This is a genomic window from Lactobacillus kefiranofaciens (assembly GCF_900103655.1).
GTDB classification, from domain to species: Bacteria; Bacillota; Bacilli; order Lactobacillales; family Lactobacillaceae; genus Lactobacillus; species Lactobacillus kefiranofaciens.
Genome location: NZ_FMXC01000017.1, coordinates 1 through 46,785 on the forward strand (window position 1 = coordinate 1; position 46,785 = coordinate 46,785).

General features: G+C 34.1%; 43 protein-coding genes and 1 pseudogene. 6 read left to right on the top strand and 38 right to left on the bottom strand.

Annotation, left to right across the window (positions count from 1 at the left end; translation table 11 throughout):
* Positions 1–139: 139 nt before the first annotated feature.
* From BLP58_RS07110 to BLP58_RS07175, 14 genes are all read right to left on the bottom strand, one after another.
* Positions 140–988 (bottom strand): hypothetical protein, encoded by an 849-nt coding sequence (locus BLP58_RS07110; RefSeq protein WP_013851303.1) that lies wholly within the window; start codon positions 986–988, stop codon positions 140–142.
* A gap of 15 nt (positions 989–1,003) precedes the next feature.
* Positions 1,004–2,380: a hypothetical protein gene (locus tag BLP58_RS07115; RefSeq protein ID WP_013851304.1), complete on the bottom strand. Its 1,377-nt coding sequence runs from the start codon at positions 2,378–2,380 to the stop codon at positions 1,004–1,006.
* A 74-nt stretch (positions 2,381–2,454) separates the two neighbouring features.
* Complete coding sequence (locus BLP58_RS07120) at positions 2,455–2,769, bottom strand: hypothetical protein (RefSeq protein ID WP_013851305.1); 315 nt, start codon at positions 2,767–2,769, stop codon at positions 2,455–2,457.
* Positions 2,770–2,799: 30 nt separating this feature from the next.
* Positions 2,800–3,540 (bottom strand): DUF3854 domain-containing protein, encoded by a 741-nt coding sequence (locus BLP58_RS07125; RefSeq protein WP_025084177.1) that lies wholly within the window; start codon positions 3,538–3,540, stop codon positions 2,800–2,802.
* A complete protein-coding gene (locus BLP58_RS07130; RefSeq protein ID WP_025084176.1) occupies positions 3,521–4,318 on the bottom strand; it encodes a hypothetical protein in 798 nt (265 codons plus the stop codon). The genes BLP58_RS07125 and BLP58_RS07130 overlap by 20 nt, the downstream gene beginning before the upstream one ends.
* A 26-nt stretch (positions 4,319–4,344) precedes the next feature.
* Positions 4,345–4,605, bottom strand: a complete 261-nt coding sequence (locus BLP58_RS07135) for a hypothetical protein (RefSeq protein WP_013851306.1) — start codon at positions 4,603–4,605, stop codon at positions 4,345–4,347.
* A 253-nt stretch (positions 4,606–4,858) separates the two neighbouring features.
* Positions 4,859–5,770, bottom strand: a complete 912-nt coding sequence (locus tag BLP58_RS07140; protein ID WP_025084175.1) for a class A sortase — start codon at positions 5,768–5,770, stop codon at positions 4,859–4,861.
* Positions 5,739–6,143, bottom strand: a complete 405-nt coding sequence (locus tag BLP58_RS07145) for a hypothetical protein (protein WP_013851308.1) — start codon at positions 6,141–6,143, stop codon at positions 5,739–5,741. The genes BLP58_RS07140 and BLP58_RS07145 overlap by 32 nt, the downstream gene beginning before the upstream one ends.
* Before the next feature lie 151 nt (positions 6,144–6,294).
* Positions 6,295–6,849, bottom strand: coding sequence for a hypothetical protein (locus tag BLP58_RS07150; RefSeq protein ID WP_013851309.1), 555 nt, complete (start codon positions 6,847–6,849; stop codon positions 6,295–6,297).
* A gap of 1 nt (position 6,850) precedes the next feature.
* The gene (locus tag BLP58_RS07155; protein ID WP_013851310.1) at positions 6,851–8,218 is read right to left on the bottom strand and encodes a hypothetical protein; all 1,368 of its coding nucleotides are present in this window, start codon (positions 8,216–8,218) and stop codon (positions 6,851–6,853) included.
* 79 nt (positions 8,219–8,297) lie between these two features.
* On the bottom strand, positions 8,298–8,798 hold the full coding sequence (locus BLP58_RS07160) for a hypothetical protein (protein WP_013851311.1): 501 nt from the start codon (positions 8,796–8,798) through the stop codon (positions 8,298–8,300).
* 149 nt (positions 8,799–8,947) lie between these two features.
* A complete protein-coding gene (locus tag BLP58_RS07165; RefSeq protein WP_013851312.1) occupies positions 8,948–10,249 on the bottom strand; it encodes a hypothetical protein in 1,302 nt (433 codons plus the stop codon).
* Between the two features lies 1 nt (position 10,250).
* A complete protein-coding gene (locus BLP58_RS07170; protein ID WP_013851313.1) occupies positions 10,251–11,294 on the bottom strand; it encodes a hypothetical protein in 1,044 nt (347 codons plus the stop codon).
* 21 nt (positions 11,295–11,315) lie between these two features.
* Positions 11,316–12,404: a hypothetical protein gene (locus tag BLP58_RS07175; RefSeq protein WP_013851314.1), complete on the bottom strand. Its 1,089-nt coding sequence runs from the start codon at positions 12,402–12,404 to the stop codon at positions 11,316–11,318.
* Positions 12,405–12,745: 341 nt separating this feature from the next.
* Here BLP58_RS07175 and BLP58_RS12755 point away from each other — a divergent pair.
* Positions 12,746–12,908, top strand: a pseudogene (locus tag BLP58_RS12755) (SLAP domain-containing protein); the annotation flags it as partial.
* A gap of 9 nt (positions 12,909–12,917) precedes the next feature.
* Positions 12,918–13,499, top strand: a complete 582-nt coding sequence (locus BLP58_RS07180; RefSeq protein ID WP_404804765.1) for a hypothetical protein — start codon at positions 12,918–12,920, stop codon at positions 13,497–13,499.
* Positions 13,500–13,572: 73 nt separating this feature from the next.
* On the opposite strand, the gene BLP58_RS11785 is transcribed toward BLP58_RS07180, so the two are convergent.
* Positions 13,573–16,917 carry a VaFE repeat-containing surface-anchored protein gene (locus BLP58_RS11785; protein WP_013851316.1) on the bottom strand — a complete coding sequence of 1,115 codons (3,345 nt, stop codon included), beginning with the start codon at positions 16,915–16,917 and terminating at the stop codon, positions 13,573–13,575.
* Positions 16,918–17,273: 356 nt separating this feature from the next.
* Between BLP58_RS11785 and BLP58_RS07190 the strand changes: the two genes are divergently transcribed.
* Entirely contained in the window at positions 17,274–18,575 is a 1,302-nt protein-coding gene (locus BLP58_RS07190; RefSeq protein WP_013851317.1) for an acetate and sugar kinases/Hsc70/actin family protein, read from the top strand.
* A 17-nt stretch (positions 18,576–18,592) separates the two neighbouring features.
* Positions 18,593–19,027, top strand: coding sequence for a hypothetical protein (locus BLP58_RS07195; RefSeq protein ID WP_013851318.1), 435 nt, complete (start codon positions 18,593–18,595; stop codon positions 19,025–19,027).
* A gap of 53 nt (positions 19,028–19,080) precedes the next feature.
* On the opposite strand, the gene BLP58_RS07200 is transcribed toward BLP58_RS07195, so the two are convergent.
* Genes BLP58_RS07200 through BLP58_RS07210 form a run of 3 tightly spaced genes read right to left on the bottom strand, consistent with a single transcriptional unit; the run spans position 19,081 to position 20,793 of the window.
* Complete coding sequence (locus tag BLP58_RS07200) at positions 19,081–19,356, bottom strand: hypothetical protein (RefSeq protein WP_013851319.1); 276 nt, start codon at positions 19,354–19,356, stop codon at positions 19,081–19,083.
* A complete protein-coding gene (locus tag BLP58_RS07205) occupies positions 19,334–19,558 on the bottom strand; it encodes a hypothetical protein (protein ID WP_013851320.1) in 225 nt (74 codons plus the stop codon). Before BLP58_RS07205 ends, BLP58_RS07200 begins: the two co-directional genes overlap by 23 nt.
* A gap of 5 nt (positions 19,559–19,563) precedes the next feature.
* Entirely contained in the window at positions 19,564–20,793 is a 1,230-nt protein-coding gene (locus BLP58_RS07210) for a ParM/StbA family protein (RefSeq protein WP_074484258.1), read from the bottom strand.
* A gap of 153 nt (positions 20,794–20,946) precedes the next feature.
* Here BLP58_RS07210 and BLP58_RS07215 point away from each other — a divergent pair, with 153 nt between their 5' ends.
* Positions 20,947–22,140 (top strand): hypothetical protein, encoded by a 1,194-nt coding sequence (locus tag BLP58_RS07215; protein ID WP_013851322.1) that lies wholly within the window; start codon positions 20,947–20,949, stop codon positions 22,138–22,140.
* Between the two features lie 55 nt (positions 22,141–22,195).
* Here BLP58_RS07215 and BLP58_RS07220 read toward each other — a convergent pair whose 3' ends face one another.
* The 18 genes from BLP58_RS07220 to BLP58_RS07305 form a co-directional block, all read right to left on the bottom strand.
* Positions 22,196–23,746 (bottom strand): hypothetical protein, encoded by a 1,551-nt coding sequence (locus BLP58_RS07220; protein WP_013851323.1) that lies wholly within the window; start codon positions 23,744–23,746, stop codon positions 22,196–22,198.
* Between the two features lie 18 nt (positions 23,747–23,764).
* On the bottom strand, positions 23,765–27,535 hold the full coding sequence (locus BLP58_RS07225; RefSeq protein WP_025084170.1) for a type IV secretory system conjugative DNA transfer family protein: 3,771 nt from the start codon (positions 27,533–27,535) through the stop codon (positions 23,765–23,767).
* 147 nt (positions 27,536–27,682) lie between these two features.
* The gene (locus BLP58_RS12390; RefSeq protein WP_013851326.1) at positions 27,683–27,805 is read right to left on the bottom strand and encodes a hypothetical protein; all 123 of its coding nucleotides are present in this window, start codon (positions 27,803–27,805) and stop codon (positions 27,683–27,685) included.
* Positions 27,806–28,079: 274 nt separating this feature from the next.
* Entirely contained in the window at positions 28,080–28,328 is a 249-nt protein-coding gene (locus BLP58_RS07230; protein ID WP_013851328.1) for a hypothetical protein, read from the bottom strand.
* Positions 28,309–28,539, bottom strand: coding sequence for a hypothetical protein (locus tag BLP58_RS07235; protein WP_013851329.1), 231 nt, complete (start codon positions 28,537–28,539; stop codon positions 28,309–28,311). Before BLP58_RS07235 ends, BLP58_RS07230 begins: the two co-directional genes overlap by 20 nt.
* A gap of 17 nt (positions 28,540–28,556) precedes the next feature.
* Complete coding sequence (locus tag BLP58_RS07240) at positions 28,557–28,994, bottom strand: hypothetical protein (protein WP_013851330.1); 438 nt, start codon at positions 28,992–28,994, stop codon at positions 28,557–28,559.
* A 156-nt stretch (positions 28,995–29,150) separates the two neighbouring features.
* Positions 29,151–30,737, bottom strand: coding sequence for a hypothetical protein (locus BLP58_RS07245; protein WP_013851331.1), 1,587 nt, complete (start codon positions 30,735–30,737; stop codon positions 29,151–29,153).
* 120 nt (positions 30,738–30,857) lie between these two features.
* Positions 30,858–31,649, bottom strand: a complete 792-nt coding sequence (locus BLP58_RS07250) for a hypothetical protein (protein ID WP_013851332.1) — start codon at positions 31,647–31,649, stop codon at positions 30,858–30,860.
* A gap of 119 nt (positions 31,650–31,768) precedes the next feature.
* Positions 31,769–33,007, bottom strand: a complete 1,239-nt coding sequence (locus BLP58_RS07255) for a DnaB-like helicase C-terminal domain-containing protein (RefSeq protein WP_013851333.1) — start codon at positions 33,005–33,007, stop codon at positions 31,769–31,771.
* A 32-nt stretch (positions 33,008–33,039) separates the two neighbouring features.
* Positions 33,040–34,005, bottom strand: a complete 966-nt coding sequence (locus tag BLP58_RS07260) for a replication initiation protein (RefSeq protein WP_013851334.1) — start codon at positions 34,003–34,005, stop codon at positions 33,040–33,042.
* 774 nt (positions 34,006–34,779) lie between these two features.
* A complete protein-coding gene (locus tag BLP58_RS07265; protein WP_034536344.1) occupies positions 34,780–35,775 on the bottom strand; it encodes a DUF1002 domain-containing protein in 996 nt (331 codons plus the stop codon).
* A gap of 98 nt (positions 35,776–35,873) precedes the next feature.
* Complete coding sequence (locus BLP58_RS07270) at positions 35,874–36,506, bottom strand: hypothetical protein (protein ID WP_013851336.1); 633 nt, start codon at positions 36,504–36,506, stop codon at positions 35,874–35,876.
* A 244-nt stretch (positions 36,507–36,750) separates the two neighbouring features.
* Positions 36,751–37,140: a hypothetical protein gene (locus BLP58_RS07275; RefSeq protein WP_013851337.1), complete on the bottom strand. Its 390-nt coding sequence runs from the start codon at positions 37,138–37,140 to the stop codon at positions 36,751–36,753.
* Positions 37,130–37,807 carry a hypothetical protein gene (locus BLP58_RS07280; RefSeq protein WP_013851338.1) on the bottom strand — a complete coding sequence of 226 codons (678 nt, stop codon included), beginning with the start codon at positions 37,805–37,807 and terminating at the stop codon, positions 37,130–37,132. The genes BLP58_RS07275 and BLP58_RS07280 overlap by 11 nt, the downstream gene beginning before the upstream one ends.
* 13 nt (positions 37,808–37,820) lie before the next feature.
* The gene (locus BLP58_RS07285) at positions 37,821–38,453 is read right to left on the bottom strand and encodes a hypothetical protein (protein ID WP_013851339.1); all 633 of its coding nucleotides are present in this window, start codon (positions 38,451–38,453) and stop codon (positions 37,821–37,823) included.
* A gap of 18 nt (positions 38,454–38,471) precedes the next feature.
* Positions 38,472–39,125 (bottom strand): hypothetical protein, encoded by a 654-nt coding sequence (locus BLP58_RS07290; RefSeq protein WP_013851340.1) that lies wholly within the window; start codon positions 39,123–39,125, stop codon positions 38,472–38,474.
* Between the two features lie 23 nt (positions 39,126–39,148).
* A complete protein-coding gene (locus BLP58_RS12135; RefSeq protein ID WP_049776051.1) occupies positions 39,149–40,375 on the bottom strand; it encodes a phage tail tip lysozyme in 1,227 nt (408 codons plus the stop codon).
* Positions 40,376–41,433: 1,058 nt separating this feature from the next.
* On the bottom strand, positions 41,434–44,940 hold the full coding sequence (locus BLP58_RS07305; protein ID WP_013851343.1) for a MucBP domain-containing protein: 3,507 nt from the start codon (positions 44,938–44,940) through the stop codon (positions 41,434–41,436).
* A 415-nt stretch (positions 44,941–45,355) separates the two neighbouring features.
* On the opposite strand from BLP58_RS07305, the gene BLP58_RS07310 reads away from it, so the two are divergent.
* The gene (locus BLP58_RS07310) at positions 45,356–45,844 is read left to right on the top strand and encodes a hypothetical protein (RefSeq protein ID WP_013851344.1); all 489 of its coding nucleotides are present in this window, start codon (positions 45,356–45,358) and stop codon (positions 45,842–45,844) included.
* 22 nt (positions 45,845–45,866) lie between these two features.
* Here the strand turns inward: BLP58_RS07310 and BLP58_RS07315 are convergent, their stop codons facing one another.
* Positions 45,867–46,445, bottom strand: coding sequence for a hypothetical protein (locus BLP58_RS07315; RefSeq protein WP_143000329.1), 579 nt, complete (start codon positions 46,443–46,445; stop codon positions 45,867–45,869).
* A 153-nt stretch (positions 46,446–46,598) separates the two neighbouring features.
* Positions 46,599–46,785, bottom strand: a 187-nt coding sequence (locus BLP58_RS12210; RefSeq protein ID WP_218117901.1) for a hypothetical protein, incomplete at its 5' end; no start/stop codon positions are given.

Here is a 46,785-nt window from a genome sequence, read left to right on the forward strand (position 1 = left end):
ATGAAATTATTGAGCATAACTCGCTCCATTAGTGATAAAAGCAAAAAATAAATTGCTCAGAATCATTGATAATACTTGATTTTTGGTAGAAAAAAAGATCAGAACTTCCAAAATTAGGAGATTCTGATCTTCAGTTTTTTTAGTATTGTTCTTCGACTAATGCAGAATCAATTACTTGATTAAGATTAGTTTCTTTATTTATCTCATCCTTTTCATTAGCTACTTCAAAATCCTTCTTACATGGATTTAAATAGTAACCAACTTTAGCGAGATAAGTCTTAAACAAAAATTCAGATGCATTAGCATCCCTACCTTTAAGCAATTGTTCTTGGATTTGCTTGTTCTGGTCTAAATCAGTGTTCAACGTTTCAGCAAAGCTCTCAATGTCTTTACCTACTAGTTGAGGCAATTTGCCCAATTTAGGATCATAAGCATAAATATCCTGCTTTTGATTCCATTCAAGTCCAGGAATAATTTCTCTTTTTCTGAGGATTAACTTATCAGAGTTATTCTTTATCACTGCTACAGCATGTAATAATGTATCTGGATAAGTATCACACATAGCTTCTTCTGATGAAGGCAACTTGGTCAAATTCAGCAATCTATCTGATAATTCCTTACCTGCAGCAAGCAATTTCTCAGGTAAATTAGAATGCTTTAAATCAGCTATTGCTTCCATATTGTAGCGATCAAGAGGGAAAATCGTCAGCTCTAAATTCATCGTAAATTCATTATTGATGGTCAAAGCATACCGTCCTCCTCTTTTTTGACTATTTCTAATCATTTCCTTGATGTTTTTATCGTCAGCAAAACTTTCATCACTTAAGTCTACCTTATCAAAGTCAATGTAATCAGCACTAAAATATTTCATTTTAGGCAATGCTACTTCACTGATAGCATTAGCTTGTTCAGCCTGTACATACATTTTGTCCTGCGGACAAATATCCTTAGTCTTAATTTGCCCCTTCATAATTGAATCTTCTAACATACTCGCACCTTTCCTTTACTTATCACTTGCAAGAACTACAGCTTGTTCAAGCTTGTGTTCCGTATCTTTCATAACTACTTGCTCGTAGAATTTATTAATGATGCAATACAATTTACTGTTTAAATATGGATCAGCAAATTGAGCTGGATCTGCTGGATTTTGACCTCTTACTAAACGAGACATATAATCTGAAAATTTAGTATGCGTATCATAATATCCAGCTTTACCGCAGCCGACTTCATCATTTAACTTACTAATATCATCAATGGTTAAATTGATGTTTTTTAATTTTTGATTTTTAAGATCAGAGTATAGCTTATCGACCTTTTGCTTAATGTATGGCTTAACTAATTGGGATGCATTTTTCGCATCTAATTCCCAATCTTGTAGAACTAAACCATTTTTATCTGCATTTTCTCGTGCTTTTTGGTCTTGGCAAAGAGCAACTAAATAGTTGAATCCAACATTTCGAGGATCTTCCTTCAATTTAGTACGATAAAAGCTACTAATTTCGTCCTTTATTTCATTCATCTGCTCCAACTTAGACAAGTCATCGTGCTTATACAGTGGTAACTTATGACTAAGTTGCTCAGAGACGCTGTGACGTATCTGCAATAAAACGGAATGGATAAAATTTAAAGTAACATCGTCACTCGACATCTGTATACTTATTGGAAACTCTTCAAAACTTACTGGATCATAGAAGTTAACTTTTACTTCTCCGTAAGTATTATCGTAAAATGGTTCAACTTTATCAGGCTGGCCTTCATCGCCAAGATGATATTCCTGACCTAATGTCTTTAAGAACTCAATAATTAAACTCTTCCTTTGTTCGAATTGCTTGTCCCAAAATTCATCATCATCGAGTTCAGCTAAATTTAATGCTTGACCGTTAAATTTTCCTATTAAGTTAATATCATCAATCAATGGATGAAAGCCATCGTTTAAAACTAGATTCCATTGTGGCTTATTATTTGAATTGTAGCCTTGGAAATAATTAAACTCTGAGCCATTATCTTTAAGAAAATTCAGATATTGTGGGATATTTTTAAAAGTATTAATTCTTAGTTCTTCACCACGATCACGATGATAAGCAGATACATGTAATCTGTTATCATCATACAGGCGCTTCTGCTCATCCTTCGATAGTTTCTTAAAACTATCGTTTAATGTGGCATTCCAACCGTATCTTAAGATAAGTTCGCTTGGATCTAGATTTTGCCCTATAACTTCAAGCTCACCTAAATTAATCAACTTACGAGCCTTATCAAAAGTTTGATAGTGATTAACCAAGATTCGACCTGTGTAAGCCAAATAGCCGTCTGCATAGCCATAAATCATACCGATTTTGCCGTTTCTTAAAACTGTTGCAATAGTAAATCCTGTAGTCATAATCAATTTCTCCTTTATTTTCTTAAAATAAAAAAGCATTAAAAAATGCTTTCCAATCTCTTATTTTTAAGCAATTAGTTTCTAGGGCTTATGTAATACCAAATAAATGGCTGTCCATCCGCATCAAAGATAGTGCATGAATTGTAGTCAAGCCTACGATGCTTTTCTACATTTACTTTTTCATAAGCAGCTACAGTATCTTCATCTGCAAATTTCTCTCGAATGATATATTCAGAGCTGTCTTCCATTTCGCATTTTGCATCCCAATGACTATCGAATAGTCTGGAATCAGTGGATTCCATTCCACTAGGCAAAATTTCACGGTAAATTAAAATCCAGTTACCTTTCTTAACATTTTTGTTCAATTTGACTTCTTGAGTCTTACTCATAATAATTAATTACCTCTCAAAATATTTTAGTTAAATTTCTTTAAAATTAATTTCAATGCCTTTTACTAGAGCATCATCAATACCTTTAGCCTTAGACAAATCCCAATTAGCAAAGCGAACTTTATAACCATGCTGCTTTAACATCTTTAACAGTTTGCGGTAATTATCTTTAACTTGCTGATTCTCTTGAAAGTCCATGTCATAAGCAGTAGTAACCGAAGTTACATTAAGCTTCTTAAGCATTGGTAAAAAGTGTGAGTACTGACTTACACCGCCAACTGCCAAAAAGTCTCTGCCAATAACATCAAGTTGCTGCTGATTAAACCGCATAGGCAAATAATCAGTAGCGATAATTGCTTTCAAGCCACCTTCAGTCAACCAAACTGCTTTAGGCTTTTTAGAATAAGCCTTAATTTGTTCAAGTTCAGTTGTTTTACCAGTATTAGGATCAACTTTAGTAGGATCTAATCGAGCAATTTCTGGATTATATACGACAGAAACTGGTGATTGACTTTTAGCACCATCTTTTTGCTTAGCAGATGATACCCAAAAGTATTTACCACCCTTTTGCATTTTAAAAGCATATTTCATGCCAGCATAATCCAAATTTACTACGTCTTGATCTACAGGCACTTCACCTTCAGCAATTACAGTAGCGTCCTTCTTCCCAATAGCAGAGTAAAGTAAGACTTTGTATTTGCGTGTGTAACTATTAAAGTCTACCTTTAGCTTGCCACCAAGTACCGATGACTTAATGACCTTCTTTAACATGATCAACACGTGATTGCATCCCAATGATTTGATTATATTCATTGTAAAATGGCACTAGCATTCCAAAAACTTTAGGAGCAAATTTAGGTATTTGATAAGTCTTACCGTTGTATGGGTATTCAACATTATAAAAACCTGGTACTCCAAACCAATAATCATGAGTAAACTTAGGATTACCGGTTTCTATTTTTAGATTATCCAACATGCCATTCCATAAACTAATAATCTTTACTGGACGGCCGTCTCTGCTAGGCTCAATCTTAGCTTGGCTAAAGTAGTCGACAACATTCCCATCTTTATCTTTTTTAGTCGGGTAATACGTACCAAAAGCACGTTTACCACGAAGATTAATCATTTCATCAGTCATGCCTCTTTTATGCAGATTTTCACGATGCTTATCGCATAATGGATAACACAGCATAACAGCACGATAAAACATATCCAGGATCTCAGGCTTAGCCTTAGGGTGTGTAATTAGCGGCTTCTGCTTACTTACATCGAAAGACACTTTAAAGTTCTTATCCAAGTAATACATATAACCGCCAGTAGCTTGGAATGGATGATTATTGGCCTGTCTTTGACATACTACTTTAGTACCAGTGACATTAATCATGCACCAGTGAGTACCACCACAGATAGGACAATGGGCACCATAGAATTCCAGCCAATAAACGGGATGCTTGGGATCTTTGTAATCCGTATCAATCATGTCCGTTTCTCTTAAAGCACCACCAAGTTTTTCTTCAAGCTCAGCGTACTTACTTTGTAAATTTTGCATAACAATAATTCCTCCCAATTAAATAATTAGTAATCAACTCTTCTTGGCTTAGTTAGATGATGAAGCCAGCTATGAAAGCCAACTTTTCGTGTACTAAGCGTATGTTTACAAATAACTTCTGTCCCTTCTGAATTAATCAGACAGTCATCTTTACTGCCACAAAGCGGACAACGAGAAAGCAAAAACCAGGTTTGTTCCTCTTCTCTTTTTTTCCGACCATAAGACGTTACTGTTTTATGATCATTTGATTCTTCTGAATACTTAAACAATACTTGTTTAGACAACATAGCAGCTCCTTAATTAACAAAACAAAAAAAGGGCTTTAAGTAATAAAAATCACTTAAAGCCTTTTAATTTACTATTTGAATTGAACAATAATTTAACCGTAAAACGATTAGATAAACAATATCTCAGCTAAACAACTAGCTTACAACCAAATTATTACCAACAATGGCAATAACGTTAATCAAAATGAATTAATCAATATTCATTTCAATTATGATTATAGCATGTTTAGTCTGATGTCATGGAGAACTACTATTAAAGCCAAATCTTCAATAAACAAATTACTACAATTACACCAATAATAACTGATGGCCAAAAGACAATCTGCTTTAAACTAAGACTACTATAAATTTTAGCGGACTTAGGCTGAGATTTAACAACTTTATAGCGAACATGCTTCTGTGAGATTTTAGGAGAGACTTTATTAGTCAATTCCGTATTTTCTAAATTCTTTTTAGTAGCTGGCATACTACCTACAAATTCACCAACTGCTACTGTTCTATGTTGACCATAACCATATTGATTAACGTTGAAATCAGAACAAGTGATAAGGGTAACTGTTTTCTTACCAGGGATGTTATTCTCAACTTCTACTTGCTTAGGAGTAATGTCATAGCGCATATTAGTTTCAACATATTCATAAATTTTGTGCATGTCTGTAAAATAAATTTTATCTCCGGCTCGTGTTAAATGTAGATTATCTAAAACGGCAGGGCCATAATTTCCCATATAATGGCCGGCAACTACATAATTATTTGTTCCGCCCATTACTCTATTGGGAACAACGGTACAAACACCGTAAGACAGATTCTGCAATTGAGCGCCATAGCCTTGAAACAAAGGATTATGGATATCTGCAGCAGGAATTGACATTCGTCCAATTGCCCCGGCTGGAGTTTTACGTGCATCCCATAATTGGCGAGTATCTACGTCTGTTGTCTTAGATGCATCATAAGTAGTCTTTACCTTACGATTCTTATCAGCTTGTTTTGCTGTTAAGTTTTCAGATGCTCGCTCCCCATTATCACGCAACATGTAAGCTCTCCCTACCTTGTTGTTGAAGAAAAAGAGCGACAAACCAGCAACAAGCAAGATAGTACCTACAATCACGTAAAGCGAATCAAATATTTTGGTACTAACGCTTTTTCTTTCTTTTTGTTTTCTCATTGAACTTTCTGCCCTTTCTATGAGAATCTTCTATATGACTATTTGGCTTTTCAGAATCTTGCTTATCTTTCTCCTCTTTCATTAACCACTTAGCAGAATTAGGATGAGTTGCAATGTAATCTAACTTATACTTATCTGAAAATGACCAAATCATACGAATTAACCAAATCATACCAATAGAAACAATTACGATGGCAAAAGCTAATATGGCGGCCAAAAGCTCCAAGAGCCACTGTTTAGTAAAATCCCAATAAAAGAAAAATACTAAAATGCAAACACCTTGAATTAACAACATAACTTGTTGACTGGTTCTTAGCATAGAATCCCACTCATGTGAGTATAATTTTTGTTTGAATTTCTGCTTTAACTTCATTTTGCTTTCTTTATTCACTGTTCACTAATTCTAGTTTCCAAATAACCATTTAAATGTAAATGCACCGCACATTATCAAGCCCATAATTAAGCCAGCGCCAAACATAATTAAGCCATTAGTTACAATGGCAACAAAAAGTTTTTTTCTTTTTTCATGGTGCTATCACCTCAGTGAATAAAACAGCTAGTCCTGAACCTACAATGACCCAAAGCATTGTTGTATATGCTGTCCTAGCCTTTCGTTTATAAGTTTCTTGGCCTGTCATTGTATAAACCTGTAAATAAACGGTGCCAAAAGCATAAAGAATTATTGATCCGGACATTGAAACAAACTGACCAATAAGCATTACTGCAAAGGCTGTCAAACGGCCACCAGATAAATTTGGTGAAGATGCCATAGCTGTAACAAACAAATGTATGAACATAAGAAAGCCATAGATACTAACTAAAACACCTACACCCTTTCGCCGTGCTTCACCTGAATTACCAATATTCGAATAGATCATATAGCCCATACCAATTAAAAGCATGAGAACTAGGATAACATCACCAATTCTGATCAATCCGCCCCAAACCTGTGAAAAACCGGTATTAAGGATATGAAACCCATTACTACCCTTTTCACTAAAGTAATTATTTAATTGCGAGTTATTCTGATCTTTTACATATTGGCCAATATCATCTGCCAGCCAAATAAAATTTTCCAACTTACTTCACCATCTTCATGAATTTATCATGACTAAGAAAATACCCATTATGATCGCTTAGATCAAAATAATGAATAACCTTGCCGTCAGTATCGGCATTTCTCAGTGGCAGTGGCATAGCTATTGCGGAAGCTTTTGGTTTTACTGCTAGTGGCTCTAAATCAAGTCTTAGCATTTCCGTCTTTTTTTCTTCTTTCTCCAGAACAATATGTTTAATCCTAGCCTTACCGTTACTTTGCTCTGCTACAGATTGAACCATTGCAACGATTTGATCTTTAGGTAAATAAGAATTGAAATTATGTGTTAAGGAGTACTGATCAAAGTTGACTACCCACTGATCTTTAAATGGACTTAAAGTCACAACTATATCTTGCAACCAAGCTTCAGATAATTGTGATAATGAATAATTTGAAACAATATGATTGAAAACATTCTGCCAAGTAATCACAGAATTGTCAGTACTCATATTCATAAAATTCTTAACGGGAACGTTCTTATCTTGGGGTGCAGTTAATCCAAACCTACATTTAAATTGACGATTATGTGTCATAAATAACTCCAAGTTATCTATCTGAGCCAAACTCGTCGTCGCCAAAATAGGTACAGTTTGACTTAACACATGATCAATTTGTTCAATTTCAAAGTGATCTTTTTTGTTGCTATGATATATTAAGCTCTCTGATGGATAAATCGTGCCATGCTTAAAGAGCAAGCGATTACGTTTACTTAAGTCAAAGAATAACCTAGCACTGGCTCGATGAGAATTCTCAGGATTCTCGTAGAGTTTAATTATGCCCATCAGACTTACTAATATTTCTGATTCAAAGGGATGCTGATAAGAATCATATTGGTCATTTGAAGAATAATCAGAAATAATTTGAATTGATCTTAGCCGATGACGAAACAATTGAATTGATAAACCAGTTGCTGGTCTTTCAATAATCTCGCTTCGCTCAGCTTCCATAGTTTGATTCAAGATTGAACTAAGCAAATTGTCATTAGAAATAGCATATTTAACATTATTCGCCTTAAATCGACAAGTAACTTTGATACTGTCATAAACAATGCCTAGCATATCAATATCAGCATTAATAATTATACGAGATAAAAATACTTTCTGATATGTCATTAAATATGCCGAAACCATATTAGAAAGAATAAAACTAATTGAGCTAGTTAAATCTGAAGTTATTTCAGTCGTAGGAACATCACTTGAAAAAGTACCTTCGATGAACGACTTTTCATCAAAGACATTATAGACAAGTTTAATATGTACTGGAGCGTGTTTAGTCTCCGAAATATATCTTTTTAACGCAGACAAAGCAAGTGGAATTGATTTAAGCTTTGTTGCAAATTGGTTACATACCATTTATTAAACACATCCTTATATGTGTAGAAAAAAAGAGACGTTATTTTGAATAACGTCTCTTTGTAAAATAAGATTATAGTTAATTATGACTTCTCACTTGAGCTTCTTTCCACATTTTGAAAGCTTTCGGCCCACGTTCGGCAAGAATATCATACTTATCATCTTTCCAAGTCGGAAAATGATTTTTCTTAAATCGCTGCCACTCGGAATTATTGATGTTGAAATACTTGCGGATTTGAGAATCAGAAAAGTCTTCTGATTGAAGCAAGATGTAGACCCATTCATAATAACCACCTTTGGGATTACGAATGTCCGTTTTATTTTTAAACCAGTAACTAATGTTACCCTGTTCGCTGAACAATACCTTGTAGTTATGTACATCTTTGCCCGAAACGCCAGCGACTTCTCTATTTTCGCTTTCTCTAATTGCCCTTTCACGGCAACGTAATACGGAACATAGAGCGCAGCCAACTAAGCACTTCTTCTTATGCTCGGCAAAAGTTTCATCGCCAAACACACGTGTTTGAAGTAAGTTGCGTTCCATCTCTGCTGATGGTAAGTCATAATGTTCTGTAGTCATATCTCTTTTACCCCTTTTTGCAATAAAAAGCGGGTACTTTTCTTTGAAAAAAACCTAAAAGAACTCTTATTCAGAGTTCATTATCATTTTAATCTCAAGCAGAGTGACTGTCAAATTATATTTCTCATAAAGTCTTAATAAAAGACACGTTACTTAACTTCCATGATTTTTTTATTATCATATCGAAGTTCAATATTTTTATATGTTTTTAGTACTTTCAAACTACCAAATTTCATATTAATTTGAGTTGGCGAATCTGATGAAACCTTGGTGGGTTCAACATCTTTTGGAATTTCAATATCACCATCAGTACCATCCTTATCAATACCAACTAGGCTGTATTTGGTTCGTTCTGATCTTAAAGCAAAAATATCATTTAAATCTACAGTACATTTAAAGGTACGATCCTTAAAATTAAGTACTGGCTTCGACCAATTTATGCTACCTTTAGCATACTGATTAGGAGTAAGTGAAAATGCTGTAGAAATATCTTTTGCATCAGTAATAACTGATTCAATCGGATAATATGAATTTTTAGTAGAAAAGAAATTGCTACTTGTGCCAGAATCATCTGATTGTTTTAATCTCATAGTAAACGGAGCTTGCGTCATGCTTGGCTTACCCTCTAACGGCACAGTAATAATCTCAAATTTACCATGCGGTAAACATAAATAGTAATTTCGATAAGCCGGATCAACTTGTAATTCATCACCTGTCTTATTGACTAACTCAATATCTGAAAATGGTATTGCAATGTCAGTATTAGTCTGGTTGTATGCCTGCAAGATAATATTTTGCGGGTCTTTTTTATTTATCAAGACCCACATACGAAACTTATCATAATCAGAATCTTGAAACTGATCTTTTAATGAAGGAATATCTTCTCCTTGTTGCTTAGCATTATGGACTTGTTGCATGTATTGTTTAATATCAGTGTAGTAATCTCCAACTTGTTTCATGTTAGTAGTCAGGTCACTCTTAGTTTTTTCTTGATCAAATGAAGCATTCATTGTAGTGGCTTTCCTAGTTTTTCCATTATCCATTGTGTAAGTAAGATGTACTAGCCGTAACTGCTTTTTAGTTAAGTTTGTACCAAGATAAAAAGATAGTGAATCATTAAATGTAGAACCTGAATCCAATTGTTCATGAAAATCAGCAGGAGTATTAGGCACACTAAACGGTTTAAAAGTATGTCCTTGAATATGCAAAGCAAAGTTTCGAGATGAAACAACAGTTGAATTAGTACCCGTATTTCTAAGCAAAACAGGCATTGTAATTAACCCTGCTGATTGTGATAATTGCCCCTGACGTAATGAGACATCAACAGTTGGCTGCTGGTGTTCATCACTACCACTAACATTAGGCGTAGCTTCTTGACTAGCACAAGCACTCAGAAGCATTGGAGCAGATAGCAATATGAAAAATGCAATTATTTTCTTATTAAATTTCATTTTATTGCCTCAAAATATCAGGGAAAATATACTGACGTAAGCCACCAGTTTTACGATCAGGTAAAAAGAATGCTTGCGGAAGGCCTTTTCTAGTAATTTCTAATCCAACTAGAAATAATGAAGGAAATGCAAATTTGCTAAGCTGTAAAAACTCATTAATTTGCTGCGCTCTCTCAATAGTCGGAGCATAAAAAGCCAATACATTTTGACCTGCCGGCAAATCATTTATCTGCACATTCAGATCTTGACCAGCTTTAGTAAATTTATTCCACTTTATCGTTGCATCTTTATAATAATTTAGGTTGTCATTATAAAGAGCTGGATAAAATACTAAATTCTTAGGCTTTCCTTGTGTTAACTCTAAATTAATTTGAAGTGAAGAAGGCAATAATACTTTCTTTTTATGTATATCTCCATGGAACATAGTTGTACTTGCTCTGTAAGCAGGTAGACTTACTAGGACTTGATAAACATCCAATGTTTCCCAAAATCTTAAATGGTATCTCCAATTTAAATTAAGAAAATCCTGCGGATGAAAATAATTCGAATTAGAGTAAAAAGTTTTTAAGAAACGATAGCCATTCCCTGTAAGTGTATAAACAGGTATATCCTTACCATCAATAGGATGATGATAAGTCCATCGCATAATTAAACCATTTCTAAATAATTTGTTTAAACAATGATCCAGATTTAGTTCATCAAGTAATTGTGGAAACATTCTAGCTTCACGTTTAAGCTGTAGCTTTTGAACGCTCTTAAACATAGCAATGAATTTTAACCAATATTCATCTTCAAAGTCCAGCTGTGTTAGGACATTATTATATTGATCAGCAATTTCATATTGACGAATTTGACGGACAGAATCTCTTAAATCAACATAACCTTTAATATAGAAATTCCGATGTATCTCGAAGTTTTCTTCGTCTTCTGGATTAATTAAAGAAGGTAACATTGCAGTGCCATTCTGTGGATTAACAAACTGACTATCTTTAATTGGTACAGGACGCATACTTAACTGTTGTTTATCATTTATAGTCTGCGACATGAATTTGCCTCCTTTACAGAATTACTGTTCGTGAGGATCTGGTACACGCACAACCCCGTGGGGGAATCTTTTAATCCATGCTCTACCAGTATGTGTCTTAGGATTAATTTTCTCTAAATGAACAATTACGGGAGTATGCTGTTGCGCATCAGCTACTGACGGCTTAATTGGTGAATTAGCACTTAGAATACCCTTGCACCACCAACCTGGAGCCACTTCAACAAAAATACCTTGAATTGGATGATAACGAACGATATAGCCTTTAAAATCAGCCCCTCGTTCAAATTTACTTTCTACATCTTTATCAGGAGACTCCAAAAATGGCAATCTAGTAGTTAATACCTGATACATTAATCCCTTCGGAACTGCTCTTCCTGCAGCCATATCCTGTTTAACGCCATCTTGATCTTCATACTTAGCTTTAATGATGTCAGTAATTCTAAAAGGAAACTTCATACCAATATAAGCTACTTTGTTTAATGGCTTAGTCCACGTTTGATAGTAGAAGTTCTTAGCAAGCATACCTAACTCTGCACCTTGATATTCAAACGAAATAAAACGGAAATCTGGAGTATCAATAACTTGAGTAACTTTACCGATTCTATCTTGACTCTTAACCGCTTCTGGGTCTTTAAGCATTGCTTGATAGAGTAAACCGTTAATCACAAATTCCGCTTGTTGAATTGAACCAAGAGCAATATATTGTTCATTACCCTCTTTGTCCTTTGTACCAGCGTCAAGAAAAGTAGTAATAGCAATCTTAACCCTTTGATCAATAAAATTATCAGGATGGCGATAATTTGAGCCTGCTTGACTTGCAAAGATATAAACTGGAGCATCATTTTCTTCTACACGCATTTTTAGTACGGGCATCACTAGGCCTTTTCTAACCTCGAAATCTGATACTTCCTCACCTACTGCCCATAACAAGTTGTCTGGCGTAAGTTCTTGGTTAATTTGACGTTTATATTCAGCAATAAATCCTTGTAACTCAAACGGAATTTTTTCTGCTTCATCAAGAAAGAATGGTGCTTTTGTTTTATTATCATCCATCAACTGATGTTGATTTTGAGCTAAAGTATTTAATGCATCAAAATTTTCATCTGCCATATTTTTCCCCTTTCATCTAAATAGTTCACTATCCACCTTACTAATTTGTACAAAAATATGGTCTAATTGCATAGAGCAACAAGGTTTTGAAAAAAGTAAAAAAAACTCTACTACTTTCGTTTTTAAGCAAAATTTTTTTGTAAGATATACTTGTCAATTCGATAAGGAATAAATAAAAAGTTAATTAACTTTCGTCATTAGCTATTTTTATTTTGTACTATAGATTTGATCATTAAATAAACAAAAGGAGAAACAAAATGAAAAAACAAAATGAAAAAACAAAATGAAAAAAAGTAGTAGCAAGTGCTGTTTTAACTATTGGATTAATTTCACCAATGGCTATGACAAATCAAAGCAGTAGTTTTCTTTTAGGAACAACTACCACTGTTCAAGCGGCCACCCGTAAAATTAGACTTACACATAATGCTTATATCTATAATCATCGTGGCCATAGAGTTGAAAAAAAAAGTGCTTCACAAGCACGCTACACATATTTACTTCTCAGTAAAGAAGATTCATGGTAAAAAATACTATAGAATTGGTCATAACAGATATATTAAGGCTGGTAATGCCAAAGTAGTCAAGAAACGTAGTAGAAAAATTATCAAGAAAACTACATCTACAGTTTCTAAATCAAACACTAGTGTAAATTCTACTTCTGCTAATACTAGTTCGTTAGGTTCACCTATTTTTAAGATTCATGTATTCGCAGGCGGTAATGATGTATACAAGAACGCATCTGATAATAGTTGGTTTGGAGCTAAAGATTTCAAAGATGGTATTTACAACGTCTATACATCCCAAAATGGTAAATACGAAATTGGTCAAAACTTATGGATTTCTGAAGATGCTGGTGAAAAGGTAGATGGTACTGATACTACAAATATTTCTTCAGTCAATAACTCATCTACTAGTTCAAAGAAAGTAGCAAGCTCTAAAAAGAAGCACTCAGGCAGTATAAATCAAGACAAATTATATAACTCTCAGGATATTCAAAAAGTTAAAGAATATTTTGTAAAAGATGTTAATAATTGGCGTGAAAAACAAGGACTCAAACCTTTTACATTGGTAACTTCGGGTTGGTTAATTGATTAATAATTTAAAAGTTAAAAAAAGAGAGAATCAAAATTGATTCTCTCTTTTCTTATTATCTAATTTAGTAATTAAATTAGTCCATACCAGCAGTTTGATGACGACGAATATATTCAACTACTCCAAGTGCGGAAATTGATACAAGGCCTAAGGCAATTAGCTCAACAAAGATATTGCTCTTGGCATTACCAGTTTGTGGCAATGAGCCATTATCAGAACTAGTATTATTACTTTCTTGAACTGAAGGTACTGGTAAGGCACCAGTAGAAACTTGTTGCGGAGCATTAGATTGAGCTGGAGCAGAACTTGATGGAGTATTGTCATTATTTTGACTTTCATTTTCAACGGGTGCTACAGCCTTCTTTTGCTTCTTAACAGGCTTTGAAACCGGTTTAGTATTCTTAACAACATGACGTTTAACAGGCTTACGAGTTTGAACATGTGTTGCTGGAATTTGCTTTTGTGAGCTATTGCTATTATCAGTAACTACATTTGAACTATTATCAGAGTTGGTAGTTTCATTACCAGTAGAGGTTTGATTATTTGTCTCTGTATTATCAGAGTTGTTACTTTGATTATTATCAGAGCCATTATTTCCGGAATTATTACCTTGGTTATTATTAGATCCATTGTTGTCAGATCCGTTATTACCAGAGTTATTGCCTTGATTATTGTTGGATCCATTATTGCCAGAGTTATTATCTTGATTATTATTAGATCCATTGTTTCCGGAATTACCATTGTTCGAGCTACTATTGTTTGAACTACTGTTATTTCCGTTGTTATTGTTACCGTTATTATTATTTCCGTTGTTATTGTTATTGTTATTATTGTTGTTATTATTATTGTTATTTACAACAACAGTACCACCATGACCTCCACCTCTATGATGAACAATTACAGGAATAGTAGTATTTCTATGATAGTGGTCAATAACAATGGATTCACTGGCATCATTCAAGTCGGCATGTTCCATAAGAATTCTACCCTTATAGTACAAACTCTCAAATGCTACCAAGGTATGACCTACATATGGCATTCCATTAAACTTAAAGGTTAAGGTTACCGTACCATTAGTCATACGAGGTGTAAAACGAACAGTTGCCACAATAGGAACACCATTTTGAACAACCGGTAAGCCAGTTACTTGATCCATCAGCTTACCACGTAAAGTATATTGCTGGCCAGGAATTAAATAAGTATAACGAACTACATCTTCTGCAATATTCTGCGTCTTAGGATATACAAACTTTTGCGTATTGTAAGACAAGGTAGTATGCATTTGTGGATGAGTTACATGTAAGGTTTCACTCTGGTCATTAATGTCTCTATGATCAGTTAGGAAGTAACCGGTGTAATAAAGAGTTTCATATACTACCAAATCATGATCCCAATAATGGTGAGCATCAAATGTTACTGACGCATTAACTTCACCATTAGCATTTTCGGCAGTAAAAGTTTTACTAAATTCTACTTTTTTACCATTATTAAGAACTGCTTTACCTGATTGCTTATCCATCACAATTCCTTTAACAGTATATGTTTTACCAGGAATTAATTCCTTGTAATAAATAGTATCTGTTAAAGTTTCACCATCAGTTGGCTGCAATTGATTTCCATTTGTTTCAGCATTAATAGCCTTAGTATGAATTTCAGGTTTAGAAAAGTGAATAGTTTCATGCTTATCGTTAAGATCTTGGTGATCAACTGACCAGTGATTTGGCTTATCAGCACGTTCAGCATGACTAAATACAACAACGTCTTTGCCTGCTAATGATGAAGCATCTGGGATCTTTAATTGTACTGAAACATTGTCTTCAATACCATCATCATTCTTATCATTATTAGGTGAGCCAATAGTCTTTTCAACCTCAATTTGCTTACCATCAATAGTGATAGGTTGACCAGTTGCTTTATCTACTAACCAAGCTTTGACATTATATTTAACAGTACCTACTAAGTGAGCCAAGCGTAATTGTTCATTAATTACAACAGGTCCTTTAATTGGTTGAGCAAACTTGCTGTTATCTTCCAAATTAGTAGCTTCAGAAGTTAAATGCAAGTGCTTATGGTTGTTAATTGGCCCTTGTACAGTCAAGTGGTAAGCCCAAACTTCATTTTCACCATCTTTAGTTTTCGTAACTTTAGCATTTTGTTGCAAGTTAGGAAGAGTTAAATCAATATGAACCGGAGTTGGATCAACATCTAAGTTTTTACCAGTTGAATGTTCAATAGCAATATAATGGTGGAAATCAGATTGTGGTAATACGCCACTCTTGGCAACACCATTCTTATCTGTAGTAATAGTACCTACAAACTTGCCTTTATCCCAACCTGAATCATCAGTACATTGATAAATATCAAATTTAGCTTCAAGAACCTTATCGTTTTCATCATCAACCTTATTAATATCAAATTGAGCATAATTTACTTTTTCATGGTGAGTTGTATCATGATGTGTTGTCTTTTCTGGAGTACTCCAATCATAAGTCTTTTTAGCTGTACCGTGTTTAACAGCCATCAAAGCAACACCATTTTGGTGAACATTATCCCCTGAATAGTAAACCGCAGCAACAGTATTATATGCTGGAACCTCAGCAGTAATTGTACCAGTATTAGATCCCGTTTTTAAAGTAGCCGTGAAATTAGTAGCCGTTTTAATTTGTTTAGTATGTGCTGCTCCACCTTGTTTTACTGTTAAGTCCTTCAGCTTAATCGACATATTACGTGGCTTTTTAATAAGCTTCTTGTTTTCATGAACATCAGCAATTAAATGTCTAGTGCGAGCACCTTTAGCAGCTTTGGTACCTACTTGGTGAATTGATAAAGTAGTTGTACCATCACCACGATATGTAGCATCCTTATAATGTTTCATAATGTAGTTATAACAAGCTTCAGCATGCTTACCACCAGCAGTTTTGTTAAAAGTAACAGTACCAATACTGCCCGCTACTTTCCAAACTGCACATTGTGTACCAAATTCAAAAGCTTTTGGATCAGCAGGCATACCTTTTCCAAGTTTAGCTGCCATTGTTTTAGAACTGTTAGCTCCAAAACCACATCTTAATACGGCACGAACATTACCATTATCATAATGATTAAATTGTTCCTTTTCACCGATATTTGGAGTATATTTCATTGGCTGCAAGCAATAGAATCTCAAATCATGATCCCCATGCCAGCCTTCATGAACTGTATCTTGTTTGCCACTTGGTGTTGTAACAGTACCATAATATCCTTGACCCATTGAGTGGTCTCTGACGATAGAACTCATTGGAACTTTATCCAAGTGTTTAATAGCAAACGCTTTTTGAGTAGTTCCAAGGAACATTGGTAAAGCCATCGTGATTGCAGACAAGAATTTTAATCCTTTATGTTGTTCTTCAACTAAAGAATTTTGATAGTCTTGAACTTTTTTCATGGACTTTCCTTATTCTCCTTTTCTTAAAAAGATTAACGGCAGTAGCCCCAACATGACTGCCAACATGTTTTAAGCGATAAGTTTTGCAACTCATCGTAATTGATAATAAACGTTACCTTTTAAAAAAAGTTTATTTGTAAAAACAATTAAAAAAACAGAAATAACTTACTAAATAAGATAAAATTTAACAAATTTGGTTATAGCCTTAATATTGTTTAGATTGATCTTGCACTAATATAAAAAAATTTTGTTTTATTTATATTTTTTATAGATTTTAAGTTGAAAAAACCTAAATAATGCACTACTATAAAGAAGAATTAAGTTTTAGATTTAATCATAGAAAGAGGTTCAAAGAAATGACCCAAAGTCAAAAAAATGTTATGTACGTTTCAAACGATTTAGGATACGGTGATGACAAAGGCAAATTTGGCGGTGTACGAATCAACCAGCCTACTGTTTTTGTCCGTATCTATGAAAGTCCAAGTTTTGAAAATGTCGACTGGAACTCAACCGATGAATTAGATGCTAGAGTAAAGTCAATTTTTAATTATCTGGATGTCTCAATTAAAGATAAAAGATATCTAACTACTGTTGCCGCAGCTAATTCTTTAAAAACTCTCACTACATTAAAGGATGATGCGCCAACAGGGAAAGCACACAGTGATGCTGCTCTAATCATTCCGCTCTCTTTAATTGCTGGTAGAGCAATTCAAGAAGCATATGCAGAAGCAAAAAAGAATGAAACTGAATTTGATCCAGACGAAGTAATTACAGTTAATGTTTATATGACTACTGCTCTTCCAATTACTGAAGCTGGAACTAAGGATAATGATATTAGGCCTGAATACAAGCAAAGATTCATGGCTCATCAACACTTAGTAACAGTTCATTCATTGGGTAAAGATATTCAAGTCAACATTAAGTTTAAAGATGCAACTATCTTTAAAGAAGGCGAAATTGTCGTTGTAATGGCAATACAACATGGCCCCGCTGATTTCCAAAAGAAATTAATTAATAAGGTTAAACATGTTAAATTGGCTGATGGACTTGTTTTTAATGATGATGCATTAGCAGAAGGATTAGTTAAAGATGCTGATAGCTTTATGGGAATTGACGCTGGACAACATACTGTAGATATTTCACTCTTTAACAATGGTTCAGTAAATGACTACAGTCAAAGTATCAATCAAAGTATGGGCGATGTTCTAGATGATGCATTTAATATTTATCAACAACAAAATCCTAATGGTACAAGTTTAACTACCAGCAAAGACTTTAATGATATTTGGTTAAAAGCTGTCGAACCTGAAAAAGCAGCTAAAAGTACTAAAGAACGTTTAGCAGCAATTACAGAAAGAATGTTAAAGAAAGATGTTATTGAAGCTGTAGATCAAAGTGTTGAACCGTTAATAAACCAAATCTTAACCAAGGTTCGTTACTTAATCAGCAAGAATCCAAAATTACAAATTATATTTATCTTTGGCGGAGCCTCTATTCCACTAGTCGAACAATATCACTTAGACCAAAGAATTCAGGATGAAATTAATGCTAAGAAGCTCCCTATTCCTGTCGTATGGGTTGGCAAAGAATATGCACAAAATATGAATGAAATGGCATTAGAGCTTTTTAGTGCAATGCAAAAAGCACGTCAAAAATAATTAGGAAGGAGTAGACGATGGGTCGTAAAAAAGAAAAAAGACTAGTAGGCTTCACTTTTAGTAGTAAAACTGAGCCAGACCTAGCAGATTGGCTTGATAAACAAGATAATAAAACTAAATCAATAAAATTTCTTATTAGGCTTGCCATTGCTAAGTATGGTTATCAGGACTTAGTTTCACTAGGTCTATTGCATACAACATTAGCTCTAGGTGAAAAAACAAATGAGAAAGCTACTTCAGCAGTAGAAATAGAAAACAATGATTCAGAATCTACCTCTAATCAAGTTAAAGCTGAAAAGAAGTCTACTGTGTCTGATACTAAACACACAACCGAAACAAACAGCACCAATACCTCACTTAATACCGAGAAAAAACCGATTGAAAAATCTGTATCTGACATTAACTCAGATAAGGAGAACAAAAAAGATCCATTTAATCAATTCGGTGTTTAATGTAAAAAGGCTAGAAACTATTTAATTTCTAGCCTTTTTTTCTACCCAAAATTCTACAGATCAGAGGAATCACCGTCCCACAACATCTTGTTAATATCTTCTGGCAATAATTGTGTTGTACTATGTTCCCTCTTTTTACTTATTTCTTGTCGAGTTTTATGTTTTACTGGTTCAACCTTTTTATCTTTTATTTGAGACTTTGAACTAGTTTTATGAATCTCAGTTTTAGCCTTGTTTCGGCTAACATTAGAATGCTGAATATGCTTATCTTCATTATCCGTCTTTGCCTCTTTGATTGACACTACATCATTCTTGATTCTTGGACTCATTGATGTTTTTAATTGCCAAATTAGCTAAAGCATCACTTAGATCAACATTGCCAAATTGCTTCTTAGCCAACAATAACGCCAAACGAACTGTTTTCGACTTATTTTTTTGATTCTGTAAATATGAAATTATTTCATCAAATTCTGCCGAGTTTTCTTGCAAAATATTAAACTTAAAATCAATATATTTACTTTTTCTTTTCAAAACCATCACTTCATGACTTTAGCCCGAACTACTAATCCATCAAGGTTTAGCGTTTGAGCATATTTTTTTCTGACCCAAAGAATATAGGGAGCATTAAATGGAAAAAGATTTTGAATTACACCCTTAAATCTATCATGAAAGTGATTTTTCAGGACGTTAGCACCGCCCCCGCACAAGACAATCATTCCAATTTGACCGTGTAAAGCCCTGTGAAAATCTCTAACTTGTTCAATGATTTGACGTTCTAAATTAGAGGTCTGCTCATCTAGAAAACTTTTATATACTTTACTTTCTTTGTCATTAGGTCCTTGATTTTTATTGGCTATTTTAATAAAAGTTTGTCTGTCCATAGGCGCAATAACTGGATATTTTTGTCTCAAGGCGTCAATAGCATTTTCTGCTGAAATACCCACCCCATTTAAAATACTCCGATTTTGATTAGGTACTCTTATCCCTTTATTAGTAACAGCAAAATCAATAGTGCCATCACCTATATCTATGATTAAGACATTACCTGCTTTTAGAATGTCTTCTCCTGTAAAATCAGATAGCGCATATTCTTCGACTAAATCATCAAAGATTTCGCCTTGACGATAATTTAACCTTTCTGGATCAAAAATCAAACCCGTAATTGCTGCGACGCCTTCTGGATCAAAAAAGACCTTCTTAAATGATAAATCTACATGTACTAAGGTACTAAAATTATTAATGGTTACCTGATGATGATAGTCGGCAAATCTTTTAGCATACGACTGCTGCACACCTTTAATTTTAATCTCATCAATTGGTAAAGCTGTAGCAAACTTATCAACTACTACATTTAAATTAGCTGGAACATAATTATAATTCTCAAAAAATTTCGATAATGCATAATATGAAATTATACTAAATAAGCAAATCAAGCCAATATCAGATTCACTTTTACCCTCAGAAGATTTTACATTGTAATTAATTGGTTCAGTTCCAGATATTGAAGCTTGTGGCCCTACGAAATATCTTCCGTTATCTCGTATAGCTGGGCTCTGAATTTTAACGTCCATTTTATCTATGAAATTAGCTAATGTTGCTTTTACATTATCAATGTCATTAACATCAATGGCTTCAAGTTCTTTACCTGGTAGTACATCAGACATAATTGATGGAAAAATAAAGCGAGGATTATTGAGCTGAACTTTCATGAACCCATTACCACCATCAGAAGCATCAACCATGTGCAAAGTATTATTATCCGCCACGTCAAATTCACCCTTTCTGTTAACGCTATACCAAATTATAACGACATCTTGCCTCAAATTTGGTTTCATCTAAGTAAAAAGAAATTGAAGAATTTTTGCTGTTAAAATTGTTTCGAAACATGAGATCAAATTTAACAAAGGTGGTTAAAATTAATGCAAGTTCTATCACAAGAATTATTACAAAAATATCAAAATACTGGTGCCGCCTATGAAATCTTTCATAGCTATCACCCATTAGAGGATGCTAATAATAAATTAGTTTACAAGAAAACTGTGCCCGATAATTTAAAACAACATGTAGAAGAGCCAGTTCAACAACCCAATAATCCGCAAAATAATAATGGAACCCCAGCCACTGATCAAACACCACAAAATGAAAATTCATATGCTTACGGAAACGGTACACAACAACCAAATGCTAATGATCATGGCTCACACAGCAGTTTTGTCAAAATTCCACCTAGGAAGACTACACAAGAATCTTCAGTTCAAAATACTAGGACTAGTCAAGTACCAACAGAATACGACAGTCAGAACAGCACTGCGAATACTAATGATCAACCTCAATCCCATACTTTCACAATGCCTAACTTGAATGAAAATACAACTACTGATCAAACTGACCCTAACTTTCAAGAAGAGAATACAGTACCTCCTGAAACTGCAGTTAATGAGCAATCGCAACATTTTAGAGCCAATAATTATCAAGCACAGCCAACTAATGATCAACCTGATTATCCAGTCAAGGCAGAACAGACACAAGCCTCCCCTTCAGTTTCGCCAAATCGTCAGCTTCCAAATCAAGACCGCCAAGTTGATACTCGCCCACATAGCGTATTGGCCAAAGAAGTGGCCAAGAGCAATCGCATTAATACGATAAATGATGAAAATGCTGAATTGTATGAACAAATAGCTCATGTCTCACAAGAGCTAAATTGGATTCATAAAGTCAACTCGTTTGAACTGGCTTACAAAAAAGATTTACGCAACTTACCTATCCCTGCTTTACGAGTATTTAATATTGAAAACACTGAAGAAATGATCTTACCATTTAATGATGGTTCTTTATTGCATGATGTTTCAAGCATCACAATTACTAGAGATATGGTCATTATGCTCCTTTTCCGTAACAATACACCACTTAAGCTTGTACCAGAAAGTTGGTACAACAACGGTAACAATCGTGACATTCTAATAAAAAATGGTTTCAATTACTTTTATAAGAGTGTCGATGCAAAGCAATTAAAGGAAACACTGAAATTATTAAGTGTAAATTACTCTAGTACACCTGAATTTACTCAATTTATTTTAAAAACGATGCCCTTTGTTCCAATACAAAGTAACTAATTCAACAAAAAAGACTCCAATTTGGAGCCTTTTTTTTAGCTTAAAACTACTTATGTTAGTCATCAAAGTCTGTAAAATTATTGCTTTGATCATGAATCGCCTTGTCATAGTCTTTTTCTAACTGTTTAGGATCATCTGCATCTTCCCATGAATAAGAATCATTCTTTTGCTCCTCCATTTCATTCCAACTCTTTTTAATTAAATCGCTCAATTTATTAGGCAATAAATCAATATTTTGTTTCACTTGTTTAAGTTGATCTTGAACATCTTTAAGATCGACATTAATTTGACTTGTCTTATCAGACTTTCTTATTGAAGTTTCATTTGCATTTTTATTTACTACCTGACTTAATGAATTTACTTTGCTAGAGAGTAAAGAGACAGTAGCATTAAAGTCACTTGCAGTATTATCTATTTTATCTAGAACTTTCTGGGTAGCCTTAACTAACGACTTGGAATCAATTGATGCTATAGGCTTGGAAGAAACTTTAGATTGAATGTTTTGAAGATTGTTATTTTGTCGCTTCTTATCTTTATCAATAGTCTTTGAAATAATGTATTTCAGATCAAAAACATGTGTTGCCCAATGATACTTAGTTATATCATATTGGGTCAAGCAAAATTGCGATTTTATTAAGGTAAAATACATCCCCACATAAGTTACATATGGACTTACTGATAATAAACGATTAATATCTTTTAAAGAATAATCAGCTAATGCAGCGGTGTCTTTATAAGCTAGCCAAGCAAAAAATAAGGATTGATCTGGTATTTGTGCAGATGACAGCATATTTTCGGCTTTAGATGCAATAAAAGCTAATTCTGCTGGATCAGAACTTGCATATCGAGCGATACTAAAGGTATCTGCTTTTACCTTTAAGTAAGGCTGAACTAAGGCAAAAGAAACATCAGAATCAATATAAACTTCAATATGACTTTTAACACCATAAATGAACAATGCATAGAAATAGGTATTCTCTTTAAAAATTGACGCAGGCATAACGGTAATTTGTCCTGCAGTATTTAAAGAACTAATTTCTTTTTTACTTTTATTACTCCAAGCATTAGCTCCATGCAGCTTCCATAAGAAACTTAAAATATTTTCAGTGTAATCAGTGGCTTTAGCAAATGTCAAAATAGCCTTGTCAATTTTAGGCAAGGCCATTTTTTTATCAATTTTAACTTCAGTAATTAACTTAGCTAATTTATTTTTTGGTGCCTCAAACCATTTTCTTAAGATATTCAAGATACCACGATAAGACTTATCAGAAGCACAGTACATAATCCGCAAAAGTAGAGTTAATGAACCACGGCTAAATTGAACATTATGACTAAGACCCAAAGAAAAATAAGTATCAACTAATGTATTTAATTTTTGATTATCTCCAACTACTTCTGGAATTAATAAAAGTTCAGGGCGCTTAGTTTGATTACAAAACACAACATTGATATGTTTCTTTTCAGCACATTTATCTAAATCCGTAATGGAACTATCGTTTAAAATTAACAGTTTAGAATTTTTACCTAGCTTTAATCGTGAAGATATGGGACGATGATTCCAATCAATAGAAACCGGCGGTTCTAGTACAAATTGACGTATCGGCATTTATCTCTCACAGCCTTCCTAATAGTCTTCATCATCAGTATTACTAGTCATACCTGGTTGACTATTAAATGGATCACGATCATTAAATGGAACATCTGTATCCAATTTATCAGCCTTCAATTCATCACCTGCATTATCATTAGGCTCATCATCAGTAATTGGTCGATCCTGAAAACTTTTTAGCATTTGTTCAAGATCATCGCTTAAGCCATTTGCTTCTTGGTTTTCTTTAACTTTATGTTCCATTGACTGCACGTCATCAGTTTCATCAATAGAATTATGCAAATTAGCGACCTTAGCTTGTTGCTTATCAATGGCTGTAGTAATTCGAGCAATAATTTTATCTAAACTAGCTGGCATAAAATATGCTGCTAGTTTATTACGCTGTTCTTCTCTAAATTTCAGCATTTCATTTAGACGTTCAGGTTCAGTTAGCTGTGAATCATGCAAGATTTTATTAAACCCACTTTGCATGTCTAGCAATGCACTGTGCTTTAATTGACTAATTACCGCATTTTGACTATTTGCTTCATGCTCCTGTCTTCTACGATCATGGTTAGGAAAATCAACGAAATTATTCATACTTTCAGACATATTATTATCTTCTTTCTTATCATCACTATGAATTATTTCATCTTTATTATTAACTTGGCGATTTGCAGATAAATCATTATCTTTCAACTTGGATTGCTGTTTAGAGGATTGATTTTTGCTTTGGTCTGGTTTTGTAGCATTACCATTTTTGCTACTTTTGACTCTATCTGTGACTGCTACATTTGAAACTAAAGGATCATCATCATACTTTAAATCATTATCATTTCTGCCATTGCCAGAATTAGGCGATTTGTGTACAGACTTATCCAAAGCACGCATCCCTGCTGTTAAAGAAGATTCATCGTCTAAATCAAGATTGTCTTTGACAGTACTACCTACTTTATTAACTCTATTAGTTGATGTAGAGCCCTTAGTCTTTTTCGCCACAGGCTTGGTAACTTCTTCACTACTATTGTCTTCTGGATCAGTATCCAATAGTGCGTCAACTTTGCCCTCATCGTCAAATTGATCTTCATCCAATTTTTGCTTATGCCCACCAACGGTAGCATAAGCACCCGTTTCATTCCAATTATCAAAAGGATCTTGTTCTATGTCTTCAGGACTAGGGCCATCTTTATCAGTACCTAACGTACCCGCCTTGCCTGTAGATTGTTTTTTATTTTGATGTCTGAATCCTCCTGCTTTAGTGACCTTAGATTGCTTAGAATCAGAGTTTTCACTACCATTAGCAAAAGTTACTTTTGTTTTATCTGAGTCAGAATCTTCATCTGCAGTATTGCCACCCGAAAGCACATTGCCTTCACTATCAAGAATAGTTGGTAAAACATCATCACCAGATTTCATTTCTTGATCACTTGGCCACTGAATCATATATTGTTTGCTTTGAATCAAATCAATAATGTGCTTATCGGTATCACTATATTCTTGGCTGGAGTTCACCGTATCAGCAACCATTACTTCATAAGCATTCCTATCTTCTGGATCATCCATGTTGAAGTTTTTAGGGTCATTTTCGATTGCTTCACTAGTAATTCTACCAACTTGAATGCGATCAAAAATGTTAGTACCATGCTCACCTGGCGTTCTAATCGCCATAGTATATTTTTCCAACTTCATAATTTGGTTAGCTGTAATATTCGGCACTTTCTCAACCTTAGTAGAGATTCGACTACGATTCTGTGATTGATCAGCAGCCAAATCAATGTCTTGGTCATTGATAGATTCAACTGCTTCATCGTGTTCACCGAACAATGGCTCTAATAACTTAGCGTCATCAGGCCCTAAATCACCGAAAGTAGCTCTCGTTAGCAAAACAGACATTAATGTCTTTAAATAATCAGGACCAAAGGTTTGTGACAGTTGGGCTAATGATTGTGCCCCTAAATTAATTCCAGTGCCAAACTTACGAGCCTGGGCACAGAAATCTGTAAAACCGCTTGACTCATAGTCGGGGAACTCGTCCATATATAAGCCACGGAATGGGTCAACGTTAGCTGTACGTCTAAACGTAGCAGCTTGAAAAGTTAAGGAATACATTTGACCTAAGATACTTGCTAATGGGCCACCTAACGATTTCTTATCGGTATTACAAATAATGATACCGCCGTTTTTAAACCAATCATCGACATTAAAATCTGAGTTCTCACGGAACAAGACACGTCTTAATCCAATCTTTTTAGAAATATCCTGTAAAGTAGACTTAAGCCCGCCCACAAACTGGTCTTTAGTATCAACATAGACTGGATATCCCTTATACTTACCAGTTTGCTGAATCTTGGGGCCAGTCTTGTATTGCTCTGCAACAATGTAAGTTTGAAACCATTTAAGAGTTTCAACGGCAATATCATAGGTGTCCTTATAGTTGAAATATGTAGCCTTATCGTCTTTATCATTAGTTTTATTAAATTTCTCTTTTGCTTTATCTACTTCTACTCGTAGAATTTCTACATAGGCTTCAAGCTCAGTTCTTTTCTTGACGGTAACATAAACATCGAACATCATATCCATTAATTCACCAAAACTAGCTGGCTTATTTTCGATAACCGCAGTTAATTTAAGCAAATAAACATAATTCGCCATGTAAGACCGCTCTTCAATACTAAAGAAGTCTTTTGCTGATGCTTTTAAGCCGGAGAAAATATCAGTCAGGTTTTGGGATGCAGCGTCAACTGGCCCACTCAGTAACCCCAAAGAAGGTGTATTAGGATCTTCAGGATTAAAGTAGATAATCTTATCTTTAGGCACACCCTTAGCAAGACAGTCTTGGTATGCTGTCTCACACAAATCATTGGTAGGTTCAATTAAAGTAAATCCGTTAGTGTACATGCTTTGTTTTCCATATGGTGTATTCCAATCTTTTTCTTTAGAAACAATTGGATAGTCACGAATGTATTCCAAATAAGCATCAATGTCTTGATCAATTTGTGGTCTAAACCAGGATGAAGTTTTCCCCGCACCAATTGGCCCGATAGCAATTGAATTACGCTTACGTGCTTCTACGCTCTGAACTACCAAATCTCCAGTTTCCAGTGAAGTACCCAAAACCATATTTGCATAATGATCTTCTTCCTTCACCTGCTTGGCGTTTTTTCCAGAAAGCATTTGGTGTAATGGACGATAATGAAACTCATAGTTAGCCATCCACTCTCGGATTCTGGGTTCAAATTGTAAGACTAATCTTACAAAACGAGAATGAAGATAAAACATCGAAATTATTGCTACACCAACTAATAAAAGCCTAATTATCAAAGGAGAACCAGTTATTTGATCAATCATTTGAGTAGTGGTGCCTTTAACAGTAGGATGCAAACGAAGAAACTGCAAAAAAGGTATAGCAGTTAAAGAAATAGGCAATGCCAGGGATGCACCAACAATGTACGACAACTGCTTAAATCCTATTTGTAATTCATCCCACATTAGGTCAACACGTTCATCCTGCTTTTTGTCATCTCTTCGTGTTGTTAAAAGAATTAGAAACCAGTTAACAAAACAAGATGCTGGAGCGCTCAACGCTAAAATTAGCCAGCAAAATAATGTAAAAACGGAGAAATTAAGCGTTCCAAGTGGCAAAATAATTTGAAAAAGACAAATAACCCATATTACAGTGGGTGCTATCCATAACAGTGTTCTAAGCCACTCAAAAGTCTCTCTCGCTTTTTTTAATGAAATTCCATCTAAAACAGAAGTATATGTATTCAGCTTCTCTTCAATTTTTTGCTTAATTTCTTCGATCACTAAAAATCACATCCTAAAACAATCATTTTTAGTGTAAAAAAAAACGCCCTATTAGGGGCGTACTGCGAATATACTTGAAATTATTATGTTTGTTCAAGCTGATCTGAAATCTTAATTCACCTTAAAGTTGCTTAATAGCAAAGGATTTTAGAAAAGTGCCTTAGCAGTTTTACTATCAAAATGAATCTTTTTAAGAAACTCAGCTCTACGCTTTAAAGCTAGGCGATATTCTTTTGACATTTTAATATTTTTTCCTTTAGTTTCTGACATTATGATTACCTCCGTTTTTCACTCTACAGAAGAGTTTATCTCAAAGGTATGCTTAGAAACGAAAACTAAACAAAAAAATCAAAAAATTATCTTTTTAGAAAGTGGAGAAACGCTTTTCCTATCTGAAGCCAGCCGTTAGTTTGCTGTGGCTCAGTTAACGCATTGGTTGTTCCTACTTTTGCCTGTTGAAAAACATACAACAAAGCAAAAATAATTACTAAAATTAATAATAAGCCTATAAAAATCAGCCATACATTGTAATGTTTCTTCTGATTCATACCTTAAACTTAGATGATGCGTCAATATCAGCAGGATCTCGTAGAATCAAGCGAGCAGCCATCTGAGCTGTTACTATTGGACTTCTAGAATCTCCATTACCGAACCAGCCTTGAATTTTGCTTTGATTACCTTTCATCAAAGCTGCAGTTGTGGTTTCAGAACATCCAAGCGAAATTAACATTTGATAAATATCGGCCTTATACTTATCAAGCTCTTCAGTCATATTAATGTGGTTTCTGGCCATGTAAATATCCCTCTTCCTCATTACCTGCATTAGCAACAGAACCATAACGATAAAACATTCTTTTTAAAGTCTTATCATGTCCGCTGTAATAAGTAATTGGCTCACGAATTTTCTTAACTGCATTATTGCTTGGAATTATCGGGACTCTATTTAGTACCTTACGATCTTTTCTAGCATTTAATAAAGCTAGCAATTTGTGAATAAAGCTCATCTACCTATTCCCTTTGCTTAAAAATCTGATACGGCAATCTGACTGACAAAAAAGACAAATACTGCAACTACTGATAAACTAGCAATCCAAATACTTACCAACATTGATTTATAATACCAAGCGGTTCTTCGAATAAATTTTCGCAATGTCTTACGGTTATCAATCGTAAAGAGAATTTGAAGAATGAAAAAGAAAATCGTAATAATATAGATTTCCCGCCCAAATTGTGTAATCCAGCGTGGTGCATATAGTAAAGCTAAACCTAAGATAGAAAACAAAGTACTGATCTCTAAATCAAACTTCCAGTTTTCCTCTACAAAGGAATTTAACTCATCACGCTGAACTACTGCATTAACGCAAATTTCGAACATCCATAAAACATTAATAACAGTTAAGATTTCTGTTGCATATGCAGAATATTGTTGCAAAAAAATAAAAAATGTATTTTGTGACATATTTCAATTATCTCCGTATTTCTTTGATGTTATATACAGGTTTCGTTTAAGAATTTAGCCTAATTAGCAAGTTGATTGCAGATAGTAAAAATCAGCAAAAAAGCGGAAATTTAAAAAATCTCCGCTTACTTTATTATTTAATTTTGTTGCAACGCTTTAGAAAAAACTTTTCTTTGCAACACCCATAGCTGCCAGAGTAGCTGTCATAATTCCGCCAAGTTCAAGACCCATTGAACTCTTAGCATTACCAGTTTGCGGTAAGGTTGAGGTTGAAGTATCACCTGAGCCTGCAGCAGTACCGGTTGAACCAGTACCAGCTCCTGAATTAGAATCACCTGAGCTTGCATTACCTGGATCACTTACGCCAGCATTATTAGCTGAGCCGTTGTTTGCTCCAGCATCATTGCCATTACCACCATTGCCTGAACCTGCATTCTTGTTCGTAGCGTTATCAGCAGTATTAGGATCACCGTCTGAAGATGCACCATTGCCGTTGTTAGAACTACCATTATTGTTAGTTGATACAGGAGTTACAGGAGCAGCATGGTTGTTACCATTATTTGAATGTGATGAACCATTGCTTCTATTGCGGTTGCCACTATTACCATTAGTATCATTTTTATCATTTGATGTAGTTGATAATGAACTGCCATTAGTAGTCGTACCTGAACCGGCATTACCAGTATTGCTTAAGTTGTTGCTTAGCAAACTGGAATTTGAGTTATTATTATTTGAATTATTATTTGAGTTATTGTTGGAATTATTATTGTTATTATTGTTGTTATTATCTACTAATAACGAATCACCCCAACCGCCAAAACCATCCAATCCTTTAACAATGGTTTGACTATTTGATGATGAACTTGACTTATTATCACCTTTAGTGGAAGTTTGTGATGAACTTTGGTTATTCCCACTATGACTTGAAGTATTGTTTTCACCAACACCATTACCTGCACCGTTGCCAGCACCAGTATTAACCGCCATAAGATTAGTGGTCAAACCATTTAAGCCATTCAAACTGTTTAAACCATTATTGTTATTTGATGAATTGTTAGATGATGAATTGTTAGATGAATTATTGTTATTGTTGTTGTTATTGTTGTTATTATCTACAACTAAGGCACCGCCATCATCATAATAGCCATCCCATACAACAGGAACTCCATTAACATTGTAGTAAGGAACACCGTTTACGTAGTAAACGCCTGCTGGTCCTTCTACAGCATCTTCTTCACCATCGCCATCCTTATCGGCATTAGTCCATCCCATTGATGTCATCTTATTAGGGTCAGCATCACCAGGATTAAAACGACCTTCGGCTGAATCACCATAAACATCATCAGAAGTATCACTTGCTGACTTGCCATTAGTGTTTTCAGCAATATTCCAGTCGGTTTGAGTGTTATCAGTACCAGGTTCGATCTCATAATCAGGTTTATGTGTCCATGAATCTGCGGCCTGATCAGGACTCTGAAACTCCCAACCAATTGAACTATGTTGAGCTTGATTAGTGTCATGAGCAGTATCGCCAGCCACATCATTGTAAGCGTCTTTATCAGTTACAACGGTTTGAGTACCTGGTTGGTTATCACCAACACTTGGCTTCGTATTAATGTCTTGTGATTCCCCAGTATCAGCGTGAGCAACGACTGACATCAATGGACTAGCAGCAACGCCTAATCCACCTGCAGCAGCAATCAGCGCAGTACCAGAATATTGTAAACTTTTAGAAATACTCACTGTGTAAATCCTCTTTCTTTCAAAAATTTGACTAAAAAACAATATGAGCTAGAAAGCTTTACTTTTTAGTACACATAATGAATTTAAGACAAAATCCTAAAATTAAGTTCCTACGTCAAATTAGATGAAAAAATTTAGAAAACGAAGTACTAAATTGATTACTACTGAAAGTACTAAAGATAAGCTCATTAGTAAGACAAAAGCTGTCATAATTTTCAAAAGCCAAGCGCTAACCACAGATCCAAAGCCTAAGAAAGTTAAAACTGACAATATTACTAGCACAATAAGATAAAGTGCAATAAATGCACCAAATGCATTATGCAAGTCTGCTGGACTTAAATCAAAACCACCAATAACGATATTAGCAATTATAATCAATCCGATTAGCATAGTAACTATTGAGGTCATATCCATGTTGGCAAACAAGTTAGGATTAGCTATAACTTGCTGAACTTTTAGCATGGAATATGACGTTGCTGCCTTTTCAAGGCTTAATACAAACTGGTACACATTAGGCATTGTGGTTTTCGAAACCCAATAAATTACCAACGTACATCCCCAAATTGGAGCAGTTCCAATAAATAAATTGCCCATATTTTGATACGTGGAGTTGGCATTCCATGTTTGTCTTACATAACCTAAAGCACTATCGTTTCTTGCAACATTTCTAGGAAGAATTAACGGTTTAAATTCAACAATATTGTGTCCAAAGATTAGTGCCATAATAGCGTGACTACACTCATGTATAAAAATCCCTACGCATCCTAACCATATTTGGGAACTAAAGCCATATTTACGTACTAGTAGCTCTTTAGAATCACGATTGATATAAGTTAGACCAAGTACAACTGCGGTTGGTATTAACATTGCAATAAGCAAATTAACAATAATTGAAATAAGTTCTGAATACATTTTTTACCTCTTTGGCCCAATATTACTAAAGGCAATGAACTAACATGATATCTGTAAAAATTACAAAAAAACCGAGTCTACATCAGTAGATTCGGATGAGAGTCGGTTCTTAATATTTGTTAGATTTCTAAATCTTCTTCATGGGTATCTGGATTAGTATATATGGGCATATCTTCATAAGAATAATCATCTAATGGATCAATATTATATTTAACTTTATCTCCCTCTATTGTGGTTTGCCCAAAAACACTATATGGGGCATTTAGAATAAATGGTATATATGGCATTTTTGGCGGAAGCATATCGCCAAAACGATTCTTTAAAATAGAGAGTTTAATTGCCTTTTCAGGGAGTAATTTAACGTATCGCATGGCAGAAGGAATAGTTACCCTATGATTTTTTATTGCTTCATCAATAGTAATTTGTTTACCTTCTTTTTCAGGAAAATCTCGATTTTGTTCAATAGCCTTCTCCTGTTCATAGTCAACTAAATTAAGATCTCGACCACTACTAATATCATTAATCCATACACGATTAAAATCATTCTCCATTATAAATACAACATCAGCTGTATATTCAATGTCTCCACTCTCTTTAAATGCTGTTTCATCAACGTCAATTGAGCTATAGCTGGAACGGTTAAATGAGCTAATTACAAAAACGGGAATTTTTAAAGATAATGATAATAATTTTAACTTATTAACTGCAGCTGTAACTGCTTGTTTATCAGTATATCCATGATTTCCTTCAACTGGCCTTAAAAGTTGTAAATAATCAACAAAAACTACTGGCTTATTCTTAGTAGTTTGTACATAATCGGTTACTTCTTTAACAATTTCATCTACTGATGGGCGCTTAGTTAATGGAGAACTAATAATCATATTCTCAGAAAAGCTATTATAATATGCCATAGCCGTACGCAATTTCTTTTTATTTTCTTCACTAAAATTTTCTTTAATGTGCCCTCTCATAATGTTACGTGCTGTCAACGGCAAATCACTATGTTGACCTTTTTTTGCAATATTCTGAATAGGATTATACGTATCATGATCTTCTGTAAGACTCCAAGCTATTCTACTAAGTGACTTGGCAATTAACTCGTTAGCAGACATTTCCAGCGCATAATAAATTACTTTTCGATTTTCATGAGATGCAATATGATTTGCAATTTGCAGTGCAAATGTAGTTTTACCTAATCCAGACGTTGCCCCTAAAACGTATAAACCATTATATAGTCCACTTCCCAATCCTACGTTATCGAGCAATAGAAATCCTGTAGAAATAGGCTTTGGAGTATCCTCTTCCCTAATGCTTTTTATGAAATCACCATAAACATTATTTGTCATTAAGTTAGTCATACTATTTTCCTTTCAATAAAATTTTGAACTAATTAATTAAAAAGATTACCAAATGCTGAATCTATCATGGAATGATCGGAAGTATGATCTTTAACAGTAGATTTATGATTTTTCTTTTCTCTATTGAAATTGCTATTTCTTTTTTTGCTATTGTCTTGCTTTTTTTCATCAGTTGATTTGACACTCGTAGATCTAACTTTCCTAAATTTCCCTTTTAAATTCGTTCGAGACTTTTTGTCCTCTAATTTTTGAGGATCAAAAGTAAAAATATAATCAGAAACAATTCTGCCGCCATTCGTACTTGCGGTCAGATATTTTTTAGTACATGAGAGATTAGTAACTAAACCTTTATCTTTTAATTCTTTTATAGCAGGTTGAATAATTCTATAGTCCACCATACTCGTTCTGTGTCTCTTCCTATAACTTGGTGGTATATCCATAACATTGTAAAAGTAATCTTTAGATAAAGTTACTTTGCCATACTTTTTCCACTGCATTAGTATCGTGTACAAGCGTAAAGAATATCTTGAATCCAAGGTCATTAATCGGGCTAGTTCAAATGAGGTATAGGTAGATCGTAGCCTGCGAAGAAAGGGAATCATTTCCTCATTTGCTTTTACCAAAACATCCTCATGCATCTTTTTTATTTTGATCATTTTCAAAGGAGTAAACATCGTTGTTTCTATTTCACGTGAAGTTTTGTCCTCTTTAATAAACAGGGTTTGTGCCAAATGCGTAAACATACTACGAATCAAGTTATAAAGTCTTGTTTTAGTTAAATGTTTAAATCCAGCTAATTCAGAAATTTCTTTGTAACTAAAATGAATGCCATGATTAACTATTTCATCGTCTGTTTGATTAGCCATTTGACTTATCACTGTCCAAAATAATTTGATCTCGTTTTTAGATAATTGATGAAGTTGAAAGTTATTAATTGCATTAGAAATTTTAGCAATATCATGATGTTCGAGTTTTTTGCCTCTGTCGTCATATGCCATTAGATATTCCCTCTTTCGGTTCTTCTTTAAAACAAATTATACACTAATTGGGTGGGTAAAAACACATTTTACCAAAGCAAATGTGCCAAACGAAGGCTAAATAATAGTGAAAGTGTGTCAATAGGATAAAAAGTAATAGGTAAAAGCACATTTTTAAAAAGGCAAATGTGTTTTTACCTACAAAAAAAGTAGAAAAACTGTGTACGGATTAGATTAAAATTGCACTACTATAAGGTAAAAAATGGTTTGTAAGCACTTTATAGTAAGTGTTTGAAACTAAACACACTCTCAACTTTGTAGAGAGACTCTTTTGAGTGTGTCAGCTTTACCAAAAAAAGTAGAAAAACCGTGTTTATACCTGAATGTAAAAGTAGAGAAAGTGTGTCTGAAAGTAGAAAAACTGTGTTTATACCTACTAAAATAGTAGAGAAAGTGTGCGTTTCGGTAGAAAAAGTGTGTCATTCAGCGCTTTAACTCTTACTGCTGCAAGAGGTCGTCATTCCCGAAAGAGCTTTAAGGGGACTCTTAAAGAGTCCCCCTTTAAAGTGATAAAACTAAATGTCGTCAAAAACTCCATTTAGTTTTCTGGTTGCTACTGAGATCAGCAAACCTAGGTTACAAAAAAGTCAATTAAGATTAAGCTAAGGGTTACACCCTTAGAACCTGTGCAACTCATTCGCTCCTATTAAACGCAGCAGAGCTGCTTATTAAAAGTCGTTAGAATGAGTTAATAATTACACTTATTCGATCGATATTAAATCCTATACCACTTAATTAAATCAAAATAAGAGAATCCAAAGTTTTTTTAAAATATTTTGCGATTGAATCACCAAATTCTACAAACCAGTTTGAAAAACTAAAGCTGTTAGAACTTGTTGAATTGCTTGATTTACTGTCATTAATAAGATGTGGTGCTTTTTTGTTAATTTGCTGAATTAATTGATTGGTCTGGAGCTTAAAGCTACTGTTGTGCAATGCACCTGAATCTCTAACATTTTTTAATAATTTAACGGTAGTATTTTTTTGATTATTGTTAATAACGTTCTCTAAATGATTAGCATTAAGTTGATTATTGATTATCGCTTTAATTTCATTATCTGAAATACTATGACTTTGATTGCTCATATCTTTTTTGGCTTCTGCAATAGCTTCATTTAATTGAGAATCAGAGAAATTAGTTTTTCCTTTATTTTGATTATTAACGCTACTAAGAGTATTAAGTTCATCCTGAGCAGCATCAATTTGTTTTTGACTTAAATTAGTACCTTGTTCTTTGCAATCTTTATATACCCCAGCTAAAGCACTTGAACCATCAATTGGAATTGCAGAAGTAATATAGATTTTACAATTTTGAATTCCAGCAGTTAAAGCAGCATTAGCATATTGATCTTCAGTAATGGTAGTTATGTTGTTTTTACCATGGTACGGAATACTTTGGACTTGTACTCCGTGATCTTTAGTTTTTTGAAGCATAGCACTTGACCAGACATTAGAGTTAATTGTGAAGTTGTTTCCAGTAGGATTTAGGTATTTAACTAAGTCTTTACCAGAAATATTAGTTTCTTGATAATTAGCTCCATGTAAAGATTGAGTAAGGATTTTGATAGTTTGTTGTCTTTGTTTGTTTTTTAAAGAATTACCTAGGGCAATTACAGGGATTGTCGATAGTTCATTAGTACCAGCTTTGACTGTAGTTGTATTTAAGTTCGTCAAGCTAGTAAGTACTGTAAATGCAGTAATTGAAAGAAATAAATGCTTAATAAATCTCATGTTTTTGACCTCGTTTATTTTAATCTGAACGTTCAATTTAATTTTAATTACGGGTTCAAAATTGGTTGATAATGTAAGTGACAATAAAAATCTACCTGTTAGTGATTTGAACCAACATGATAGATTTTTCTAATATTCAGTTGCTGAAATTTTTGAGTTGTTAAGTTATAGGTACCTGCGTAAAGAACAACTAGTTTTTTTGCTGATTGCGTTCCTGTCCAATGTTTTGAAGTAGATCTAATTAGAACATTGCATAGATTATTGTTAACAAAGTCAATCGAAGCAGTAGTATTTAAAAATTTGGAATGCAGTCGTTTAGCATTAATTAAGTGTGAACCATCTTTTTGCTTATCATTATCAAAAAAGTCTGGATTGGATAAAATTGATTGTTCAGCGTAGTTTTTTGCTTTTTCTTTTCTGATGTTATAGCTACTGGAATCATCATACGTTAGCATGATTTTTAATAGTTGATTAGCTGTGTAATCTGCGTCATGTTGAGCAGTGACTTGTAAGACGTTTGATCTAGTTTGCCAAGTTTGGTCTGTAAGTAGTTGTTGGGAAAGTATAGTAGTGTAATGTAGCTCTTTAATGGTCTTGGTTAAGTTATATTCTTCAGTAGTTTGATTGATTTGAAACTGGTTATAACCGGTTTTACCAACTAAAAAGCAGAATACGAAGGCAGACGCTAAAGCTAGAGATGCAGTAAAATATTTTAGAATTTTGTGGATCATTTTAGGTCACCTTTTTCATTTACTAGTTAATTGAACTTGGGTATTAGTAGCTTGTCTTTTATTTAAGTCGTATCTGACGGTTATATAAGCTATCCCTGTATTTTTATTTCGAATATGTTTTTTTAAGGTGAACTCTGTGTAAATTATCAGGTTAATGGACTTACTTCTAACATGATATTTAGAGAAGGTGACAATAGTTCTTATATTTTGCTTTATTAGGTTGCCTGACGTATTAATTTTACTTTTATGTATATCCCATAGCCTTATGGTAAAAATCTTCTCCAAAGTACTCTAAAAGCTGTTTACGATTATCAATAATATTTTCGTTATTTTGATTTTGGGAAAATATTAATTTAGTTAGATCAGTATATTTAGTTTTCAAGTGTTGTAGTTTTGAATTCAGATTGATTCTTGAGCCGTTTAGAGCATGTATAGTCGTAAGACATTGCTTTTTAGTGTGATTATACTTATTTGCTAATAAAACGCTTCTATCGGCTTGAATTTGACTCAGATCAAAAGATGAGCTAAATAAATAGCATCCCCAACATAGGATTAGGAATGCTAAGAAATGGAATAAAGATTTTTGCTTGTTGGTTGAATGTGCTGAACCTAGTTTTAAGTTGTTAATCTGCATTTTCCGCACCTTCAAAAATATTACCGAATCTATAAAGTTGGCTAAATCTCCCTGTAGCGTAGTTATAAGTACCTAAGTAAAGATCTTGGCTTGCTGATCTACGTTTGTTAGTGAACCAACTTACATAATTTACTTTAATAATTACTGGCAGATTGTTTTTAGAGATGTTGCCGGCAGAGAAGTCAAGATTACTTAGATGTGAGTGTAGTCCTGAGTAATCAATGTAAGTAGCTGCGCTTTTGTTTTGATTAAAAATTTGCTTGTCCTGGAGAATATTCTTGGTAACATACGTTGCGGCTTTATCACTGCGAGCGAGATATTCTTTGGCACTACTATAGTTGATTAGAATTGGAAATAACAAGTTAGCTTTTTGTTCAGCTTGTGTGCTTGCCGCAAGTTGTCTGGAGCTTCTTTTAATAATGGGATTTGTGTTGTTCAATGCTTCTTGCTGCATTTGTACGTCTAGGCTATGTTTTTTATCCGAAATATTAGATTTTAATGTTGAGTTAGTCTGTTTAAGGTTAGAAATTTGTCTAGCTTGTAATCCTTGGCCATGGTTAAAGTAGACAAGACTACCAATCAGCACAATTACTACAATTAGAGCTAAGGTTTGTAAATATCTTAAAGACATAGTCCATAACGTCTTATCTTGACGGTAGTTTCTCATGATTAATTTCCCTCTAATCTAAAGTTGAAAATTGCAGATCAGTATTAGATGCAGTATGGTCTCGATAGTTATATAAGCAAGTAAGGTAAACTACGCCACGACTTTGATGTCCCCTTTTGTTTGTTAGATAAAAGGTAGTATAGGCGGTAATTATTTCTGTCATATTAGCAATATCAAAGTCAGAAAAAGCAATTCTGGTAGCAATAGTTTGCTTGGCCAATGGGGAGCGATTGCTGTTAAAGCTATTATCTTTAATTTGACTGTAACCACTATTACCGAAGTATTTAACGAATAAATCGGAATGCTTAGTTAAGTCGCTAGGCTTCTTAGCCGTACCGTAAGCATATTTCAATAAAGTGACGTATGCCTTGCTGAGCTTTTGCTGATGCTGGGTTAAGTCAAATTTCCCTCTGGTAATTATGTTTTTCTTAGGCTTGATTTGGCCATATTTTGTTTTAAGCTTTTTATTTTCGTTTTGGAGAGTGGCAATTTGATGTTGCTGCTCATGATAAGCTTGGTAGCTTGTGTAACAGCTTAAAAGCAATATAAAAGCTAGAGCGCCAGTAATTCCGATATATACCCAAGGATTAATTTTGGACCAAAAACCAGTATCTTGTTTTCTCATGTTTCGATTAGGTCTTCTCAATTTTTATCTCCTTCGTTTTCAGTTTACTGATGTTTGTGTAATGCTACTTACTTTGCCACTGAAGCTGTCAACCACAAAGCTCATAGAAACCTTGATTTTATTAAAACCATGGGGTTGATACTGCAAATTAACGTTAAAACGATAGTTATCATCGTCAGTTCCTTTATCTCCTTGTTCAATTTCAGCATTATTTACTTTGTATTTAGTGCCAGGTTTTGGAACTGCTTCTCTTCGCATTCCACCATGATCACCGTGAACTACTGTCCCCTCATCTGAAGTAACGTTAACAATATTGTTAAAATCTTGTAGAGCTTCAGTATCCTTGTAGATACTATTTAAGTCAGATTTGAAGCTATCGGATAGATTATTTAAATCCATCGTATTGCTTCCAGCAGTTTGAGAAACTGTAACAGCTTTTAAACCAAGAGAGATAGCTTTGTTTACATTTCGTTGAGCTTGGGATGCAGGAACAGTATCCTTTGTTTTTTTCAAATCTTCATTAACTTGGTTGTGAAAATGAATTTCATCTCTTTTTTCTTTCTGAATCCTGGCAATCTTAGCCTGACGAATAGCTTCTTGTTGACGTTTATTCTGATACCAGCTTAGCCCCAAAATGAAAGCAATAACGAAAACTACACCAATAATTATCCAAGCAATTGTACTGCGCTTCATGATTAATCCCCCTTAGTTAATGATTATTTTTTGATTGCTCTTGCGAAGGTAACACTACCGCCATTCAGCAGACTACCAAAGGCTGGGCCGATTGTAGATTTATTGACACCACCATCACCGCCTGTACCACCTTCTTCGACAATTCTGGTACTATTGCCATGATATTTTTCAAGCAGAATAGCGGTATGTCCATCGTCTCCACTACCGCCGCCTTGGTTAACAATAATTATGTCTCCTCGGCGAGCTTTGCTCTTAGGTATAGCGTGCAGCCAGTGATGTGCGCCCTTGGCATCTTGCTCCATTGTTTTGGTATACCAACCCATATTTGCAGGTACTTTGTATCCTGCTTTTGCTAAAGCAAACCACACAAAGCCTGAGCAGTCTGTAACTCCATTCTTGTTTGGATGCTTGACTGAGCCAATATAGGATTCACCATGAGACTGTTCATAGTGGAACCAGCCAATGTAACGTAAGGCTGTCTTAGCAATATCACCATGGACTGCACCGCCATCGCCACCATTATCACAATCATCATCACCAGAACTGGCAGCATCAGAAGCACCTTTAGCGGCGCCACCGAGTAAGCTGTTTTTACCTTTGTATTTAGCACCACCGAACATACGGTAAGCTTTTTGGGCAGCACTTTGTCTTTGAACTTTAGTTGCAGCAACACTAGCTGGACGTTCATATATGGTTTCCCATAAGTAAGCACATTCTGCTGGTGATTTACCTTTAGACGCATGTAAGAATTGCTCATATGCTCCCTTATATCTGTGGTCAGTTCTAACGAAATCGCCCTCACCTTTGACTGTCCATTTACCAAATCTCTTGGTGTATCTTTGATTGACAGATTCGTCTCCAGAAGTAGGAGTAAATTGGTAAAAGCCTTGGCCACCGCCACCGCCAATTTCTTCTTGTCCTGGACTAAAGGTTGGATCTTCTGCACCGGCAACATTACCAATAATGCCAGCAGCTTGAGCGCCAGAAAGACCATGACTAACCCAATATTGGAAAATAGCCTTGGCGGTTTTGTAAGCTCTTGTGCCTTTAGTCGTCCAAGCACCTCCAGCACCTTTAATTACTTTGCCAGCATCGCTAGAATAGTCCTGACAATCGTCATCGTTTTGCTTTTGCTGTAAATCCCAGAGACCCACTCCGTTAAGTGATACGAAAAAGGCAGCAAAAATAATTATTCCGATACTAATGAATACTACTGCATGTTTCTTAACAAAAGGGAAAATCTTAGCCACCACCCAAAAATAAACTTAAAAATGAATTCTGCTCAAAGTTTAATTTGAATCGTGGAATCTTGGGGTATTCGTAAATCCTTGAAGCTTGTTAAAAATATGATACGTTGTATAATTAAAAGAAGCACAAGTCTATCAAGGCTTGTGCTATATAAAGAGTAAAACTTAATTCACAAATTTAAGCACTTGACTATTACCTCAACATCTTGACTTTGGGTCGCCAAGCGCTTTTATTTTGTTTTTTATCAAATACAAATGATTTATAAATTTTACATAAATTATTTACATAAATAGATTATAGCAAATTAAGCAAACAATTTAAATAAATTATTTGAATAATAACATAATATAAATAATTTATATTATATGTCGATTATCGCCTGCCCTACATGGGCTATATCAAGTATATTAAATACTGATTTCAATCATAAAAAGTATATAAAATTTTGCTTTTTTAATTTAAAACAAATTAAACTACTACTTCATTAAACAATTATATTTTTGAATAAATACTAAATAGTAGTAAAATCCTTAATAATTCACTTTCAAAGAGAGTAATTTTAAATAAAATCCAAATAAAATAAAATTAGACTCATCATAAACGACTGCCAATGCTTAAGATACAGTGTAAATAGGTACAGTAAAAAAATATAAATAATATATAAGTAAAATAAGACAGCATGGTTTGGATTAAATCATGCTGTCTTTTACATAAGAATAGTTTTTAGAGTTTATTTGGATTGTTTGGATTTTTGAAATGAAGAGTATTTCCTAATTAGTTTTTTTAACTGTCCCCACCTTTCATAGCGATAGAACGTTGCTGGTGGAATATGATAAAAATTCGCAGCGGCAAGTCTATTCTTGAAATATTTTCCATTTATTTTGACAGTTTTAGTGTTTAAGCGAGGATTCTTTTGTAATGCACGAAGTAAATGCTCATCACGGTAGCCCTTTTGGTAGTAGGATCTAACCGTTGAATAAGCAAAGCCGTAGTGTTTAGCAAATGTGCTTATGCAGTAGACCTCCGTTTTGATTCTTATGGGCTTCATGACGGTACACCATTAATCTTTATTGTTATCGTCTTGATAGAACTTATTTAGTAGATTGGTTGGCTTACCAGATTGTGGTTGAGTATCTTGTTCTTGTGGACGTTTAACTTGTGGAATTTGTGAGTTGGTTCTATTCATAAAGTCTTGTAATTCTTTTGCTCCTTTATTAGTTGGTTGTCCTGATTCTACTAAGTTTTGGATGTCATTATTGCCTTCATTGAAAGAGCCATTTGGATTACCGTCTACGCTAGGAGCAACGTCCTTGTGATGATTTAATTTTGCTTCAGCTGGTGACATATTGCTGGAGTTGGTATTGTTTGAATCTTCACTCTGGGTTGAACGCTGAGATTGATTATTGGTGATAACAGCTTTGTTTGGATTATTCTGTTGTTCTTGAACTTTCTGCTCCCCTAAAATGTCTTGCAAAGATGCGGTAGCAGCAGAGAACTCATCTGATCCTGCACGGTAAACAAATGCCGTATTTGGATTGTTAAGACCGAATACACCACGCTTAATTGCGGAATCAACTACGGAGTAGCCATCAATCTTAATTGCTTGAACAGTGTAAGATTCATTGTAATGACCTTTCTTAACGATAGGCTTATGAATTTCTTCACCCTGAACAGAAATAAAGCGAACAGTGATGCTTCTTTCTTCAGGAGCATATTTAATTGGGATGGTTTGATGAGTACCCTTAGCTAAGTCAAAACTTAGGTCAATCTTATTACCGTTAACAGGCTGGTAGCCGTCAACTTGTGGCACTTCGACAGTTTGTGGTTCTTTGAATTGCCCAATAATTTCACGACTCTTAGTAAGGCCTTGATTGTCTTCGGTTTGAGCAATAAGGGTAACAGTGATTGTCTTAGGAATTACGGTAATATCATAATGTCCTGATCCGTCTAAGCGTAATTTTGCATCGGTTTGTCCGGCAGGTAAGAAGTAACCGTTTGGAATTTGACTGTTAACATCAATACCTTCACCATAATATCCTTCATGAGCTGGAATTGAACCGACAATCTTTTTATTCTTATCAATAAAGTTAATAGTGTAGTTCTCCGTATCAACTGCATAAACAATTGTTAAGTCTTGAGTAGTTGCAGTGAATACGCCTTTAATTGTCTTATCTTTGGTATGATAACCGGTCTTAGGTTTAATACTGTATTCAAACTTTTCAGCAGTTACACCTTCTAAAATGTCGTCCTTATAAGGCTGTTGCCCATCTCGATTGCCACCTTTAATAACTGTATGAACGATGATTTTTTGTTTTTCCGGATCATAGTTGATTGGGAAAATCTTCTTATCGTATTTAGCATTGATATGACCATTAATTACATGCTTTGCTAATGAAAAGCCAGGAATATCGGGCATTCTAACACTAAAGGTTTGTTTTACTAATCCAGTTATGTGTTGATTGTAATAACTATCAATTTGATGACCGTATTGATTTGTTGGAATCAAATCGAATTCAACTTTTTGTGGCTGGTAAGTTAAATCAATATCTAATCTGCCTGCAGTAAATTTGCCTTTTAGTTTGCCGTTAGCTTCAAGAAACTTAAAACCGTCAAGTTGCTTTGGCTTAAAGTCATAATTTTGTCCAAAGTAGCCTGTAATTTTGTCATCAGGACAAAGTGTATTGAAAGTAGTGTCATTATAGTGAAAAACAATACTTGCTTTCATTGGCTCATAGTTAAAGTTAACAGTAATTGGCTTAGAACCTACTACCCCACTGGCATTTTTAGGTATTTCACGAAGTAAGAATCCATCAATGTTTAGTGGATCAGTTGAATAAGTGGAGCCTGACAGTTCCTTAGTTCTTTCAGTATCATAATGTGGAATTGGTTTGTGAGTTTGGGCATTTAAGTAGTTTACGGTTAATGAAACTTCTTTTGGCTGATAATGGATTTCTCTAGTCTCGTTAGGAATGTGAAATTTGCCAGTAATTTCTTTCTTGGGTTGTTGGAAGCCATTAACTGCTGGCAAAATAAATTTGTATGCATCCCCCCAGTTGTCAGTTTGGATTAGTGTAGCTTTAGTATTTTGTAGTAAACGCCCAGCTTCATCTTCTAGTAATAACTTAACGGTACATTTGATTTTATGATAAACCACATTAACAGTCGGATTCTTCATTGCATTGAATCTACCTTTGATACGTGCTTTATTTGGAATGTAGCCATCAATAATCGGGACAGCTTCATTATATAAATTACCAACTATCCCGCTGATTACCATATCTTCGCCAGCGCTTTGACCATGAATTTCATCGAACCAGCGCTTAACATGGAAAGTTTTAGTTGCACGTTTGAATCTTAAAGTTACTTTTTCATGTTCTTGGGTGTAAATACCATTTAAGATTTCTGGTGAACTAGCTAGCTCATAGCCGTCAATAGTAGGAAGTTTGATGTAATAGGATTCCTTAAAGTGGCCTTGATAAGTCAAAGGCTTATGAACTTGATTTCCGCTTTCATCAAAGTAGTTAACTTCAAGAGTAGTAGGGATTGGCTTATATACAAGAGTCAGATTATTAACATCTGGACTGTAATTACCTGAAAGCTTAGCTGATTTAGCTTTGTCTAACTCATAGCCTTTAAATTTATGTTGATTTGGTTTAATAGTGTAGGGCTCGCCAGTCTTACCGTGTAAGTAGAAATCATTAAGGCTTTCATGGTTAGTGTTGACACAAGTAACATGCACACTATTTTGACTAGCTCCATAGACAACTTTTACTTCGCCGCCATTTTGTGGTACTTGGTAATTTCTTGATTTGTATAAGTAGTAGCCTTTGATCTTAGGCATAACTAAGTGTTGAATATCTTCACCTACTACGCCCTTAAATTTCTTAGCCAGTTTAGGATTAATTACTTGGTTGCCTTCTGTTACAGGCATAATTGTGTAATCAACAGTATCAGGCAAGTAGTTTAAGTTAAGATGTTGCTCTTTTTCAGTTAATCTACGATTGATTTTTAAATCGTCTGGTAATTTGTAGCCAGGAATATCAGGCAACTTTTCTTTTGTTAGTGGCTCACCTACTTTGCCAGTAAAGACAAAGTCGTTGTTAATCTTCTTACCGTGACTAAGAAATTTAACGATGATAGGTTTACTTACTTTTTCAGGTTTAGGTAGATGTTTTTGATTCTTTTCAACTAACTTACCTTTCCCGTCATTATTATCTTCAAAGGTCATTGAGCCAAGCTTGATCTCTTTTTTGCCATTTTCTGAATTAGAAGCGTCTGATTCTTTATTAGGCTCTTCATCTTTAGAATTATTTTTAGTTTGATCAGCACTTTCGCTGGTTTCTTCAGCACCTTTATGATTAGTTTCTTCGACAGAATCTTCGGTATTAGTATCATTTTCTTCTGTTTCTGATTGTACTGGCTTGTCGTCAGTTTTATCCTCTTTGTCTTCTGCAACATTTGGCATAACAGTTTGATGATCAGCGTTTTGGAACTTATCAGTTACTGATTTATCCTCTTTTTTATCCTCTTTCTTTTTATTACCAAATAAATCTGAAAACATACTCATTTAGAGTTCCTCCTTAAAATGTTTTAAACTTTCAACAATGCTTATTTTCGCAGGCATGAAGGGTTAAAAGAGTTTAGCTAATTCAAACTAAAAATTGAGAAAAAGACTAAAAAAAGTAGATTTATCAGTAATACACGATTATTAAATTAGAATTGATACCATATGATTTAGTCACTATCAAACAATAAATACTAAAAAAGCAGGCTTTTTATGTGTTTTTGACTAATATTAACTAAGAAATTACGGATAACGATTAGCAACTTACTACTAAAAATACACACAAGCAGAGCAAAAGCGGGGTATAAGAACATCGAGAACTACTGTAAAAATGCCATTAAATTAGCTATAGGCCAGATTTAAATTTTAATTGCTACGATAGGCATGTAAACAACAATAAGATTAAAGGAAGAGTTGTATGAACTTAGGAATTACGATTATTCAGTCTCTAAATCAACTAAAATTTACTGTAATTGTAGTAGCGTTACTCATACTATTTATTATTTTTGATTTTCATGCTCATCTAAAAAAATCAAATGCTACAAAGTCTGAATCGGTTTATTTAAATTGGGATAATTCTTTAAATAAGGCTGTTTTAGTAATTTGCTTTGGAAAGAGTAAATCAATGACCATCGCACTTACGCATGAGCAATTTGCTACATTACATCATGATTTTGAAGAGATAAATGATGAGTTGCATAATACTCAGAAAACTTTTGCAGTGGATGTGTTAAACAAAGTTAAGCATTCAAGTAATAGTAATAAAAAGACAAAAGTTGAAATACCATTAGCTTTATTAAGGAAGTACCAAGCAGATGAACGAAAATTAACGCACTATGAACATAAAATTTTTTCAGAAAAGACAGGTACAAGAAAATCTTCAGGTAATTTAAAAAATAAAAAATAAGCATTAATGAAATAAAGCTACATTAATGCTTATTTTGTTTTAGTGCTTTGTACTGAATGGTTCTACGAGAAAGCCATTTAGAATAATTGCTTATTTTTAATTTCTTTAAATTGTAATGAATTCGATGAAATGTTTTATATTGGACAACCGGTAAATATCTTGCGACATGAATATCTCTAATACCAGTTAGTCCATAGTCAACTAATTTGATTTTCTTTTGTTGTTGACTAGCTATTGCGTTATTTGCCTTAATTTGAGCCTTAATACTTGCTAGTTTAATTGAATATTGCTCACCTTTGTATCTCTTACGCATCGCTCGCCAATTTTGAAAAATAGAATTATTAAGCTCTTGTGTTTTACTCCAAATAAAATTGCGTTTTTCCAGGACGTCTTCTCTATTAATTGGGTATTGCTCTACATCGGCTTTAAAGTAGATTTCGTCTCCATAAAGCAATTCTTGGGGGATGCTTTTAAAAAAGGAGTGATTAACATCTAGCCAAATATGATCTGCTACCCATGTTTTATCTTTCGTGTCATGCGGAGCATCAGTACGATGAAATTTAATTTCATGATCCTGTGCATCAACTAAATAAAGATTCAATAGTAGTATGACAGCCTGATAACGATCATTTTTTAAGTAATGGGAAAGATGATCGAATGTCGCATGATAATATACAGGTGGCTGTTGAAAATAGTCACTTAAGATAAATCTTTGGTTATTCATTTACATATAAATAATAAATAAAAAGTCATTTTAAAAGTCAAAAAAGCTAACTTTTATTATGCTTTTTTGACTATTTTTTAGGTTTGTTTTCAAAGGAAAAGTATCCAAGTAATTTTCCTTCAAAATCATAGTACTACGGCTTTCATTAAAAGTAAAGAGTAATATCAATATCACATTTATTGCTTTAAATATAAATAAAATATAAATAAAATATAAA

Coding starts and splice junctions, on each gene's coding strand:
- BLP58_RS07125 (WP_025084177.1), bottom strand. CDS start 3,540: ATGTTAAAGAAGGTCATTAAGTCATCGGTACTTGGTGGCAAGCTAAAG.
- BLP58_RS07250 (WP_013851332.1), bottom strand. CDS start 31,649: ATGTATTCAGAACTTATTTCAATTATTGTTAATTTGCTTATTGCAATG.
- BLP58_RS07165 (WP_013851312.1), bottom strand. CDS start 10,249: ATGAAATTTAATAAGAAAATAATTGCATTTTTCATATTGCTATCTGCT.
- BLP58_RS07230 (WP_013851328.1), bottom strand. CDS start 28,328: ATGGCCAGAAACCACATTAATATGACTGAAGAGCTTGATAAGTATAAG.
- BLP58_RS07120 (WP_013851305.1), bottom strand. CDS start 2,769: ATGAGTAAGACTCAAGAAGTCAAATTGAACAAAAATGTTAAGAAAGGT.
- BLP58_RS07215 (WP_013851322.1), top strand. CDS start 20,947: ATGCAAGTTCTATCACAAGAATTATTACAAAAATATCAAAATACTGGT.
- BLP58_RS07270 (WP_013851336.1), bottom strand. CDS start 36,506: ATGATCCACAAAATTCTAAAATATTTTACTGCATCTCTAGCTTTAGCG.
- BLP58_RS07115 (WP_013851304.1), bottom strand. CDS start 2,380: ATGACTACAGGATTTACTATTGCAACAGTTTTAAGAAACGGCAAAATC.
- BLP58_RS07235 (WP_013851329.1), bottom strand. CDS start 28,539: ATGAGCTTTATTCACAAATTGCTAGCTTTATTAAATGCTAGAAAAGAT.
- BLP58_RS07260 (WP_013851334.1), bottom strand. CDS start 34,005: ATGGCATATGACGACAGAGGCAAAAAACTCGAACATCATGATATTGCT.
- BLP58_RS07145 (WP_013851308.1), bottom strand. CDS start 6,143: ATGAAGTTAAAGCAGAAATTCAAACAAAAATTATACTCACATGAGTGG.
- BLP58_RS07140 (WP_025084175.1), bottom strand. CDS start 5,770: ATGAGAAAACAAAAAGAAAGAAAAAGCGTTAGTACCAAAATATTTGAT.
- BLP58_RS07200 (WP_013851319.1), bottom strand. CDS start 19,356: ATGAGTCCAAGAATCAAGAATGATGTAGTGTCAATCAAAGAGGCAAAG.
- BLP58_RS07110 (WP_013851303.1), bottom strand. CDS start 988: ATGTTAGAAGATTCAATTATGAAGGGGCAAATTAAGACTAAGGATATT.
- BLP58_RS07160 (WP_013851311.1), bottom strand. CDS start 8,798: ATGACTACAGAACATTATGACTTACCATCAGCAGAGATGGAACGCAAC.
- BLP58_RS11785 (WP_013851316.1), bottom strand. CDS start 16,917: ATGAAAAAAGTTCAAGACTATCAAAATTCTTTAGTTGAAGAACAACAT.
- BLP58_RS12390 (WP_013851326.1), bottom strand. CDS start 27,805: ATGTCAGAAACTAAAGGAAAAAATATTAAAATGTCAAAAGAATATCGC.
- BLP58_RS07170 (WP_013851313.1), bottom strand. CDS start 11,294: ATGTCGCAGACTATAAATGATAAACAACAGTTAAGTATGCGTCCTGTA.
- BLP58_RS07280 (WP_013851338.1), bottom strand. CDS start 37,807: ATGAGAAACTACCGTCAAGATAAGACGTTATGGACTATGTCTTTAAGA.
- BLP58_RS07155 (WP_013851310.1), bottom strand. CDS start 8,218: ATGGTATGTAACCAATTTGCAACAAAGCTTAAATCAATTCCACTTGCT.
- BLP58_RS07190 (WP_013851317.1), top strand. CDS start 17,274: ATGACCCAAAGTCAAAAAAATGTTATGTACGTTTCAAACGATTTAGGA.
- BLP58_RS07255 (WP_013851333.1), bottom strand. CDS start 33,007: ATGACTAACTTAATGACAAATAATGTTTATGGTGATTTCATAAAAAGC.
- BLP58_RS07135 (WP_013851306.1), bottom strand. CDS start 4,605: ATGTTGTCTAAACAAGTATTGTTTAAGTATTCAGAAGAATCAAATGAT.
- BLP58_RS07195 (WP_013851318.1), top strand. CDS start 18,593: ATGGGTCGTAAAAAAGAAAAAAGACTAGTAGGCTTCACTTTTAGTAGT.
- BLP58_RS07130 (WP_025084176.1), bottom strand. CDS start 4,318: ATGCAAAATTTACAAAGTAAGTACGCTGAGCTTGAAGAAAAACTTGGT.
- BLP58_RS07265 (WP_034536344.1), bottom strand. CDS start 35,775: ATGAGATTTATTAAGCATTTATTTCTTTCAATTACTGCATTTACAGTA.
- BLP58_RS07275 (WP_013851337.1), bottom strand. CDS start 37,140: ATGCAGATTAACAACTTAAAACTAGGTTCAGCACATTCAACCAACAAG.
- BLP58_RS07220 (WP_013851323.1), bottom strand. CDS start 23,746: ATGCCGATACGTCAATTTGTACTAGAACCGCCGGTTTCTATTGATTGG.
- BLP58_RS07240 (WP_013851330.1), bottom strand. CDS start 28,994: ATGTCACAAAATACATTTTTTATTTTTTTGCAACAATATTCTGCATAT.
- BLP58_RS07310 (WP_013851344.1), top strand. CDS start 45,356: ATGAACTTAGGAATTACGATTATTCAGTCTCTAAATCAACTAAAATTT.
- BLP58_RS07175 (WP_013851314.1), bottom strand. CDS start 12,404: ATGGCAGATGAAAATTTTGATGCATTAAATACTTTAGCTCAAAATCAA.
- BLP58_RS07290 (WP_013851340.1), bottom strand. CDS start 39,125: ATGAAGCGCAGTACAATTGCTTGGATAATTATTGGTGTAGTTTTCGTT.
- BLP58_RS07305 (WP_013851343.1), bottom strand. CDS start 44,940: ATGAGTATGTTTTCAGATTTATTTGGTAATAAAAAGAAAGAGGATAAA.